The 57,671-nt window shown below is 48.0% G+C and carries 42 protein-coding genes and 1 pseudogene (2 of these 43 cut by a window edge); 15 read left to right on the plus strand and 28 right to left on the minus strand.

Going from position 1 to position 57,671, the window contains the following annotated elements; genetic code table 11:
- Nucleotides 1-588 (minus strand): annotated as a pseudogene (locus A10D4_RS09885) (sodium:solute symporter family protein); it reaches 1,108 nt to the left of the window's first position.
- A gap of 8 nt (nt 589-596) precedes the next feature.
- Nucleotides 597-863, minus strand: a complete 267-nt coding sequence (locus A10D4_RS09890) for a DUF4212 domain-containing protein (protein ID WP_008489300.1) — start codon at nt 861-863, stop codon at nt 597-599.
- A gap of 195 nt (nt 864-1,058) precedes the next feature.
- Here A10D4_RS09890 and A10D4_RS09895 point away from each other — a divergent pair, with 195 nt between their 5' ends.
- The gene (locus tag A10D4_RS09895; protein WP_008489301.1) at nt 1,059-4,511 is read left to right on the plus strand and encodes a PAS domain-containing hybrid sensor histidine kinase/response regulator; all 3,453 of its coding nucleotides are present in this window, start codon (nt 1,059-1,061) and stop codon (nt 4,509-4,511) included.
- A gap of 5 nt (nt 4,512-4,516) precedes the next feature.
- On the opposite strand, the gene A10D4_RS09900 is transcribed toward A10D4_RS09895, so the two are convergent.
- The 3 genes from A10D4_RS09900 to acs form a co-directional block, all read right to left on the minus strand.
- Nucleotides 4,517-7,015: a M12 family metallo-peptidase gene (locus A10D4_RS09900; RefSeq protein WP_008489302.1), complete on the minus strand. Its 2,499-nt coding sequence runs from the start codon at nt 7,013-7,015 to the stop codon at nt 4,517-4,519.
- Nucleotides 7,016-7,099: 84 nt separating this feature from the next.
- The gene (locus tag A10D4_RS09905; protein ID WP_008489304.1) at nt 7,100-7,750 is read right to left on the minus strand and encodes a response regulator transcription factor; all 651 of its coding nucleotides are present in this window, start codon (nt 7,748-7,750) and stop codon (nt 7,100-7,102) included.
- Nucleotides 7,751-7,758: 8 nt separating this feature from the next.
- Nucleotides 7,759-9,708 (minus strand): acetate--CoA ligase, encoded by a 1,950-nt coding sequence (acs, locus tag A10D4_RS09910; RefSeq protein WP_008489306.1) that lies wholly within the window; start codon nt 9,706-9,708, stop codon nt 7,759-7,761.
- Nucleotides 9,709-9,881: 173 nt separating this feature from the next.
- Between acs and A10D4_RS09915 the strand changes: the two genes are divergently transcribed.
- Nucleotides 9,882-11,036, plus strand: coding sequence for a DcaP family trimeric outer membrane transporter (locus A10D4_RS09915; RefSeq protein WP_008489307.1), 1,155 nt, complete (start codon nt 9,882-9,884; stop codon nt 11,034-11,036).
- A gap of 72 nt (nt 11,037-11,108) precedes the next feature.
- On the opposite strand, the gene A10D4_RS09920 is transcribed toward A10D4_RS09915, so the two are convergent.
- The 6 genes from A10D4_RS09920 to A10D4_RS09945 form a co-directional block, all read right to left on the minus strand.
- Nucleotides 11,109-11,861, minus strand: coding sequence for a hypothetical protein (locus tag A10D4_RS09920; protein ID WP_008489308.1), 753 nt, complete (start codon nt 11,859-11,861; stop codon nt 11,109-11,111).
- Between the two features lie 20 nt (nt 11,862-11,881).
- A complete protein-coding gene (locus A10D4_RS09925) occupies nt 11,882-13,228 on the minus strand; it encodes an alkaline phosphatase (protein WP_008489309.1) in 1,347 nt (448 codons plus the stop codon).
- Nucleotides 13,229-13,372: 144 nt separating this feature from the next.
- Nucleotides 13,373-13,951, minus strand: coding sequence for a DNA endonuclease SmrA (gene smrA, locus A10D4_RS09930; protein WP_008489310.1), 579 nt, complete (start codon nt 13,949-13,951; stop codon nt 13,373-13,375).
- Nucleotides 13,952-14,013: 62 nt separating this feature from the next.
- The gene (gene hemH, locus A10D4_RS09935; protein ID WP_008489311.1) at nt 14,014-15,096 is read right to left on the minus strand and encodes a ferrochelatase; all 1,083 of its coding nucleotides are present in this window, start codon (nt 15,094-15,096) and stop codon (nt 14,014-14,016) included.
- Between the two features lie 159 nt (nt 15,097-15,255).
- On the minus strand, nt 15,256-17,172 hold the full coding sequence (locus A10D4_RS09940; protein WP_008489312.1) for a phytase: 1,917 nt from the start codon (nt 17,170-17,172) through the stop codon (nt 15,256-15,258).
- Nucleotides 17,173-17,188: 16 nt separating this feature from the next.
- Entirely contained in the window at nt 17,189-19,744 is a 2,556-nt protein-coding gene (locus A10D4_RS09945) for a TonB-dependent receptor (protein WP_008489313.1), read from the minus strand.
- 218 nt (nt 19,745-19,962) lie between these two features.
- Here A10D4_RS09945 and A10D4_RS09950 point away from each other — a divergent pair, with 218 nt between their 5' ends.
- From A10D4_RS09950 to cysQ, 11 genes are all read left to right on the plus strand, one after another.
- The gene (locus A10D4_RS09950) at nt 19,963-20,844 is read left to right on the plus strand and encodes a GGDEF domain-containing protein (RefSeq protein ID WP_040502842.1); all 882 of its coding nucleotides are present in this window, start codon (nt 19,963-19,965) and stop codon (nt 20,842-20,844) included.
- The gene (locus tag A10D4_RS09955) at nt 20,841-21,845 is read left to right on the plus strand and encodes a helix-turn-helix domain-containing protein (RefSeq protein ID WP_008489317.1); all 1,005 of its coding nucleotides are present in this window, start codon (nt 20,841-20,843) and stop codon (nt 21,843-21,845) included. The genes A10D4_RS09950 and A10D4_RS09955 overlap by 4 nt, the downstream gene beginning before the upstream one ends.
- Before the next feature lie 401 nt (nt 21,846-22,246).
- A complete protein-coding gene (locus A10D4_RS09960) occupies nt 22,247-22,780 on the plus strand; it encodes a Csu type fimbrial protein (RefSeq protein WP_008489319.1) in 534 nt (177 codons plus the stop codon).
- A 75-nt stretch (nt 22,781-22,855) separates the two neighbouring features.
- Entirely contained in the window at nt 22,856-23,404 is a 549-nt protein-coding gene (locus tag A10D4_RS09965) for a Csu type fimbrial protein (RefSeq protein WP_008489320.1), read from the plus strand.
- Nucleotides 23,405-23,436: 32 nt separating this feature from the next.
- Nucleotides 23,437-24,309, plus strand: a complete 873-nt coding sequence (locus A10D4_RS09970) for a fimbrial biogenesis chaperone (protein WP_008489321.1) — start codon at nt 23,437-23,439, stop codon at nt 24,307-24,309.
- Between the two features lie 24 nt (nt 24,310-24,333).
- On the plus strand, nt 24,334-26,613 hold the full coding sequence (locus tag A10D4_RS09975) for a fimbria/pilus outer membrane usher protein (protein ID WP_008489322.1): 2,280 nt from the start codon (nt 24,334-24,336) through the stop codon (nt 26,611-26,613).
- Nucleotides 26,610-27,539: a spore coat protein U domain-containing protein gene (locus tag A10D4_RS09980; RefSeq protein ID WP_008489323.1), complete on the plus strand. Its 930-nt coding sequence runs from the start codon at nt 26,610-26,612 to the stop codon at nt 27,537-27,539. Before A10D4_RS09975 ends, A10D4_RS09980 begins: the two co-directional genes overlap by 4 nt.
- Nucleotides 27,540-27,617: 78 nt before the next feature.
- Entirely contained in the window at nt 27,618-28,994 is a 1,377-nt protein-coding gene (locus A10D4_RS09985) for a diguanylate cyclase domain-containing protein (protein ID WP_008489324.1), read from the plus strand.
- 77 nt (nt 28,995-29,071) lie between these two features.
- Nucleotides 29,072-31,231 (plus strand): TonB-dependent siderophore receptor, encoded by a 2,160-nt coding sequence (locus A10D4_RS09990; protein ID WP_008489325.1) that lies wholly within the window; start codon nt 29,072-29,074, stop codon nt 31,229-31,231.
- A gap of 18 nt (nt 31,232-31,249) precedes the next feature.
- The gene (locus tag A10D4_RS09995; protein WP_008489326.1) at nt 31,250-32,482 is read left to right on the plus strand and encodes a PepSY-associated TM helix domain-containing protein; all 1,233 of its coding nucleotides are present in this window, start codon (nt 31,250-31,252) and stop codon (nt 32,480-32,482) included.
- 87 nt (nt 32,483-32,569) lie between these two features.
- On the plus strand, nt 32,570-33,328 hold the full coding sequence (gene cysQ, locus A10D4_RS10000; RefSeq protein WP_008489327.1) for a 3'(2'),5'-bisphosphate nucleotidase CysQ: 759 nt from the start codon (nt 32,570-32,572) through the stop codon (nt 33,326-33,328).
- An 8-nt stretch (nt 33,329-33,336) separates the two neighbouring features.
- Here cysQ and A10D4_RS10005 read toward each other — a convergent pair whose 3' ends face one another.
- The 6 genes from A10D4_RS10005 to A10D4_RS10030 all read right to left on the minus strand — a co-directional run bounded on the left by A10D4_RS10005 (nt 33,337) and on the right by A10D4_RS10030 (nt 42,322).
- Nucleotides 33,337-34,542 carry a response regulator gene (locus A10D4_RS10005; protein WP_008489328.1) on the minus strand — a complete coding sequence of 402 codons (1,206 nt, stop codon included), beginning with the start codon at nt 34,540-34,542 and terminating at the stop codon, nt 33,337-33,339.
- A 55-nt stretch (nt 34,543-34,597) separates the two neighbouring features.
- Complete coding sequence (locus tag A10D4_RS10010) at nt 34,598-37,000, minus strand: FtsX-like permease family protein (RefSeq protein ID WP_008489330.1); 2,403 nt, start codon at nt 36,998-37,000, stop codon at nt 34,598-34,600.
- A 12-nt stretch (nt 37,001-37,012) separates the two neighbouring features.
- On the minus strand, nt 37,013-37,696 hold the full coding sequence (locus tag A10D4_RS10015; protein ID WP_008489332.1) for an ABC transporter ATP-binding protein: 684 nt from the start codon (nt 37,694-37,696) through the stop codon (nt 37,013-37,015).
- Between the two features lie 54 nt (nt 37,697-37,750).
- The gene (locus A10D4_RS10020) at nt 37,751-38,986 is read right to left on the minus strand and encodes an efflux RND transporter periplasmic adaptor subunit (protein ID WP_008489333.1); all 1,236 of its coding nucleotides are present in this window, start codon (nt 38,984-38,986) and stop codon (nt 37,751-37,753) included.
- 457 nt (nt 38,987-39,443) lie between these two features.
- Entirely contained in the window at nt 39,444-39,950 is a 507-nt protein-coding gene (locus A10D4_RS14185) for a hypothetical protein (RefSeq protein WP_008489334.1), read from the minus strand.
- A 194-nt stretch (nt 39,951-40,144) separates the two neighbouring features.
- On the minus strand, nt 40,145-42,322 hold the full coding sequence (locus A10D4_RS10030; protein ID WP_008489335.1) for a winged helix-turn-helix domain-containing protein: 2,178 nt from the start codon (nt 42,320-42,322) through the stop codon (nt 40,145-40,147).
- A 189-nt stretch (nt 42,323-42,511) separates the two neighbouring features.
- Here A10D4_RS10030 and A10D4_RS10035 point away from each other — a divergent pair, with 189 nt between their 5' ends.
- On the plus strand, nt 42,512-43,423 hold the full coding sequence (locus tag A10D4_RS10035; protein ID WP_008489336.1) for a sugar transferase: 912 nt from the start codon (nt 42,512-42,514) through the stop codon (nt 43,421-43,423).
- A gap of 51 nt (nt 43,424-43,474) precedes the next feature.
- On the opposite strand, the gene rfbB is transcribed toward A10D4_RS10035, so the two are convergent.
- The 10 genes from rfbB to A10D4_RS10085 form a co-directional block, all read right to left on the minus strand.
- Nucleotides 43,475-44,467, minus strand: coding sequence for a dTDP-glucose 4,6-dehydratase (gene rfbB / locus A10D4_RS10040; protein WP_008489337.1), 993 nt, complete (start codon nt 44,465-44,467; stop codon nt 43,475-43,477).
- 17 nt (nt 44,468-44,484) lie between these two features.
- The gene (gene galE, locus A10D4_RS10045; RefSeq protein WP_008489338.1) at nt 44,485-45,504 is read right to left on the minus strand and encodes a UDP-glucose 4-epimerase GalE; all 1,020 of its coding nucleotides are present in this window, start codon (nt 45,502-45,504) and stop codon (nt 44,485-44,487) included.
- 1 nt (nt 45,505) lies between these two features.
- Nucleotides 45,506-47,017, minus strand: coding sequence for a glucose-6-phosphate isomerase (gene pgi, locus A10D4_RS10050; protein WP_083849650.1), 1,512 nt, complete (start codon nt 47,015-47,017; stop codon nt 45,506-45,508).
- A gap of 82 nt (nt 47,018-47,099) precedes the next feature.
- Entirely contained in the window at nt 47,100-48,266 is a 1,167-nt protein-coding gene (locus A10D4_RS10055) for a nucleotide sugar dehydrogenase (protein WP_008489340.1), read from the minus strand.
- Nucleotides 48,267-48,313: 47 nt separating this feature from the next.
- A complete protein-coding gene (locus A10D4_RS10060) occupies nt 48,314-50,935 on the minus strand; it encodes an SLBB domain-containing protein (RefSeq protein ID WP_040502846.1) in 2,622 nt (873 codons plus the stop codon).
- A gap of 57 nt (nt 50,936-50,992) precedes the next feature.
- Entirely contained in the window at nt 50,993-53,134 is a 2,142-nt protein-coding gene (locus A10D4_RS10065) for a YjbH domain-containing protein (protein WP_008489342.1), read from the minus strand.
- Nucleotides 53,131-54,009: a capsule biosynthesis GfcC family protein gene (locus tag A10D4_RS10070; protein ID WP_008489343.1), complete on the minus strand. Its 879-nt coding sequence runs from the start codon at nt 54,007-54,009 to the stop codon at nt 53,131-53,133. The genes A10D4_RS10065 and A10D4_RS10070 overlap by 4 nt, the downstream gene beginning before the upstream one ends.
- A 21-nt stretch (nt 54,010-54,030) precedes the next feature.
- On the minus strand, nt 54,031-54,798 hold the full coding sequence (locus tag A10D4_RS10075) for a YjbF family lipoprotein (RefSeq protein WP_156812133.1): 768 nt from the start codon (nt 54,796-54,798) through the stop codon (nt 54,031-54,033).
- A gap of 173 nt (nt 54,799-54,971) precedes the next feature.
- On the minus strand, nt 54,972-55,217 hold the full coding sequence (locus A10D4_RS10080; RefSeq protein WP_008489346.1) for a hypothetical protein: 246 nt from the start codon (nt 55,215-55,217) through the stop codon (nt 54,972-54,974).
- A gap of 182 nt (nt 55,218-55,399) precedes the next feature.
- A complete protein-coding gene (locus tag A10D4_RS10085; RefSeq protein WP_008489347.1) occupies nt 55,400-55,648 on the minus strand; it encodes a hypothetical protein in 249 nt (82 codons plus the stop codon).
- 297 nt (nt 55,649-55,945) lie between these two features.
- Between A10D4_RS10085 and A10D4_RS13695 the strand changes: the two genes are divergently transcribed.
- Nucleotides 55,946-57,034 carry a M12 family metallopeptidase gene (locus A10D4_RS13695; RefSeq protein WP_008489348.1) on the plus strand — a complete coding sequence of 363 codons (1,089 nt, stop codon included), beginning with the start codon at nt 55,946-55,948 and terminating at the stop codon, nt 57,032-57,034.
- 80 nt (nt 57,035-57,114) lie between these two features.
- Here the strand turns inward: A10D4_RS13695 and A10D4_RS10095 are convergent, their stop codons facing one another.
- Nucleotides 57,115-57,671 carry the 3' portion of a DUF4377 domain-containing protein gene (locus A10D4_RS10095; protein WP_008489349.1) on the minus strand. 4 nt of this gene lie beyond the right edge of the window, so only the last 557 of its 561 coding nucleotides appear in the window; its start codon lies off the right edge, out of view — the gene reads right to left on this strand; the stop codon is at nt 57,115-57,117.

A 57,671-nucleotide genomic window follows, 5' to 3' on the forward strand; every position in this document is an offset into this window, starting at 1 on the left:
ATTAACAGCGAAATGAAAATCGCGGGCACGATGTAAGCGAAAGCCAATACACAGTATTGTGCAACCTGCGTATAGGTAATCCCTTTCATGCCACCCAACACGGTATAAAAGAAGACAATGACCATGCCGATAATAACGCCGGTAGCAATGTCGACCTCTAAGAAGCGTGAAAACACCACACCGACGCCGCGCATCTGACCTGCGATGTATGTAAACGACACGACAATGGCGCAGATAACGGCGATGGTACGGGCTAACTGCGAATAATAGCGGTCGCCAACAAAGTCGGGCACGGTGAACTTGCCGAACTTGCGTAAGTACGGTGCTAAACATAGCGCCAGCAACACATAGCCGCCAGTCCAGCCCATCAAGTAAACGCTACCATCGTAGCCAGCGAAAGCGATAATACCGGCCATCGAAATGAACGACGCCGCCGACGGCGGTCGCCATACCGTTCATCACCGGGTGTACACCACCGCTAGCAACATAAAAGTCATTGGTTGAACCGGCACGCGACCAAATGGCGATACCGATGTATAGCGCAAATGTGAGGCCGACAATAATAAAAGTAAGAGTTTGAATATCCATAGCGCCCCCTAATCTTCGTGAACCTGATATTTATTATCCAGGGCAGCCATTCTTTTCACGTAAATGAAAATTAAGGCGACGAAAGTCAAAATTGAACCTTGCTGAGCAAACCAAAATCCGAGTTTGAAGCCAAAAAACGTAATTTGATTCAGCACATCGACCAGCAAAATGCCGAAACCATAAGACACGACAAACCAAACCACCAATAGCTTGAGCATCAAGCTCAGGTTTTCGCGCCAATACGCTTTGGCATGTTCTGCACTTTGAAATGCCATAAACGTCCCCTCCAGTTGTTCTATGTTGTAAACGATTGTTGTTGTTTATTCAGTTGTTCATGCAAGTACGAATCTAGACCCGATGTTAAAAAGTCGTAATTGGACTTTGGTCTAAGTGTTAACAAAAGCCATTAGCGGTCGCCCGCTAATGGCGTAGAATGGGACTAATGTCTAATAAAATAATAATGGTTCTGCATGACTTGGTTACTGGTATTAGCGGCTTTGGCGTATATTGCGTTGCTATTTGGTATCGCTAGTTGGGGTGATCAACCACGTTCAATCGCCAACCGACTAAGCTATAAGCCGATTATTTACTCGATGTCGTTGGCCATTTATTGTACCAGCTGGACCTATTATGGCGCGGTCGGTAACGCTGCCGTTGATGGTTGGGCTTTTCTTCCCATTTTATTGGGCCCCGCGTTACTGTTTTTATTTGGTTTACCGGTACTCAGCAAGTTAGTGTCGGTCAGCAAGCAGCAAAACATTACCTCAATTGCGGATTTTATCGCCTCGCGTTATGGCAAACGACAACGTCTGGGCTTTTTCGTAACGCTCATCGCCCTATTGGCAACTACGCCCTACATCGCGTTGCAACTAAAAGCCGTAGGCACCAGTTTTATGGTGCTAACAGAAAACCAAGGACCGCTAGCGGCGTTTTCGATTAACGAAATGGGCGCGGCAGTGTTGATGGCGGTATTTGCCATGTTATTCGGTACTCGTCATGTCGAAGTCACCGAATATCGTAACGGTATGATCCTCGCTATCGCTGTCGAGTCGATGATCAAACTATTCGCACTCGGCGCCGCCGCTATTTTTGCGTGGTGGTTGTTTGCCAGTGAATCAACGTTATCGATGCCACAAACGGTTATTCATCCATCGGCATCGGCTTGGTCTTTCTCGCGTTTGCTCGATTTCGACTTTGTCGTACAAACCTTTATGGCGGCGGGAGCCATTTTATGCCTACCACGACAATTTCACGTGGCCGTGGTTGATAACGTCGACATACGGCACTTACGCACAGCGCGTTGGGGCTTCCCACTGTATTTGGCATTAACCGCGATGGCGATTGTCCCAATTGCCATCAGTGGTCAGTTCTTCTTCTCACCCGCTGTCGATGGCTCGACTTATGCGCTAAGGCTACCGCTCTTAACCGACCAAACTTGGTTAGCGGTATTAATTTTTATTGGCGGTATATCGGCAGCAACGGCCATGGTTATCATTGCCTCGGTCACATTAAGTACGATGATCACTAACGACGTTATCATGCCGTTACTGTTGCAGCGTGAATCGCGCTTACCACAACAAGAACGTCGTCGAGAGTTCCGCGAACCACTGTTACTGATCCGCCGTTTAACCATCGCCATTATCATGTTGCTGGCTTTTGCTTGTTATTATTTTTGGGCGGCAAATACCAACTTAGTCAGCATCGGTTTGCTCGCGTTCTCGTTAGTTTTGCAATTGTTACCGGCTATCGTCGGCGGTTTGTACTGGCGCCGCGCACATGCCCGTGGCGTTTACGCTGGCTTGCTTGCCGGTTTACTAGGCTGGGTACTGAGCGTATTGGTGCCCATGTACCTACACCACGAAGCCAATCAAACGTCCGTGATCACCCAAGGAACGGTAATTTCGTTGTTGGTTAACCTGGTCGCCTTTTTAGGATTTTCCCTAGTCGCGCGAGCGCGACTGGTTGATCGTATTCAAGCCACAGCTTTCGTAAAACCGAGGGCAGCACGTCCTGAGCTGGCTCCAAAACGCGACCATCAAGTCACTAATGCTGACTTATTATTATTGTTGCGTACCTTTTTGGGGCGCGAGCGCGCGCAGCAAATCATGGCTTACTATCAGCCGCAAGAGCATCAGGAAATTCGTGCTGAAGCGATCGCCGACAAGGCCCTGATCGAATATGTAGAACGCGCTATCGCAGGCGTATTGGGCGCCGCTACCGCACGCTCGTTGATTGAAGCCGCGTTACGCGATAAACAACTCAACCTTGAAGAGGTCGTGCACTTTTTCGACGACACCACGCAAGCTTTGCAAACCCAACAATCGATTCTGTTCAGTTCGCTAGAAAACCTTGCACAAGGCATCAGTGTCGTTGACGCCGAATTGCGTTTAGTCGCCTGGAATAAACGCTATTTAGATTTATTCGACTATCCCAGTGGTATGGTGCGGCCGGGACAGCCGATAGCCTTGTTGATCCGCTATAACGCTGAACGCGGGGAATGCGGCCCCGGTGACATCGATGAACTTGTTAGTAAGCGCTTACGCTATATGCAAATGGGTTCTCCACATAGCTTTATTCGCCGCCGCGGCGACGGCCGTGTAATCGAAATGGTCGGTAACCCACTGCCTAGCGGTGGCTTCGTGACCAGCTTCACCGATATTACCGAACACGTCGAAAGCCAACGCTTACTCGAAGAAGCTAATATCGATCTTGAACATCGTATTGACGTGCGCTCGCAGAAAATTCGCGAAATCAATAATGAGCTAACCGAAGAAATTGACCGCCGACGCAAAGTTGAGGAACAGTTAAAACGTGCAAAAGCCGAAGCCGAGGCCGCCAACGCCTCAAAAACACGCTTTTTAGCCCTGGCCAGCCACGACATCCTGCAGCCTTTAAACGCCGCTCGGCTTTACTTGTCGGCGGTTGATGAAAATGAGATCAGCGACAACAACCGCAGCTTATTGGATAAATTAGATACCGCACTGGCATCTACCGAACATTTATTATCAACCTTGCTCGCTATCGCCAAAATGGAACAGGGGGCGCTACAACCGCAGTTTCGGCATGTGCACTTGGCCAGTATTTTAAACCCATTAATTGAAGAATATGCGGTTCTGGCAGAACAACGGCAGCTCGAGTTCCGAGCGCACTTCTGTGACGCGGTGATTTACACCGACCCCACCTACTTACGGCGTATTGTGCAAAACTTCTTATCTAACGCCATCAAATATACCCCGCAAGGCAAAGTCTTGCTGGGCGTACGTAAACGTGGCCACTATTTGGTGATTGGCGTCTGGGACACCGGTCCCGGTATCGCCGAACAGCAGCAACAGAAAATTTTTGATGCCTTTTATCGTATTAAACACAGCAATGTTGGCGGTGTTGGTTTGGGACTTAGCGTGGCACAGCGCATGAGTGAGCAGTTAAGTTGTCAATTACGGGTAAAATCAACCGAAGGCAAAGGTGCGTATTTTTCGGTTACGGTCCCCTTGGGAAGCGCCGCACAAGTGGTCAACAAACCACGTAACGAGTTTGACGAATCACCAACTAGCGCGCTCACCATCATTTGCATTGACGATGAGCAGGAAAACCTGAATGCGATGTCTGCTTTATTGAAAAAGTGGGGATGCCACCCTATCACCTTTAATAATGCCGACGACGCCTTAAACTATGCCAGCGAGCATAGTGCACCCGACGGCTTGTTGGTCGATTATCAGTTAGGCGGTAATAGCGACGGTATACAACTGACGCAACAGTTACGAGATACTTGGCAACAGCCCTTACCGGCCGCCTTGGTCACCGCCTTGCGTGACGACCAAGTTAAGCGCGTGGCTCGACAAGAGCGCATGCACTTTCTTGCCAAGCCGGTTAAGCCGGCCGCTTTAAAAGCGCTGCTGAAGTATATTCAGCAGCATAAACCTTAAGTCGATTAGGTGGGTTGGCGTAAACGACGCCAACCTAACAGCAATAGTCCCAACAAGCTCAACCAACCTAAGTGACCACCACTACTACCACCATCGCTGTTGCTAGTGGGTGGTGGTGTGCTACCCGGTTCAGGCTCGCCATTGATGGTAACGCGCGCCTCGCTAAGCACCGCACCCTCACTATCGCTAATGGTTAATAATAACGACTGATCTGTCGTAGGCTGTTCATCCAACAGGTTGGTTAAGCGATAGATATTTAAGTCACTGGTCGGGTTAACAACCAAACGTCGGCGTTCACCGTTAATACTAAAGCGCGCCGTGTAAGGGTCGCTATTTAAGAAGCGTACACGCACACCATCATCATAATCGGCGCGGCGGTCTAAAATGCTCACTGCAACCGCCATTTCGGCGTTGGCCGCATAATTAACCTGCAACTTAACCGCGGTTTGTGGACGATAGTTGTCGTCGTAAGCAACCAAATAAAGTGGCATGCTTTGCGTTTCAAACAGATTATTCACCGCGGCATAGCTACCGCGGTAACGATTGTCATCTTGTGCTGGCGTATCACGTGTCACCGCGGTACGAATAAAGTTTTGTAGACCGGCTTCACCATTAGGAAAGGTAAGATTTACGCGCCGCTCTGTCCCCGTCCCCGTCACTTCGGCCGTTACCATTTGGTCCAACGCGGCACGGTCAAAGTTCTCATAAATGCCGTCACCAAGACTGGTGAGTGGGCTAAAAGGAATACAACGACGGCCGTCAGCTTTACAATCTAAAAACGGTGACATCAGCACAAACTGTGTGTTATCCAAAGCTGGCGGCACCGTCAAACTATAACTCAAGCCTGACTCAGAAAATGACTGTACGATTGGCGTAACGGCACTCGCTTGACCGTTGTCGAAATACACCACTTGGCCACGATTCTGCCAATTCACGCGCCCAGTTGCGCTATCCTCTTGACCCGCTAACACGTTAACACAATAGTCCTCTACCACATCCTCGTCGCCTATGGTCACTTCACTGACATTTTCATCAAGCACATCTGACAGATAAAATGCCCCCGCATGACCCGGGTATTCTCGCAAAGATTGGCTATAGTTGGCAGCGCGACAATTATCGTCGAGCAACAAGCGTTTCTTCTGGTTAGTTCCCGGTAACGACAGCGTCAGCGCACCATCGATACGACGACTCATCTCGACCAAATCATAGTTTGCCCACGCGGTTCTAAAATCAGCAAAAGCCAACGATAAAAACCTTGAAGCATCAGCAGCATCGGCAGCCGGTTCGGCAATACCTGCGGCGGCACCGTTGATTTGTTTATCGGGATCAGAAAACACGAGTGCGCGTCTGCAATTACCGATAGCGCCACCACGTGAACAAGCCTCGTAGTAGCCCATGATGGTATAAAAATCCGCTGCGGGGTCACCGTATCCATAAGGGATAGCGCCGTCGTACTGCTCACCACCAGAGCCTTCGTTAGCATTTTCCGCCAACGTGTAGCGATCGTGTTGCAAGCCTAAATTATGACCAATCTCGTGAGCAATGGTATAGCCACCGTAAATTTGCGAAGCTAACGTCATAGCCCAATACACACCGCGTTTTCCGCCACCGCTAATGGGGTATTCACGATAATCGTCTTGCGGATAAAATAGGCTATCGTAAGCAATACCACCAAAGTCAGCGTTATTGTTGGCGGTAACCACATGAACCACATCATAGTCGCCACTAATAAGACTCAGACGAAAATTTGTATTGGCGAGTAATTGCGCTTGCTCACTATCGCCAGTGCTACTATTGACGGTGAAGCTAGCAGGGTAACGAAAGTAATCCCACTCTAAGGTAATACCAGCATCTGATGCTAAATAGGCCTCGTTCGCAAAAGCCATCGCTTGGTCGAGTTCGGTTTCTATTTCACCCTGATGGTAATCTGTTGCCGATTGGTCATAAGCTAATAACACGCGAACGGTTTGATTTTCTAACGGCGCGGCCTGCGCAACTCGATTTAACGACCGTTGGTCAGTATGGTAACGCGTTACCGTGACATTTAATTTTTGCTGCTGCAGAGGTTGTTGAACTGAAGACAACACCGATGATGCCAACGTTTGGTGGCCACTAGCGACACTCAACTGGCGCTGCACAAATTGCCACTCGCCATCGATCAAACGCGCCTGATAGATGTTCAAACCAAAAGCAAAATCGATAGCCAGTTGGCCGCCTTTAACGGTGGCAATAGCCATCACCGGCGGCTGCTGTTCGGTGCTTTTCAGGGTTACGCGGGTCACGCCATGGCGTTGTCTGACCGACGATACGGTATAATTAACAAGGCCCTGCTCAGGAATATCAAATGTATAGGTTTGTCCAGCAAACAGGGCGTCGCTGGTTAGCTTAGCCGAGAACTCGACCAACCCGAGCTGGCGGTTGCTATCTGAGGTTTGCGCCCAGCTAGGTATCGAGATAGGCAACGATAGCGCCAGCGCTAAGATAATCATTAACCACTTGTTCATAGACAACCCTTAACAATCTGATAACAGGTTGCCTTTTTACCACAACTTCAACATATCACGGTAGTGTTTAACTGATTATACGACTTAACTGACAGGCGGGTTATCCAATTGCAGACGCTCCGCTAACAGCACCGCTTGCGTTCGGCTATAAACACCGAGCTTACGGAATATCGCCGTAATATGTGCTTTTACTGTCGCTTCGGTAATGCTTAATTGATAAGCAATCTGCTTATTGAGCAAGCCTTCATGCAAAAAATAAAGCACGCGATATTGCTGCGGAGTCAGCGTTGCCACCTTTTTCGCTAGCGCTTGATCTTCCTCTGACAATGCATCCAGTCGGTCGCGACTTTCAGGCGGTACCCAAGTGTCGCCTTGCAAAATGGTGTCAATCGCCTCTGCAATTTGTGCCGAAGGCTTTGACTTGGGAATAAAACCTAACGCGCCAAAACCAATACACTTCGCAATAATACTGGGATCTTCCGAGCCAGAAATCACCGCCACGGGTAGTAATGGAAAATCTTCTCGAATACGGATCAAACCATATAAATCACCGCTACCCGGCATATGCAGGTCGAGCAATAACAGGTCGATATCATCGTCGTCATTAAGCGATGCTAGGGTACTATCTAAATCGCCAGCCTCACGTAACTGCAGTTGTTCATAATGATTCGCGAGTGCGCCCTGCAGCGCCTCGCGAAACAACGGATGGTCATCCGCAATCAAAAATTTGGCCATAGCCTTTATTATTTATTTAAACGGTGCTTAATTAACGAATCTACCACACTCGGATCGGCCAGCGTAGAGGTATCGCCAAGATTGTCATGCTCATTAGCTGCTATTTTACGCAAAATACGTCGCATAATTTTTCCTGAACGCGTTTTCGGTAGCCCCTCTGACCAATGAATAAAATCTGGCGTCGCAATCGGACTCAATTCATTCCGCACCCATTCACGTACTTCGGCGGTTAGCGCTTCATCAGCCGTCACGCCCGTCATCGGAGCCACATAAACGTAGATACCCTGGCCTTTAACATCGTGCGGAAAACCAACCACCGCAGCCTCAGAGATCGCTTTGTGCGCGACCAGCACACTTTCAATTTCCGCGGTTCCCAAGCGATGACCCGAGACATTTAAGACGTCGTCGACACGACCCGTTATCCAATAATCACCGTCATCATCGCGACGCGCACCATCACCGGTGAAGTATTGATTCTTATAGGTTGAAAAGTAAGTCTGCTCAAAGCGTTCATGATCTCCCCAAAGCGTACGCGCTTGGCCAGGCCAGCTTTGCTTAATAACTAAGTTGCCCTCAGTTGCACCCGTTAACGACTTGCCATCGTTATCTACCAAGCCTGGCTCAACACCAAAGAATGGTCGCGTTGCCGAACCGGCTTTAAGGTCATTGACGTTCGGTAACGGCGTGATCATGATGCCGCCGGTTTCAGTTTGCCACCAAGTATCCATGATGGGGCAACGGCTGTTACCAATTTTCTCGTAATACCACTCCCAAGCCTCGGGATTAATCGGTTCGCCGACACTACCGAGCACGCGCAGACTGTCTCGTGAACTGGTTTTAGCCGCCGCATCGCCCTTTGACATCAGTGCTCGAATAGCCGTCGGTGCGGTGTATAAGATATTGACCTGATGCTTATCGACGACCTCACCAATACGCCCTATCCCAGGATAGGTGGGAACACCCTCGAACATTAAGGTGGTTGCGCCGTTCGCCAGCGGCCCATAAACAATGTACGAATGACCGGTGATCCAGCCTACATCAGCCGCGCACCAGTAAATATCGTCCTCACGATAATCAAAAACGTACTCGTGCGTCATCGACGCGTAGACCAGATAACCACCGGTAGTATGTAACACACCTTTCGGCTTACCGGTTGAGCCCGAGGTATACAAAATAAAGAGCGGATCTTCGGCGTTCATCACTTCTGGCTGACATTCATGCGAGACGTCAGCCACTAACTCATGCCACCAAACGTCCCGTTCCGGTTGCCAATTAACCTCACCATCAGTGACCTGACAAACTACCGAATGAGTGATGGTGGGGCAGCGATTATCCGCTAAAGCTTCATCGACGTTGTCTTTCAAACCAAAGGTTTTACCACCGCGGCGGCCCTCGTCGGCAGTAATGATCAGCTTGGCTTCACAGTCGTTGATACGGTCGGCAATCGCTTTCGGTGAAAAGCCCGCAAAAATGACCGAATGGACTGCACCAATGCGCGCGCAAGCTAGCATCGCATAAGCCGCTTGCGGCACCATTGGCATATAAATCGCTACCCGATCGCCCTTAGCGACACCTAATTTTTTTAACCCATTAGCAAATCGCGACACTTCTTTATGCAGCGTACGGTAACTAATTTCGTCTTGGACTTCGGGTGAATCACCTTCCCAAATAATCGCAGTTTTATCACCGCGTTCAGCTAAATGACGGTCAACACAGTTATAGCAAGCATTTAAGGTACCGTCTTCGAACCACTTTATATCTACTTTACCCGGAGCAAATGAGGTATTCTTCACGCGATTGTACGGGGTAAACCAGTCAATCCGCTGACCTTGCTCTCGCCAAAAGCTATCAGGGTCATTGACCGACTCAGCATACATACGCTGATACTGTTCTTCACTGAGGCGTGCTTGTTGTTTTGCTTCATTGGACACTTTGTGAATATGAGTTGGCTGCGACATTCTACTTCCTCCATTGCGCTATATGCTTTCAGTTGTAGATTTTTCGGGCTTTCAACACTATTAGACCATAGTCTAGATTGATCAAAGCGCGATTGTTGCCGATGATTGCTAGCGACTGTCCAGTGCGGCTTCGCACGTCATAACGCATAATCAAAACGAAGGGAGCACATCTCATGGTGCGCAAATATAAAATGTCTTTGGCTGCCGCGGCCGTTCTGTCAGCAATGGCGAGCGTACCGGCGCAAGCAGATCCAAAACTCGACTTCGGCGGTTACGTCAAACTGGATTTAATGGTTTCTGATTACGCTGATGGGCAAGCGCCTGACAGCGGCAGTATTGGTCGCCAGCAATATATCCCCAGTATCACGCCAGTAGGCGGTAACGGTGATGATGCCACCACCGACTTTCATGCCCGTCAATCGCGCTTCTTCCTGACCGCATCCGACGAATTAGCAAACGGTGAAAAGCTGACCGCTCACATCGAGATGGACTTTATGCTTACCCCGGGTGGTGACGAGCGAATTTCAAACTCGTACTCACCACGCTTGCGTCAGGCATTTTTAAAATATGGTAACTGGACCTTCGGCCAAACTTGGTCAAACTTCCAAGACCTAAACATTTTGGCGGAGTCGGTCGACTTTATCGGCATTACCGACGGTATCGTGTTTAACCGTCAGGCTCAAATTCGATACACCCAAGGCGGCTTCAGTGTTTCTATTGAAAACCCTGAAACCACGGTCACCCCATTTGGCGGCGGCGCGCGCATTACCTCTAGTGACGGTCTAATTCCAGACGTCGTACTTAAGTATCAAGGTAAAACCGGTGACTTAACCTGGAGTACCGCGGCTATTTTACGTCAGCTAACCTACGACGTAACGCAAACCGGTGACGACGAAACCGAATTTGGTTATGGCGTCAGCGTGGGTGCTAAATACATGCTGGGTAAAGACGACATCCGTGCGTCGATCACCACCGGTTCAGGCTTGGGTCGTTACTTAGGCTTAAATACATTCAACGGCGCCGTGATCACCGCCAATGGTGAATTAGAAGCTATTGATGCCACTGGCGTGAGCATTGCTTACCGTCACTTCTGGACTGAGTCAGTGCGCTCTAACTTCGTTTATTCGCGCGGTTGGGCCGATAATGACGCAGCATTAACGGGTACTGCAGTTAACAAAATGACCGAGCGTTTTGGCGTTAACGTGATGTATAACCCTGCGCCAAACTTCACTGTCGGTGCAGAAATCAGCCAAGCAACGCGTGAAACCGAAGCTGGCATCGACGGTGATTTGAACCGTCTACAGCTGATGGCGATGTACTCGTTTTAATGGTTAAGTGAGTGATGTCAAAACGACATCTTATGGTCAAGCCGGGCACTCGTTGCCCGGCTTTTTTTTAGTTTAGCCCGCTTCGCGCCAAAGAAATTTCATTAGCGCTGTTTTATCAACTGCAATCACGTTTTCATCGCCAGCCCAGACGCTCTTGGCAACGCTATTAATGATCGGCCACAACACCGCCTGAATATGTTGCTCTGGAGTTTGCTCTGAGCCCAAGTCATCAAATATAAGTTGCGGCAACTTGACGCTCAAAATCGGCTTTTCTTGGTCAAATAAATTAACCGTCACGTTGTCAAAAACTAGACGCTCAATTTGCCAAGCTACGCTAGCATCAGCGGTTGGCTGCTGCCATGCCACACGTTGCCAGCTCAGGCGACTGTCATCGCGCTGCGATGATAGGTTTTGCCCATTGCGCTGATGCAACTGACCGACGCGTTGCAACAAATCGTGCAAGTTAGAGCGCCCAGTTTGATAATAAGCGATGGTTAACTGACCATTTTTAATGGTGGCATCGTGAATCAGAATTTGTTGCTGCGTTAACGCCTCTAATGAGCCGGTAAAACTTAACTGTTCAGCAATAATGGCTTGATTTAATGGCTCCGATAACTGCTTGATACGCGTTTCGATACGCACATCATTAGCGCTGACGCTAGCGCGCTGCAAATTATAAGATAACTCATCAAAATACAGATTAGCCTGCATCTGCTGGCTAAACTGTTGCTTTAACAGGGTCGCCACCGACTCGGGCACCGGTTGTGCCCAAGTCGGTAACGCTGTCGTGATCAGAGTGCCAATTAAGGCAAGACTTCTTAGCATAGGCCTCCGCCGCTAACGGGTTAAGGGTTTTGGCCGCCAATCACTTTAAACAATGCTTTTGCAATATCGGTGTTATCCATATAACCACTGAAATGCTCAGCACCCGGACCTGCCGCTAAAACCGGAACATCTACAGCAGTATGACCACTAGTGGTCCAACCGGTTCCCGTAACCTTAGCGGTAACCGCCACCAAGGCTTGGCGAATTGCCTGTTGACGTGCTTTCTTATCCTCTTGCTGAGCCGGTTGCAACAGCTGCTGCCACTGCTCGTCGCTCAGCTTCAGGGCTAAATTAACTTTCAAGTATTCGCGCCATTCGGCAGCCGGCATATCCACCAGCGTACGGCTCATTTCGGCTATTGATGCGTTGATATTACGAACACGCTCGGCGTGCCATTGATAAATACCGTCGCGGCCTAAGGTTAAACCACCGGTTGAGTGATCGGCAGTAACCACTAACAAGGTATCAGGATGCGCCTTTAAATATTGCTTAATCACCTTCAGAGTCAGGTTCAGGCTGTGCATTTCGTTGACCGCACAGGCGATATCGTTAGCGTGACCACACCAATCAATCTGGCTACCTTCGATCATCAATGCAAAAGGCTTTCTACGCTCGGTTAATAAGCGTAAAGCGTGTTTAGTCATATACGACAAACGCGCCGCATCGTCGTCGATAGCATGCGGTAAGCCGTAGGGTGCAAACACGCCCAGAACCGGCGTTTGTTGCACATCGTCTAACTGGTCAAACTCAGTCACGACAGTCATGCCTTGCCGTTTCAGCTCCGGCAACCAGTTTTTATCATCTCGATTGAAGTTGTCATAACCGCCGCCTAACAAGACATCAAATGACCATTGTCCATCCGCAATCGGGGTCGCTAATGAGTCAGCAATGGCATCATACATTTTGCGTGAGGGATGATGGGTAAAAAATGATGCTGGGGTGGCATGGGTGACCTGCGAGGTCGATACTGCCGCGGTTGACCAGCCCTGCTCGCGAGCCAGTTCCATCAACGTTTGCTGCGGATGCTTATTGGCATCGACACCGATAGCGCCATTATAACTTTTGACGCCGGTAGCCAGTGCAGTAGCGCCAGCGGCAGAATCGGTTACCCAGGTATCGTCATCGGGGTAAGTGGTCGCCGAGCCCTTTAATAAATCATCAAAGGCGGTGGCCGATAAACCGGGCTTGGACGGGTCATCGAAGGCGTAACGGTAGGCGCTGATGTACTCAAAGCCCATGCCGTCACCGATGACATAAATAATATTACGTGCTTGCGCAGCTTCATACTGATGCTCGTCATGGGCGAGCGCCGCCGTCGATAGGCTGCCAAGCAGCACAGACGCAGCAACAATGCGATGTAGTTTCATAGCCGATATCACTGGTTGGTTTTTATAAGGAGGCTTAGTTTAGCACAGCGTTATGACAATAAAATGGCTGTTGCGATCGATGCACGATAGCGCGCGATTATCGTCGCTCAGTACCGACAAGCACCAAGCGAGCATGCCACAAATCTACTTTTTACTATGTCGTTCGCGATTTAATAACTTCTGTTCGTCATTTTTGCGCAACATGATATACACCGCCCCGTATCCACCATGCTGTCGCTGCGCACTATGAAATGCCATGACCGCCGACAACTCGCGTAACCACTTATTTACGTAGCTCTTGATTAACGCCGGGTGCGGCTTACTATGCTTACCCATACCGTGAATGATCAACGCGCTACGAATGCCACGCTGATGACAGTCATCGACAAAATTGAACAGCGCGACACGCGCTTCGCGCAAGCTGTGGTCATGCAGATTGAGGCTGGCATCCAGTTGATATTTGCCTAACCGCAAACGCTTAAAGACGCCGTGCTGAACGCCATCGCGGCGAAAACTGATCAGTTCGTCGGGATCGACCAAATCGACGTATTCCGTCGATAAAAAGTTACGGTCTTGCTCAAGTTTTTGCTCGGCCGCGCGGCGCCGCTCTTGCTGCGCCAGCGTAGGCTGAAAAGCCTGTTTGATGTCCGCCACTTGCTCGCCAGCCAATGGCGTAACACCTTTCATTTCCTGCCGAAATAACTCAAATTCATCGTCTGACATCAATGACCTCCACCTCGTGCGAGGGTTGTTGCCGTCATTTAAGACTACGAATTAATCACCGATTACAGATTAGCAGCCTCAAGTTGCTGCGCCAACTGCTGCCGTAAGCTATTGTCAGCTTGACCTTGCCAACCCTGTAACTCGTTATTCACGATTTGCCGCAGCGCTTGGATATGCTCAGCCTCACTATTTAACGCCGTGATATATTGATAATGCTGCCCGCCGGCTGCAAGAAAATAGTCACGATTTTCCACCGCAATTTCTTCCAGTGTTTCTAAGCAATCGGCGGCAAACCCCGGACAGAATACTTGCACCGACTGCGTCCCTTCAGCGGGTAACTTCATCAGCGTCTTATCGGTGTATGGCTGCAACCACTCTTCACGACCAAAACGTGACTGAAAAGTCGTCAAATAGTCAGCTTCAGTTAAGCCAAGCCGCTGCGCTAATAAGCGGGACGTTTTATGGCACTGACAAAAATACGGGTCACCGTTAAGCAAATAACGCTTGGGCAAGCCATGATAAGAGAACAGCAGCTTATCGGCGCGACCATGCTGCTGCCAATGTCGTTCAATTTGCGCCGCGCAAGCGTCGATAAAAGCGGCTTGGTCATGGTAATGCGTAATAAAACGCAGCGCTGGTAGCCAACGCCGTTGGCGCACATCCTCGCTCAACTTATCGAAAGTGGACGCGGTCGTTGATGCAGAATACTGCGGATACAGTGGCAACACCACCAGTTTGCGTACCCCAGCGGCGGTAAGTTTATCCAGCGCCGAGGCGATGCTCGGGTTACCATAACGCATGGCAAATTCCACTTCGACGTGGTCACCGTGATCCGCTCTTAATGCTTCTCGCAACGCTTCACATTGCGCTTTCGTATGCGTCAGTAATGGCGAACCTTGTTCGCTCCAAACCGAGCGATAGGCCGCTGCCGAACGTGCCGGACGAATGTTTAAAATCACCAGATTAAGGATCAACCACCACAACCAGCGTGGCGTTTCGACCACTCGCGGATCCGACAAAAACTCTTTCAAATAACGCTTTAACGCGGGTCGCGTCGGTGCATCTGGTGTGCCTAAATTGGTCACTAACACACCGATTTTGTCGGCCTGTTGATGGCTAAAGTTTGGACTACCCTTAAATTGCATATCAGCACAACTCGACATTGCTTAATGACAGGTGCTGATTATATGTTTTTTTTTAAGGTTTGGGTCAGTTTCGGGGGATTTCTCTCAGCCGATCAATTTATTTCATAAAAAAGCCGGCGTCGCCGGCTTTTTTTACGATGTTATCGAAATAACTGACGATTATTTCGGCTTCACCCATTGCCACGGCACCAGTTTAATATTTTGTCCCGCTTCAGGCATACGATTGCGGCCATCTTGCACCACTAACGCCCCCTCTTCGAAGCCCGCTCCCAAAGACCGGGTAGTGACTTCTAAGCCATCGGTCTCTGAAACACCATCAATGCCTAAGTCGGTATTGGTGCGAATGCGGAAGTGCTTGATCAGTGCGTAAGGCGGTTGCTGCTGAAACAAAATATAACTGTCATTACCTTGACTGGACACCACCAAATAGCCATCAGCAAGAGCCAATCCTTCAATGTCTGCTTCTAGCTCTGCATACTCAGCCACCTTGATAATGGCCTCGCCGTCGCTGTCAGCATCGGCGGCGGCAGCAAAGCGCCACACCGCCACGTCTTCTTCGCCAACATAAAGCCACTGTTGTTGGTCGTCGACAACACAACCCTCAGGCTGTGAAGGAACCCGTAACTCACGTACCAACTTAGCCTGCCAGCCCTGTGCTGCAGCAGTCACGCGGTATTGCTGAATTAGCCCAGACTTATCATTAACATACACGGATACGGCATCATCTCCGGGTTGTTGTCCTAGGCACAAACCATAAATATCCGACATGCCAGTGCTCACTTGTTCCACCGCGGTTAACTGGCCTTTGCTATCGATGCTGAACAGTTGCAGGCTATTGTTATCGCGTAAACTCGCTACCGCAATATCTCGTCGCTGCCCATTACGGGTTAAGCCATAACGCACATCGACGTTGTTTAACCGCCCTACCGATAATTGCTGTACACGTCGGCCTTGCATGTCATAAACATCTAAACCTGCGCGCTTGTCAGTAGCTAAAATACGACTTTGTCCCGGTTGTTGTGCATTGACCCATACCGCTGGATCATCCATAGCATCACCACGTCGCTCGGTCGGCTCAGTTTGCAGCGTTGCACTGACTTGCTCGACCGCTTTAGGTAGTGATGCTGTCGTAGTACTCGCCAACGGCAAGCTAAAGCGATAAGACTGGGCCTTATCGTCCGCACTAACCCAGGCCTGAGCACCACTCACATCAATATCGGTCAACGTCATCGCTTGCGCTTGATGACGCAGCAACCAACTGCCTTGCCATTGTTGCTGACGATAAGCCTGAAGCCGCGCCGGCTGCTCTTCGAGCGCCCACAAAACGTCTCCTTGCATCGCCAGCGCTTTGATTTCTCCACGGATATGACCGAGCGGTTGACGCGCATCAATGAGCGTACGCCCCTCATCAGCCTCTGGCTCAGCTTGATAACGCCACAATGCCTGATCGGCTTCGGCAATGTACAAAGCCGCGTTGGCATCATCGACGACACAACTGGTCGCATCATAAGGTACGCCAAATTCACGGATCAATAGCGGCTCGGCTAACCACTGCTGGTCTTGTTTTAGTAGCCACTGCTCGGCGCCACCACGGCCACCCAGAATAAATAAACTGAGCTGTTGATTTTCACCGCTTTGGAAAAAGCAGAGGTCTTCAACCACACGGCTGGTGACCTCTCCTTGCCATAACGATTGCGTTTCTCCGGCCTCGTCCAGAAGCCAGTAATGTAAGTACTGACTATCGCCGTCTATCGCTGTAAAAACCGTGCCCCCATCCACTAACTGCTTAGCTCGTAGATGTTCAAAATCACCTTTTGCCAATAACTTGGGCAACGCTTGGTGGCGGTCTTCTTGCCACCAAAGCTGCTGTTGGTCGGCAGCGACCAGAATGCCGTTGGAATCATCAGAAAACCGATAGGTCACCGCTTCGGCAGGCGTCAACGATAGCGACTTATCGGTTGCGGCAGCCGGAGCAGAAGCATTAGAGTCAGCACAGGCCTGTAATCCCATGACTGCAATCAGCGTCAGCATACTGTAAGCGATACGCGGCAAGACAAAATCGTATTTTAATATCATTATTTATCCTATCCGTTTACCAATTAACGACTTGAATACCAACGCTGTATGAACGTCCATATTGCTCATACTGAGCGTTACGAGCACGCGACCCGGTGTACGCATAAAATGGTTCATCGGTGAGGTTATTCGCATTGAAATATATCGAAATCGCATCGTTTAAACGCCAGCGTGAGGAAAAGTCCACTTGCGTATTAGCGTCCTCATGAATGTCATAATTCGCATCATCAAGCTCACCCACTTCGGCCAGGTAATCTGACTTATAAGTTGCCGCTAAACGCAGCGTCCAATCTTTATCTTCATAACCGATAGATAAATTGGCAGTGCGGTCAGATTGACTCGGCAGAGCGATCTCACGACTTTGCTGTTGACCATCATCAAACCAACTGATATCGGCACGCGAATCGGTCAAGGTTAGGTTTGCCGTTAACAATAAATTATCGCGCCAATCATCGAAACCGTGTAATTGATGCACAAGATTTAACTCGACACCACGCACACTAGCCTCATCGCCGTTGATAAAGGTTACCGCTTCATCAAAATCGACATAACCGGGACGCCCGGCTAAGTCGGCTTGATAAACAAAGTTATCGATAGCCTTGTAAAACAGCATCGCCGAGAGCACGCCCAAATGTTCATCATAGTGCTCAATACCCATATCCAGATTGTCCGACGTCAGCGGTTGCAGTTCTGGGTTACCAAATTCCGCTTTAATATCGCCATCGTCGTTCTCAACAAAATAGCCTGGCGCCAATTGCTCAAAACTGGGTCTGACTAAGCCGCTGCTATAGGCGCCACGAACAATAGTATGCTCAGTCAGGTTGTAGCGAGTAATGATAGCGGGTAACCAATTACCATCGCTGCTGTTAACGTGATTATCACTGTACTGCCCCGCGTCATCGTCGTAACGGGTGCCATCCGCTTTACGTTTGAGATGTTCATAGCGCGCGCCAGCGATAACTTGCCATGCGCGACCTTGCCAATCGAACATGGCATAGCCGGCATTAACATCTTCATCAATATCAAAGTCATTAATACGCGACTCGACGTCATCGACGTAACCGTCACGCGTTAATCGGTGAATTTGCTGATAAACCCGTGCAGGGTCAATGGCGGGACCAAAGCGATTAAAAGCGTAGTCAGGGGCATCCATAGCATAATCGGTTAAGGTTAATTGCGTCACACCAGCGTCGGCAAAGTCCTCGAAAACCCAGATATCCTCGTTCGCTTGTTTCTCTCTCTGACTCAGTTTAGCGCCGATTTTCCAAGTGATTTGTGAATCATTCAGCAGCTGATCATACGCGAGGTCGAGTTTGATATTATGCTCACGTTCATCGGTTGATGAGTCAGACATTTCTACTTCGTTGAGCGAATAACCATCAGCAACATAAGCACTATCTGGTGCCAGTAGTTGCAACTTATCTCTGCCTTGATAACCGATGCCGGCGGCAAAATCCTGTTCAAATTGAGCGCCGCCGATGCTATATGGCGTAGCCTCCTCGGCACGGCTGGTGCCCGCTTCTAACGTCAATTGCCAAGCACCAAATAGCTGTTGCGTGCCCAGCACAAAAGCACTCATCGTTTGTTCTTCCTCTCGTGCTTTTAGCTCCCGCGTTAAAGTCGCAGCGGTTAAGTCTGCAGCTAACTGCGGCTCGTCAAACTCGGTGATCAAACCTTGGCGTACCTCGTTATCGGTAAAGCGACTGTAGAGGCTGCGCAAATAATACTGCTGCCTGTCGTTGGGTCGATAATCGGCGTTTAAGGCAAACCCCAAACGTTTACGGCGAACTTGATAGTCACGCGCCTCAAATTCCTCTAAGCGACTATCGTCAGCGATGTCCCAGTTACCGCCGGTTTCAACGTTGTCAGTAGCGAACTCTCGGTCGTCATAACTCAGTGCCGCAGCCACACCAAACACATCACGCTGCTGGCCAAAGTTAAAGCGGCGGCTGAAAACGCCGGAAAATGTCGGGTTGGTCGTTTCCGCTTGTGCGTTATAACCACCCTCTAACGTCATCGAATAAAAGTTTTGCTCACGGTCAAAGGCGGTCAGGCTTTTTAATTCAACGGTACCACCGAGTGATCCAGCCGCCATATCCGGCGTCAGCGTTTTTGATACCTGTACCGACTCTAACAGCTCCGCCGGAATGACATCTAACGCCACCGCCCGACGTCCGGCTTCAGGTGCCGCTAGCTGAGTCCCATTGTAAGTCACTGCGTTGTAATCCGGTGCCAAACCACGGATGCGTATAAAACGCCCCTCGCCCTGATCCTTCTCCAGCGATAAACCGGGCAGGCGCTGTAATGTTTCACCGGCATTGCGGTCAGGAAACTTACCCATATCATCTTTGTTAGCAACATTGATGATGGCGCCAGCATCGCGTTGCTGATCCAGCGCTTTGGCTAGCGCCGCGCGTTGGCCTATAACCACCACTTCTTCGATGGTTTGTGCCGGGTTAGCTGGTTGTACATCTGTTGGCGGCTGATGGGCCGATTGTGCCAGCGCCAATGATGGCCATGTTGCTGCTTGGCAACTAGCGGCAATAGCGATAGCTAAGACGTGCCGTTTCATGCTGCAATCTCCGTTAAAATTAAACAAAAACAATCAGGCTGATTAACGGGAAGCCACACTATCGTCAAAAAATGACAATCTCAGCGTCAAAAACTCGCTCATGTGAGCCCTACTGACCACCGGTGTCTGCAGAGCTCAAGCGACCTTAAAAACGTCACGGCGTTGTCATAAAAGCACGGCAAACTACAGCGTTAAACTGATCAATTTAAGCAGCCATTATGACTCGGCAATATCGCTTACGACGTTACGCTATAACGCTACTGATTATGTTATTTGCCCTACTATTGAGCGCCCATTGGGGAACGTTAAAACCGACTCCGTTGGTAGACCCATGGGATATCCTTGGCGAGGGAAGTAGTCTGGTTATGGTTTGTATCTGGCTCTGGCTCATCTTAGCGGCACGCCCGGCTGGTCAAGTTACCGCGTATTTATATAGCGGCAGCCAATTATTAGTGTTTTCTCATACACTCGATTTATTAGATGAGTTTTTTAGCTACCCAGATTCGTTTCGGTTAATGAGCTGGTTAGAGTCGATTCCGTTGCCCGTCGGCATGTTCATTTTGACGCTGGGCGTTATTGGCTGGTATCGCGAGCAGCGGCAAGTCAATCGACAGCTACAGGGTCGCGAGAAATTTTTACGCGAACACCAATTCATCGATCCATTAACTGCACTATATACGCAAAGTTACTTGCATCATGTCGTTGAGCGTGAACAGCAGCTCGGGCAGTTTCCCTTAACGCTAATGCTACTAGATATTGCGAACTTCGATGGTATTAATCAAAAACTGGGAGTCCCTGAGGCTGACCAAATATTAATACAGATTGCGGAAAGTTTAGCGTTAAATGTGCGCCCAACGGATATTGTCTGTCGTTATGGCGGCGATAAGTTTGTCATCGTGCTGGCACGAACCAGCGCGAATCAAGGCAAACAATTACAGCGTTGGCTTAGCCATCAACTAACAGCGCTCAACAAGAACTGGCAGCTGACTTGTCACTGGCAACAAGTCAGTCAACAGCATGCCGGGCAAGACGCTCAGCAATTAGTCGCAACCTTATTGCAGCGCCACCAAGCGCAAAAATTGGTACTAACGCACTCATGAATATCGCCCAGCATAGCTTTGACTACGAGTCGCCAGCTGTGCTGGCACATATTAGCGTGTTGCCACTGATTGAGTTATTGCAGCAGCGTCAGATAGGTTTGCATGAGGTACTCACCGGCACCTGTCTGTTTGCTGAACAACTGGCAAAAGCGAATGCACGTATAACCGTGTCGCAATGGCTACAGGTCATCAATAATATCAATCGCCTGTACAGCAACGCTCAACCGAATGATTTGCTCATGCTACTCGCGAGCCAATTAACTGCCCACGCGGCGCTACCCATTGCCCAGCTACTCAACAACGCGCCTAATTTACGCTCCATGCTCCACCATTGGCAGCGCTTCAACGTACAATGGCAGCCTTTACAGCAACTCACTTATCATTGTCACCAACAGCTCTGCGATATTCACTGGCGCCCCACGGTTGGCCTGCACCAACAAGCACAACGCGTTGATGAGCTGAGCGTCAGCTTGATGCTGCGACTACTGAAAAAGTATCGCTTACAGTCAGGTGTTGTCGCCCTTGAGTGGCCGTATCCGAAGGATCGGCAACATAGCGCCTATCAAGCATTTTGGGGGTTGAATCCGATTTATCAGGGGCAACGCGTACAACTGCGAATTCAGCGACAGCTGCTCGATCAACCGTTAATCAATACGCGATATCGACAAGCCGCCCTACAACAATGTGAACTGCAGCAGCGTTTACTCGGCTATCGCCATGGCACCCTAACCATACTTCGCCAAGCTATACAACAACGGCTTCCCATACATTACGAACTTGAACAAGCCGCTAACGAGCGCCAACTCAGTATCAGTTCGTTAAAGCGCTTATTAAAAAAGCATGGCATGAGTTTTTCAACGCTGAATGATCAATTGCGCTACCATATTGCGCTTAATTCGTTAGCAAGAGAAAGCAACAGTAAGCGCGTCATTGCACAACAACTTGGTTACAGCGATAAACATAATTTCCGACGAGCTTGGCGACGCTGGGTGAATATTTGATACTCTGACGTCAATTGACGTCAACAACAAAAATAAAACAAATTTGAAAATACTGATTTTTATCGACTTAAGCCGCTCCAATGCATGACTCCCGATACTTTTTAATTTCTTATTTAGACTATTTTTTTATAAGTAAGTCACTAAAGAAAATCGTGTAGTTCTATCCCATCTTTCTAACCAACTAAAAAAAATAAAATCTATTCAAATAGTTACCCCAATCAGTTATAGAGTACTCACCGTTTAAATCACAGATAAAGTACCGCACAAATTCCAATGTTAATTAAAATACTTACGATACGCCGTGAAATTAATGATAAATGAGCCAATACTATACTTATAGTTATACATGAAAATGTATTTAACATATTTAAATACAACTAACTACTCTTGGAGTAATAGTGATGAAAATAACAAAAACCTATGCCACCTTAGCACTGACCTCAACACTATTTTTTGCCGGTCAGCTACAGGCAGATCAAATTACCGGTACGATGGGTGTTACTGCAGTGATTGGCGACGGCTGCCAAGTCGATAATGTCAGCACCGGCGGTGGTTCTAACGACTTCGGTACATTAGATTTTGGTACATTATCGTCCTTAACGGCTTATATTGATGCACAGGGCGGTGGTGCTGCGGGTGCCGGTTTCCAGTTTACCTGTACCTCAGGGTTACCTTATCAAATCGGCCTCGATACCGGCCTATACGCCTCCGGAGGCGATCGCCGCATGTCAGATGGCAGCAACTTTATCCCTTATGAGTTATACCAAGACTCGGCGCGTAGCGTACCTTGGGGCGAAATCGGTTCTGCCGACCAGTTAACCTCTAGTGGTACCGGTTCGCAACAAACTCATGTGGTCTACGGCCGTATTCCGCCAACTACAACACCGCCAGCGGGTACCTATAACGACACCGTACAAGTCACCGTCACTTGGTAATTGGTCAGTGTACTCATAGCGGTAGTTAATCACGGGTTAATTGCCGGTAACGACCACCGATAGGTTAAACCAGTTATGTTTGGCGCTTTCGTAAATCCCAAAATATCGGCTGTCGGCATAGCCCTGCTAAGCGTCTTTTCAACGTCAAGCAGCCAGGCCGATAGCGGCGTTAACGACCGCACCGTGCAACAGAGCAGTGTGGTTCGCCTATCAGTGGCAGCCTATTGTGAGTTTCCGGCAACGGTTGCCGGCGGTGATTTTGGCAATCTCGACTTTGGTGAGCTAAGCAGCACACAGCAATACCATAGCACTCAATCGCAAATCGGCGCTGGCTCGGTGGTGTTTCGCTGCACCCCGGGCGAGAGTATTCAGGTACTGATGAATCAAGGCAGCCATGGTAGCTCGATTAATCAACGTCAGATGCAATCTGCGGCCGGAGCCACGCTTGATTACCAGTTATATAGTGATGCTCAACGCTCACAAGTTTGGGACAACCAAACCGGCGTCAGCGTCATTGCCAATGGTCAACAGCAAAGTCTGACGGTGTACGGTGAAATCGCGCCACAAGCAACGCCCGCAGCGGGCACCTACCAAGATCAAGTTACCGTCACCATTGTGTATTAAATGACTTAGCAGTAGCTATAGGGATCACTTGTATGTTGTCATCGGGTCGATTTTTAGGAAGTGTTTGTCTGGCGCTTTCGCTATTCATAGCGAGCCCTGTCAGTCGCGCAGAAAGTCTGCTAATTTGGCCATTGATGCCGACCCTCGCCAGCGGCGCCAAATCGGTAGCGATTCATATTGAAAATACCGGTCAAACATCAAGAACACTGCAGTTTCGGGTTTTACAGTGGCAGCAGCCGAACCATACCGATCACGGCTGGGATAGCACGGGTAGACATGAAACCTATCACCAACAGCAACGAGTTATTGCAAGCCCACCGGTGGCAACGATAGCGCCAGAAAGTACGCAACTGATCCGCCTAGTTTATTTTCAAGGAACAGTACCTGAAGCTGAACAGGAGCAAGCATATCGCGTGCTTATTGACGACATCACACCAATTGCCGCTGATAACGACAATGCCTTTAATTTTCGCATGCGTTATTCCGTGCCACTGTTTTTATCACGGCCGCAAACCGTACCCATGCCTAAAAAAACCGGCAGCTACAGCGATTATCTGAACGAGCACATCAATGTTTATTGTCGTGCCATTGATGATGAGACTGCCGAATTACATATCCATAATCATGGCGCCGTGCACCTGCGTTTAGCGCAGTTACAGGTGTTGGGAGCCGAGCAACAAACCCTATTCCATAATGGTGAGGGACTATTTGGCTATGTTTTGCCTGGTGCTAAACAGCGTTGGCAACTGCCGGTCAGTTGTAACCAGCTACAGCAAGGCGAACTTAATGCCCGCGCGCATCAAGTGTCGCTGCAAATGGATGTGCAACCGCACTTCCGCTCACCGGTTAACGATGATGAAGATGAAGAGGAACTGACCAATGAACTCAGTGCCGTTACCGATTAATACTGCAGCTAGTCTAGCCTCATTATGCGCTTACAACGTTATTGGTTGCTCATGATGCTGGTCGCTTTCAGTCAGCGCAGCTATGCCGAATTGCTGTTTCTGGACGTTTACATTAACCGCTGGAATAGTGGTGTACAATTGATGGTGGAGCAACAGCAGGATCAATTACTACTAGACGCCCAGCCACTCCGGCAATTACTGCCCAACTTACCCATCGCCACCGGTGATCGCGTCGACATCAATAATTTACCGCTGCAAGATTATCGTTATGACAGCAGCACGCAGCGGCTCTACTTGACGATCGAAGAGCAGTACCTACCGTTGCAACGTATTCGCCAACAAATTCAGCGTCAGCAACAGATTCCCTACAGTCAAGCCGACGCGGTTTGGTTAAATTATGATGCAGTGGCTGACAAGTCACTGAACAGTAGTGATTATTTAACCGGCTTAAATCTCGACTTCAATAGTTATTGGCAAGGTTGGCAATTTAATCATCAACACATATTGCGTTATAGCGACAGTGACGGCTATAGCAACGTACGTTTAAATACCACACTGCAATTTGATGACAACGAGCGTACCGAATCATGGCTAGTCGGCGACTTTGTGACACGTTCGCCGAGTTGGGCGCGCAGTTACCGCGTCGCGGGTATCAGTTGGGGTAAACAATATGCCTTGCGACCCGATTTGGTCACCCACCCCTTACCCAACTTTAGCGGTAGTGCGGCAGTACCCTCGACCACCGACTTATTTATCAACGGCCTGCAACGCGCCAGTAGCGATTTTGTACCCGGCCCTTTTAGCATCGAGACACAACCCTTTATATCCGGTGCTGGTGTTGCCACCTTAGTCAGTACCGATATGTTCGGTCGCACTACCCAAATCGAACAACCCTTTTATGTCTCGCGCACGCTACTTGCTGACGGTTTAACCGATTATAACTTTAGTCTGGGTTACTTGCGTGACGGTTTTACCGAAAGTGGTAGCAACTACCAACCTAATCCCGTATTGAATGCCAGCTACCGCTACGGTGTTAACAACATGACCACGCTGGGTAGCTACCTAGAAAGCGACCATCAATACGCCAACATCGGTATCGAATGGCAACAACTGCTTGGCCGCTGGGGTGAAATCGCCATTGCCTATCGACAGGGGCTGGGTAATAGCGACGGCCATACGGGTACCATTAGCTACGAATATATTAGTCGGCGCTTTAGCGTTGGTGTGCGACATAGCCAACGTAACGCCAGCTTCGACGATGTTCTCAGTGCTCGCGAAGGCACCATGCTGCCTGAACAAACCAGTCAGGCTAACCTCACCTATAACTGGCAACGTTATGGCGCTGCATCCATTGCTTATATCAGGCAGCGCGGCAGCCGATTTGGCGATAATGAACTCTATACCGCCAGCTATAGCTATGCCCCCAGCCGCGACTGGGCCTTTTTTATCAGCGCCAGTAAAGACGTCAGTAACGGTGCTTATGCAATAAGCCTAAATATCAGCGTGCAGTTAGATAGCCAAAACAACCTCACCGTTACACAAAACAGCGACACCGGTGATAGTAGCTATCAACGCTATCGTTATAGTCACGGTAACGATAATTATCGTGGCTGGCGCTACAGTGTATCGCAGACCACTGGACTTATGCATAACCAAACGCAGGGGCTGGTTAACTGGCAAGGCGATAATTTTCAGGCCTACTTGGGTGGTAGTGGCCAAGCCGATGACTATCGCTTGTATAGCGGCGTGCGTGGTGGCGTCATTGGCATTGCTGGTGACACCTGGTTAACGCGCCCGGTCAGTCAGTCATTTGCTTTAGTCAGCAGCGATTCGGCAGCTATGCCGGTGTATTTATCTAACCATTTGGTGGGCGAGACCAATGAAGACGGCCAGTTACTTGTCCCTGAACTGGTGGCAAACTTACCCAATAAAGTCAGTATCGACCCGTTAGGACTGCCCGCCGATCATGTCATCACCGATACCGAAAAATGGGTTCGGCCAGCGGGCATGACCGGCGTCCATATTCACTTTGACGTCGAGCAAATTCAACCGGCACTACTAGCGGTACGGCTTGATACCGGTGAAACCTTGCCCATCAGCAGTATTGTCGGCAACGCCGAGCAACAAACCATTAGCGGCTGGCAAGGGCTGGTTTATTTAGCGCAACAACCGCAACAATCGCAACTAGCGGTCGAGCTGCCCGACGGCCGCCGTTGCCTGATAGACTTAAGTCAGGTGAGTCAATTTAGTCAAGTACAAGCCAATGAAGTCACGTGCCACTTAGTCAAACGGAGTCGACCATGATACGTCGACTACGTTTGCTAGGGTTGTTACTCGCATTGGCGGTTGCTCCGATGGCACAAGCGGTTTGTGTAGCGCAACCACCAGCGGCGGTGAGCCTGGGAAATCAAGTGCCGTCAAGCAGCGTGCGCGACGGCAGCTTGAACAGCAATGGTGCCGTTTTTATTAGCTGTAGCCAACTGATTAGTCTTAACTTACTGGCGCCAACCGATCTCAGTTATACCGTCACCGCCAGCACCAATAATTTTCAACTGCGTAGTAGTCAGGGTTATAACATCCCCTATCAGCTCTCTAGCCAAGCTAATTTTGCGCAAATCATCGATCAAGTTGGCGAGGGCTATAGCAGTATGAATAGCATTATTCTATCGGTGCAGATCGGTTCAGGCTTACGCATTCCGATGTATTTACGCACGCTCCCGACCAACACCCCAAGTGGCACCTTTAGCGATCAGTTAACCATCCAATTTAACGGCTCCATCTGTTTGATCCGCGTGGGTTCCATTTGTACCTTGCGAGAAAACCTTAACAATGCGATAACCTTGAACGTACAATTGACGGTCGATAAAACCTGTTCCCTAACGGCCAGTACCTTATTCGACCTAGGCGAGTACGGATTACTGGATAACGTACCAGCGCTGCCGATGAATATCGACATTAACTGCACCCGCACCGAAGGCTATCAACTGTATATCGACAATGGCACATACTACGATGGCAGTTGGCGACGCCTACAAAATGCAGCAGGAAACTTTATTAATTACCATATTTATCATCCGCAAAATAATACCAGCTTAGATATCAACAACCCGATCACCGCAGTAGGCAGTGGCACTACTCAGCGCCATCAACCACTCATTCAGTTGGCGCCCAACCAACAAGCGGCTGTCGGTGTATACCAAGATACCGTCTTGATCACCGTCAGTTATTAGCATCCACAACGCATAGGCAACTATGCCTGATCCGGCTTTTCCGTTATGCTACGGGTAATAAAAAAAGCAGGTCAAATAATGCTCCGAAGTTTACTCAGCCAACACAAATCGTTTTCGCTATTAACCGTTATCATGATGTTTATCGGTTCAACAATGGTTATTGAATATGTCCAAAAACTATCCAATGATCGCGCCGAACAACTGCAACGCAGCGAAGCGATTAACTTACTGTCTGCGCTGCGCGCGGAAATTGAGGGCGAAGTCAATGCCGTGCTGCACTCCGCGCGTTCGTTGGTGACCTACATTGCGGTTAACCCCGATAGCCAAGCGAAAGACTGGCGTGATCTTGCCAATGAGGCGTTTCGCAGTAGCCGTCATGTACTCAGTATTAGTATCGCCCCCGATAACGTGATCAGCTTTGTTTATCCATTATTAGGCAACGAAGAGTTGATTGGCCGTAGCTATCAAAGTGCAGTTAACCGTTGGCTGCCACCGGAGATGAGTGAGCAGCATTACGCTTCGATTAAGGTGTTAGGTCCGATGCCGCTGGCGCGCGGCGGTTTAGGCTTAGTCGCGCATACCCCCATTTTCACCAACCACGTCATTTATGCCAAGCGCCAATGGGGTCAGGCTGTGGTGATCATCAGCCTGCAGTCAATTTTAGCGTCTGGTAGCACCATGCTGAATAGCGATAATTTTACCATCGCCATTCGAGGCGTTGACGGTTTAGGTGCCGATGGCGATGTGTTTTATGGCTCTGAAGCAACCTTCGAGCGTGCGGTTGCGTCATTAAACGTGAGCTTTCCAAACGGCAACTGGCTGTTGGCAGCAACGCCCAAACGTAGCAGCTTAAGTTGGCTTGAAGCCAACAGCGTACGACTTGCTGGCTATCCCATGGTGGTTTTATTGCTCGGCTTACTGTGGGCATTTTTAGCGCTTTACCGGGAGACTCATGGCGAGGCTCGACGCGATCCGTTAACCGGCTTAGCCAATCGGCGTCAACTGATGGATCGATTGTATCGTCGCCATGCCAGCGGCAATAGCTTTACCCTGCTGTATATTGATTTAAACAGCTTCAAACCCATCAATGACCGACTCGGTCACCACGCTGGTGATAACTACCTGCGCGCGGTTGCCGAGGTACTACGACAAACCTTTATTCAAGCCGATACTGTTGCCCGTACCGGTGGTGATGAATTTGTCGTGTTGTTTGCCAGTAAAAACGGTGCGCGAAAAAATACGACTGAGACGAATGCGTTATGCCAACAACTCACGCAAGCGTTTGCGGACAAGACGGTCATATTGCATGGCGAAAGCTTTGTCATTCAAGCCAGCATTGGCTGGGCCAACTATCCCGACGATGCGGCTGATATTGATGGCCTGCTCAATATCGCCGACCAGCGCATGTACGCACAAAAGCGTACCAACAAAGAAAAAGCTAAACAGTCTATTTAGTTTTATTAACAAAAACCTTGAAATGATAACGATTTGCATTTAGATTGTTGCGCATCATTCATAGACGGTTTTTTGTTATGCATTATTCAACGTTAGCATTGGCGCTTGCCAGCGCCCTGTGTTCTTCGTTCGTAGTCTCAACCGCCGCCGCTCAACAAAGCTCCACCAGCAACAGCGAAGCAACCGATATTGAGCGTATTAGCGTCACTGGTCGCGCACAGACGCTTTATCGCAGCGATAGCAGCAGCTTGGCGACACGCACGGCGACCCCGATAGCTGAGATCCCACAAAGCATTCAAGTGCTTCCCGAAGCGTTGATTGACGATCAGGCCGCACGACAAATTACCGACTTGTATCGCAGTATTAGCGGTGTCAGTACCTTTAGCTACTCAGGTGTCACCTTCCGCGGCTTCCGACAAGACGAAGTGTTATACGATGGCTTGCGCGGCGACCCGTTCAGTAGCCTTGCCGTACCACAGTTATTTAATATCGCCCAAGTGCAGGTGCTCAAGGGCCCTAATGGCGCTATGTTTGGTAGTGGCTCACCGGGCGGCATTATTAACTATGTCACAAAAAAACCAACGGCAACGGCGCAGCGTGAAATTAGCCTTGGCTTAGGTAACGATGATTACCGCCAAGGCGCCATTGAACTCAGCGGTCCGCTGACCGAGAGTGGTGACCAACGCTATCGTGCGGCTTACTACTACGACGACGAAAAGCCGTTTCGTTTTAATACTGAGCAAACCAACCGCATACTCGATTTAGGTTACGCCTTTGATATTGGCAACCGCACTGACGTTACTTTGCAATACACCAATTATCGACAAGACTACCAAGGCGCTCGCTTACGCGGTGTGCCGGTTGATAACGACGGTAATTTTTTAACCGATAGACGCTGGAATCATAACGAAGCAACCGATTTTCAAGTCATGGACGCCGATGTCTATCAAGCTCGTTTAAATCACGATTTTAACAGTAACTGGCGCGCCGATTTAACCGTCCGCCATTACCAAAATACCGAATTACAAAATTATCATGAGCCGCGTGGCTTAATTGATGCCGAGGGTAATGCGGTCAGCGACACACGCGATGCAATCGCCAGCTTACGACAATTCCGTAATCAGGTGCGCGACAGCAAAGCGACCAGCGTTAACGCCAACGTGGTGGGCACCTTAATGAGTGGCCAATATGAGCATACCCTGCTATTCGGTTGGGAGTACCTTGATTCTGAAAATAGCTTCCGCGGCGATAACGCCAATCCTTTTGACAGCGATGGCAACCCAGTGGTGCCCTCGTTAGATTTGCTTAACCCGCAATATGGCGTGGCCAAAGGTCCATATGGAACTGATCCATATAGCGTTGAGGCCAGCATCACTGATACCCGTCGTGATGGCGTTTACGTACAAGATCAACTGCGCATCAACGAACGCTTTAACCTATTAGCTAGCCTACGTTACGACCAATTTGAGGACGACGTCAGCGGTGTTAAGTTTGACGATTCAGCCTTGACTTATCGTATCGGCGCCACCTACCAATTGACCGACTGGGTGCGTACTTATGCACTTTACGGTACTGGCTTTAATCCGCAGGCGCCGGACAGCCAAGACGTTGCCGTCGGTGGTCCCTTTGATCCAGAAGAATCGACCATTTATGAACTGGGTGCACGCTGGTCGTTATTGAATGACGCCATTCGTTTAAGCAGTGCGGTTTATCAAATCGAACGCGAAAACATTCTGCAAGCGACGGCTGAGATCAGCGACGATGGCCGCTCGATTTTAAGCAATGTGGGCACCGTGCGTAGCCGTGGTGCAGAATTAGACTTACTCGGCGACCTCACCGATAACTGGGTATTGAATGCTTCATATGCGTATAACGATACACGCATTACCGATACCGTGCCGGGCCAGATCATCGATTGGTCGGCGGGCGATCGCTTCCCGAATGCGCCCAAACATCAATTCGGTTTATGGACGCGTTATGAATTACCGTTCTTACAGTCATCGATCGGTGCCGGCATGGATTATGTGAGTGAACGCATCAGTATGTCGAATCAACGCATCAAGCCCTACACGGTGTTTGACCTAAGCTGGCAGAGCCATTGGCAACAATGGACCTTACAGGTTAACGTTAAAAACCTATTCGATAAGACTTATGCCGCCAGCGGTTTTCTTGACCGCACCGGGCATTTCCCCGGCGAGCCACGCCGCATTTATGCCAGCGTCAGCTATAGCTTTTAAAGTCATTCATAGCGCGACATGAGCAATCGTCAATGGTATCAACTACACGCATGGGCAGGCTTTGCATTTGCAGGCCTGCTTTTATTAATTTGCGCTAGCGGCGTTTTAGCCACACTCAGTTATGAACTTCAGTATTTAAGCGATGCCAAGTATCGCGCGTTAACTGAACGGCAAGGGCCAGTGGCTTGGTCGGCGCTAGAACAACAGTTAGCCGAACACTATCCACAAGGTCAAATACTGGGTGCCCAAGTGCATGGACAAACCTACTTAGCGGGCGAAGTGCGGTTGCTAACCGACAAAGGTTTTCGCTTTGTCTTTTTTGACCCAGCTAGTGGTCAGTTGCTAGGCGAAGGTGGCTGGGGGCAATTATCGCGCTATTTACGTGATTTACACATGTATTTGTCGATGGGCAGCACGGGTAAGTACATCGTCACCGCAACCAGCTTGTTATTACTGCTAACCCTTATCACCAGCTTTAAGGTCTATCGCGGTTGGTGGCGGCAATGGTTGGCGCTACCGGCAAAGCTACGCTGGCAGCGACGTCCTAGCTGGGCAAGCTGGCATAAATGGTTGGGATTATGGAGCTGGTGGTTTATCGCTATCATTACGCTAACCGGTTTGTGGTACCTGAGCGAGCACATCATGCTCAAAGCCGACATTGATCACTATCCGGCGGCACCGACCGCCTCCGCGGCACTGCCATCACCACAGCAGCCGCTATCGCTCACGGCATTACTACAACGCGTACAGCAAGCTAGGCCAGACATGGACGTCAGTCGTTTTTATTATCCGACTTATGCGGCCAAGGCCAAGCAGGTACAACCGATCATGGCTTTCACCGGGCAGGATGGACATAGCTTATTAGTGCGTGACCGCGCCAACCGCGTTTATATCAACGCGTTAAGCGGCGAAGTCGTCGCGTTACAGCATGCCGAAGATCTGGGCTTAGTGGCACGCATTAGCGATACCGCCGATCCGCTGCACTTTGGTAACTTTGCCGGTTTAGGCGTCAAGCTCATTTATGCCTTGTTTGGCTTAGCGTTAACGTTTTTGGTGCTATCGGGTATGCGTATGCATTACCAGCGAACACGGCGGAAAAGTCCGTCGCTGGCACGCTGGATGGGAATGACTGGTAGCCTGTCGTTGCTAGTCGCCGTGCTAGCACTGGTTTACACCAGCGTCGTTTTCGACGACTATACTCAACAACGGGTGCCGTTGTCGCCGCAATTGGCTACGCTACTGGCGCACTAAGCCGGCAAGCTGCTTGCCGCTTAGTGAAATAGATGGCGACTGCGGCTTATTATGCGTACCGATAGTTACGACTAAACCATGATGTCTATGTTAGCACCAGAATTACGCCATCAAGTTGCCGCCATCGCAAAAAGTGCGGGCGCGGCTATTTTGCCCTTTTTTGATCAGCAGCCATTAGATATTCGGCAAAAAGCTGACGGCTCGCCGGTAACTATCGCTGATTTGACCGCGCATCAAGTGATTGTTGAGGGGCTACAACAGTTGCAGCCGGTGTTACCCATCTTATCGGAGGAAGCCGCCGATATCCCGTTTAGTGTACGCCGTCATTGGCGCCGTTACTGGTTGGTCGATCCACTTGATGGAACCAAAGAGTTCAGCCGCGCATCGGCTCAATTTACCGTCAATATCGCGCTAATTGAAGACGGCGCACCACGACTCGGGGTCGTCTATGTGCCCGTTACCGACCGCTTGTATTGTGGCGAAGTTGGCGTTGGCGCCTGGTGTAACGAGCGCCCTATTCAGGCCCGGCCGACACGTGGCGAACAAGATGTGGTGTTAGGCAGTCGTAGCCATGCCTCGGCCAAATTGGATGACTGGCTACAGCAGTTACCACAGGATTATGAGTTACAGGCGGTCGGCAGTTCCCTAAAGTTTTGTCTGATCGCCGAGGGTAAAGCCGACATCTACCCGCGTTTCAGTCCTACCTGTGAATGGGATACCGCTGCGGGGCAAGCGGTGGCTGAAGCCGCTGGAGCGCGCGTGTTAACGACCGATGGCCGGCCATTACGCTATAACCAACACGACAGTTTGATTAACGACCACTTTATTGTCGATATTGACGATTAGCACACTAGCTAAACGGGCTTTTTAATCACCACGCTGTCGTCTTGTACATGCACCAGCAGTTCTCGCGATTGCAGCCCTAACTTTTTTAACACATCAATCGAGTGCTGCGTTAAACGATGTCCGGTAGCCATCAGTAGTAGGTTCTGGCTATTGTAGATATTACGCGTCAGCACTAATCCGGGCCTTAGTTGCTCAATACTACAAAGGAACTGTTTGTTATACCGGTTTAACGCCTGTTTTTCACTGAGCTCGGCGAGTGCCTGTAAAACAGTAGGCGCATAACCGGCGCTACGGTCACGTTGTAAATGTTGGCAGGCGCGCTGAATAGACATCCCCGAGCCGGTCATAAAACCATCGCGATAACGAATCGCATCACGAGCAACAGCCAGCACCGCCGCTACTTCGCTGATAAAAAAGTTGGCGGTCGAACTGTCGTCAAACGTCAGGTGAGAGGCATACTGCGAGACCAATATTTTACGCAACGCCACCAAGTGCGGCGAACTACTCGGCATGATTTGATAGCAGTTGGTTAAATGCTCGACGATATAACGCCACTGCGAAATTTGCATACCGACGCGGGCGAGCTTGACCAGCTTTTCTGGCAAACTCAAATAACCCAGTAGCGCCAGCTTGCCGGCATCCACCGCCAAACGTCTAGCCTCACCGGTTAACTGCAAGCTCTGCGCCAGCATATCGCTTAAGCTAACCATCGCTTGGCAGTGCACGCCCCCCAGCAAAGGGTGTTGCTGTAACAATAAGTACAGCATATCCACCAATTGCGCCTGCTCAACTTGCCCGGCACTGCTAGCGTTAAGCTCTGCTTGATGCGCCTTGGCGTTTGCCAAATAGTCTCGGCCAGCCTGCAATAGCGTGATCAAGCGAGCTTTATCAAACGGACGCCGTAAGGTTTCGTGCGCCGCAAACGCTTTCAATTCGGCTACGCTTAGGCTGTTGTCAGTTAACTGCATCAACAGTCGAAAGCATTTCGGACGCTGCTCTCGGAAAAAAGTTAGTAGATACTCACTTCGCTTAGAAAGAGCACGCGAATCACAGAGCAATACGCTAATGGGTTGTGAGCTGGCGATATCAATAGCTTGCCCCAAGTTCTGACAGGGATGAATGAAATAATTCCCCACACTCGAGGCTAATCTCGTTACCGCCTTATTGATTCGATTATCGGGCTCAACCACGATCACATGCACTGCGTCAGACATAAACAGATACTCGGTATCAACTATCGCCAGTGGCGCTGATACACTTGATTATAGATTACTGTAACAACTGGCGTATGGGTCGTCGCATAATTCGCATAAAGGCAACCGCCGCGCTGACCAGCAGCAGTAACACTAAGATGGCTAACATCAAACTGATTGCCGCCGGTGCCAGCATATCGGCGCCCATCATCAGGCTGAGGCGAGGATTCATCATGGTGACAGTGATAAATACCACCGCCATTGCTAGCACCGTCAGTGCCAACAGCAAGGTCAACAGTTGTCCAAATAACTGATAGCTGCGTGCACCTACCGCCAATAACACGCCCATACGCCGCTGCCGCATTTGCAATAAACCGGATAATTGATAAAACAGGCTGGTTATACTTAATGAGCAAATTAATACGGCAACCAGCACCGACACCATCACCAGCCGGTTTAAATCTTGATTCATTTGCTCCATCTGTTCGATGAGTAAGCCGTTATCGTCAAATTGCCATAGCTGTCCTTGGCGTTGTTGACGATCTTGCAACCATTGACGTAATGCAGCAGCATGAATCACGTCGACGTATAAATACAGCGTCTGATTAATGCTATGTAAGCGAGCCAAGTCGCCATAAATCATCGCCACCTCACGATTTAAAAAACCAAAGTGAGGCAAATTTTCAACCACTGCTGCAATGGCTATCGGCTGCTCGTCGTCGTACCCCAACTCGTCGCCTTCACGAATAAACAACCGCTGTTCAAAAACCGCCGCAGAGTTCCGTAAATTGAGTGCTGACAGTGCCGCATGGTTAAGCACCACGCCCTCACGGTTGGCTGCACTAGCAGCTGAACCGCCGCCGATATTAAAGAAATCGAAATACTGAGACGAGACACTGATTAAATTGATACCTTGGCCATCGTCGTAATTAGGCGTTTCGGCATTGACCGACGAGGCAATAGTGTCAGGATTGGCAAACGGTTTGGAGCTCACAGCAACCGCATAGGGCAAGCCATCAACGGCATTTAAAAAAGCCTTAATATCAATGCCATTATTGACATTATCAGAGCGAGACCATGAGAATTCATGTGCTGCAGGCGCTGCCGCTTGTTGCTGCCTGAGTTGCCATTGCTGGGTTAACATCGCAAAAGCAAACAATAATGCTAAGCTGGCAAAGGCAATTTGCGCCACCACATTCAAATGTCCTAAACGGCGCTGCATCGGCCCCGCCTCTTGGCTACGGCTACGTTGAAAAAGCTGGCGCCGGGCGAGTAATGAGAACGGTAACAAGACACTCAGCGACACCGCCGCTAACAGCACGAGCGCCGATAACACGGCGCCAAGCACTAACGTCATGACATCAATATGAACTCCCCAATAGGCAACTAGGCCGGCCAAACTGGCTAAGGTAAGTATCAGTGCTAACCCCAAACAGGTCAGCACTAAGGGAAGTTGCTCCAGCAATAGCTGCTTTTGAATTGTCGCTGGCGTCGCGCCAACTGCTACCCGTGTAGCAAACTCAGCACGCCGCTGAATGCACTGATTGATACTCAAGGTCAGTAAGTTTAATACATTCAAGACCGCAAATACGACGCACATCACCAGCATGATCCACCATTGCCGTTTTAACGCATTGGTGGCATGAGGGGTAAAATCGATACCCTGATGCAAATAAAAGTCCATGCTGTCAGTGCCCGAGCGAACCGATATGCCCTCTTCCTTACTCGCCCGGCCTTTGCTCAAATCAGCCAAATCGGCACTAGAAAAACCGGCTCGTAACGTCACGACACCGTATAAGTTGGGCGTTTCTTGCATGATCATGTGGCGCGCACGGGCTTTGACGGCATCTGGCAGTGGCGCGTCACCAAAATCGACGGTCAGTAGGGTCGAAAAGTGACTGCCAGAAACGAGTAATACCGGCTCCTGCAACCCCGGTTGTGACACTAACGATTGAGGGATGGTATCAACCACTTTAACCGGCGTTTCACTCTCACCAAGTAAAACGGTCTGTCCAATCAACTCTGGTCCTTGCCAGTTTGCTAAAAAAGCCTCACTGACATAGGCGCTTTGTTGAAATTGAATCGGATCTCGGGCAATTGCCGTGATACCGAGCAAGCTGGGGAGTTGGTCCTGCATAAAAACGACGTTTTCGCCGTTAAACGACTGGTCGTTAATACGAAAGCTCGCCACTACAGTGCCTAAAAAGCTGCTATCTTTGACCGCCGGATGAGCGTTCACGGTAGACAAATTAGCCAAGGTCGTTTGACTCATATGACCTTCATGGCTGCGCAAACCAATGGTGACATACTCGGTATCGTTAGCGGTTACCCACGTCGGTGTTTTTTTAAATAAATCCGGAGCAGTGGCCACACATAGCATCATCAGGCCGGTAAACACTGAAAATCCGATAACCAATAACGCCATTTGCGCCGCGTATTGTCGCCATTGTCGCCAACCGTAACGGATATCACTTAACACCAGTCATACCCCTTACTCAGCATCCACCAACGTACCATCACTAATGGTGAGAATACGTTGACATTGCTGCGCTAAATTACGCGAATGAGTTACCAGTAAAATAGTTACACCCCGACGGTGCAGGTCACTCAACAACGAAAAAATGGCTTGTTCAGTTTGACTGTCTAGGTTACCGGTGGGTTCGTCGGCAAGGAGAATATCCGGCTCGGTAATTAACGCCCGGGCGATGGCAACTCGTTGCTGTTGGCCGCCGGAGAGTTCACTCGGATAAGCGCCGGCTTTATCGTCCAAACCGACATCGTTGAGCACTTTATTGACTCGCTCTGTATAAGTCGATTTGGGCCACGCTTGATTATACTTTAACGGCAACATGACGTTCTCAGCGACGGTCATGTCATTAATTAAGTTGAAGTTTTGAAAAACCCAACCGATGTGGCGATTGCGTAATGCCGCTTTTTGGTAACCAGATAGCTGGGCTAAGTCGGCACCGCACAGCTGATATTGCCCGCTTGTTGGTGTATCTAATAGGCCGAGAATAGATAATAACGTCGATTTTCCGCAACCTGATTTGCCGCTGATGGCAACGAACTCGCCTTCATGAATGGTTAAGGAAATGCCTCTTAAGGCATGAACCGGAACCCGATTAGGGTTAAAGACTTTGGTTAAGTTTTCGGTTTTTAGGAGCACAGCCGCCATCGCTCTTCCTTGTGCTTATTATTGTCCAATCGACTGACGTTCTACTATCTTAGTTCACTGAGTTAATGTCAATTCAGGCTCCGAATGCCAGCGCGCCGGGTCAGCCATTAATACCACGTCACCTTGGTGCAGTCCTTCGTTAATCGCCAAATATTGCCGTGATGCTCGCTCAACACTGGCCTGCACCAACTGGTAATTACCCGAAGCCATACGCCGATAAACTGCGATTTGACTGCCGCCTTGATAATGCGGCGGACGCGGTAGTAACACACGAGCCGATAACTGCTCAACAATGATAGTCGAACGCACTTCAATATCGCTGCGCGCACCGTGTGGCAGTGGTTGTGCAAAAGCAACGTCGACTTGAACCTGATTATTACGCACGTTTGGTGCGATTCGAGTCACCGTCGCCGGAACTTCATTATCGTTTATGAGTACCGAGGCTTGATCACCGATGCTGATCAATGCCGCATCAGCAGCACTAACGCGCAGCTCACCGATGAGGCTTTGTGGGTCAGCAACCACACCGACACTGTTGCCCTGCTCCAACCAATCACCTAGCGCTAAGCTCTCAGGTACCGACTGCAAGGTACCGCTCATACCGGCTTTAACAGCTAACGCCTGTTCGCTTTGCAGGGCATTATGCAAATCATTATTGGCGCGCTCGACTTTAATTTCAGCCGCCTCCAATTTAGCCTTACGCGCGTTAGCAAAAGCGTCTAATCGGCGCTTAGCCAAATCGCGCGACAATTCGAGTTTTGCTAGGGTGGCGCGCTGACTTTGCAGCTCAAGTTGCGAAATAATATTGAGCTCAGCCAGCTTTTCTCGTGCCGCTAGCTCTGCCTGCTGCGTCTTGACATCAGCTTTAGCGACTTGATAATCATTAGCCAAGCTCAGCTGATCATCGGCCAGCTGCGCCGATAGTTCGCGTAACGCTGCTTCGGCCTCTTTAAGGGCTAGCTGCGCATTACTGCGCTCGCGAATAACCTCGGGATTGGTCAAACGTAGAATCGTGTCATTGGCGTTAACATACTCACCGGGCTGCTTAACGATTTCGGTGATGGTACCGGCAACCTGACTAACCACGCTACGCCGAACCTTAGCGCTTAACGAGCCATAAGCTGCAACTTGTTCTTGATAATCACCCTGTTGAAGGGTTTCGAAGGTCAGCGCCTTATCACTGTCGCCGCCCAATAACGTACTAAATCCTGAGGCTGCGGCAACAACGCTATAAATAACAACAACCAGTAAGACAACAAGCATTGTCAAACCGGTTAGTTTTTTCGTCACTGTTCTATCTTGCGGTATCTGCATGACAATATCAGCGAATATAGCTTACCTCTGTCAGGTTATAGTTAAACGGTGCCGAACCACTCGGCACCGTGCAAACATTACTAGGTCACGTAAATGATGCATTCCCAAACATTATTGACTTTCGCGCACTGAATTTCGTCCATGGGTCTAACATCAGTGTTCAAGCCATCGACTTTGGCTACTGCAACACCGCTGGTAGAGAGTACGACAACAGTGAGCAGACTTAAAAACATCTTGTTTAATATTTTCATGTTCGCACCTTAATCGGTTATGCCGCGAATGTCGTAATACATCGATAGCCATAAGCGGCCTTGAGATTATTTTTAATTACACTATATTAACAACTGGCATTTATTATTAGCAGAATAGTTTTTAAGGTGTCAAATACAAAACAGAATAAAACGTTAACCCTTTGACGACTGGCGATTTTTAATTAATTGGCCATCGCTGACAGTAAGTCTTGGCGTTGCCAACGGCTATCACGGGCAACCTTATTGATAACATCGCTTTCCGTTAAATCACTAACCAGCGCCTTCATAAAGGGCTTTAATGGCTTTTGCGCATTAAACAGCTGTGCCGTCCTGCACTGCTGCTGTGAAAGTATGATAAATGCGTCAAATAAAGCCCCGGGCTCCATGTCGCTAATGCGGTAAATGACCACATATACCGGCTCACCTTGCCAGATCATGCAACGAATATGCATTTGCCCAGGAATCGCTTCGTCCAAATCACGCAACTCAGTGTTAAGTTTAGTGACATTGCCGCCGTCAATGGCGTTTAGGTCGTTAATAAATAACTGCTCACTGTGCGTCCGCTGCACAACACCAAAGCACAAGGGCGAGCCGAGGCAACTCAACAGCGTGTCAACTGATGCTGAAGCCCGTCCATTTAGCTCGATAATTTCAAGTGGTTTCCATGAAATCGCCATCTGTGCGCTCATACTTTCCTCACAACTTAACCTGGGTTGCGTGTTTGGTTACTCAATGAAACTCGTGCGTCAATTTCGATAGGGAGAACTCGTCGCCGTGTTTCGCAATTCAGAATAAGGAAAAGTGGAAGGTAAGCGATAACGCTAGGGTGGTGTCTGCGTAACTTTTGCGTAACCAAATATTACGTATTGATTTATAAAGGGTTTTAGAGATTATTAGCAGGGTTGAGTTGGACAATTACATCGCTTTTTATGGTCGAGTGGCTACGAATTAAGCGCTTACCATCGGGCGATTCAAGCGTATAAAAGTTCGGTTTTAGCAGGTTTTCAAAGTTTGCCGGGTCTTTTGCTTCGTCTGCGCTTAACAACATTTCTGGCCGTAGCGGGATCGCCATACGACTACGATGTTTTTCTTGATCGATACCGTTGTAGGAAACTGTCTCACCCTCAAAGTTTCTTATGACCTTAAACGACGGTGATAGAATAAACAGATCACCGGTTTTGTTTAACGCCACATAGCGATCATGAAAAGCATAAACAAAACGATAGTCGCCCAGCACGGTATCGGTTGTGCCGTTATCAAGGTTATAACCGAGTACTTGCCATTCGCCGTCGACCTTATTGCTGTATAACACTCGACGCCCGTCAATATCAAAACTGGCGTTGGCCACGGTCTGGTCGTTACGAGTAATGCTTGAGACCAACAGATTACCACTATCTAACAAGAAAAATTGCTGGCGATTACCAAACAAGACCTTGTGTTTTTTATCATTACGGCTAATGACTTCAATATATTCTTGGCTCTCAAATAGCACTTGCGGGGCGCGCTCAGCTGCCAGCAGCTGTAGTTGATAACCATTGTTAACTTTTACCACCGCGATAAACTGCTGGTCGGTCAAAAAGTGCAGGCTTTTGGTGTGCTCAGGTGTAGCTTTTAGGTAGGTCTGTGGGTTTTGCTGATTGACCTCAGCAATCACAAAAGCCTTGCCTCGCGAGCCGGATAACGACGACGTGATGGCTAAATAGCTTTGCTGATTAACATCCTGCTTTAACCGACGAAAACCTAAATTGCTATGTCGTACTAATTGCTCGGTATCCGCATTTAAACGATATAAGTCCTGACCATCTAATAACCAAAGTTGCGGCGACCCACGTAAGTCTCCGGCTGTCGGCTGGGTTGCAACCCAAGCAATATCCTGCGGTTGAAAATCAACATCAACTTGATACAGCGGCTGATAGCTGCGTCCATTTATCACATGCACGGTGCTGCTCAAGCCACCTTTATGCAGCGTCAAATAAGCAATATGCTGACCATCGGGCGAGACGCGAATCGTGGCGTCGTTGTCGCCCGGCGTATCAGTGCTGGACAGCCGAACCAAATCGGCCGTTTTGCTGTCGGTCGAGTTCAAACTCAGCTTATATAAATGCGTCGACATATTGTCGTGCTCGCCCAAAGATAACAACAAGCCATCCCGGCTCAAGCTTTCGATGTCGCTAATGGTGCGGTAATTCTCTAACAACACCTTGGCTGTTTGCCAAGAACTGGCATTCGCCACATCTTCGATCATGTATAGATTTGCCTGCTGAAAAAGCATTTCAACATAAGCTAGGGCGTTACTATCGCCGATAAAACTGATACTGGTGATATTATTATTTGAGCGCGTTAACTGCTCGACCGCTCCAGTATAGCGATTCAACAGATACAATTGATAGGATTCGTCACTTTGCAGTTTCGCGGTAAAAGCTAGCCACTGTCCGTCAGCGGACATATCAAAACTGTACTTCTCTCCGGGCAACTGACTAATCACCGCGGTTTGATAGTTCGCAATACTGGCCGGCACCTTTGATACCGTGGGCTGAGCCGAAAACTGATAAGCCACCAGCAACGCTATACTGACCAACAACACGCCCACGACCCAATACAACGATAAGCGCTTTGGTGCTGGTGTCATGAGTGTCATGGTCGGCGTTGATTGACCGACGGACGCGGCTGACAAAGAGCTATCGGAGCCGGCAACCTCTGACATCGAGCCAGAACTCACCTGTTGTACCTGAACCGGCTTAATCAATCGATAGCCGCGTTTCGGCGACGACTGTATGTACTGGGGATCTTTAGCACTATCGGCCAGAGCCGTACGTAATTTGCGAATCGCGCCACGCACCGCCGCATCACTGACCACCCGTCCCTGCCAAATGTCAGCCATCAACTCATCAACGGTAACGTAATCGCCGCGCCGCTGACACAGCAAAATCAGCGCATCCACTACCCGCGGTTCAACGGCCACATCGGTACCGTCAGCGGTTTGTAGGACGCGCTGTTCTGGGTAGACAACAAAGTCACCTACCAGCCAGCGTTTTCCAGACAGCGACTGCTCGTTTTCCATACTGAGTGTTTATAAAACAGGGGGTTGGGTTGTTTACGCTCTCTCTGAGGGTACTCTGGGTTAATACCGCATTGCAATAGCAAAAGTTTGTAAGCCTTGCCTTATAAATATTTACTATAAAATAGCTCTTTTGTTAGGTATCATAACAAATCCCCTATATTTAGACATCGATGTAAGAAGATTGTATTCATGCTTGGATTCAGAAAAGCCTCTCAGGTACACGTCTATTGCCCAGAAGCTTGTGAAGAGTTTCTAACTAAAGCTCTCAAACGCTACAAGATAAAGTTTGTATTAAATGAATTTGACTTGCAGGCTGGTGTACCAAAAGTTGTTTGTCATTTCAGAAGTTACGAAATGGTCGAGGAACAACAAGAGTTTTTGATTAGCGCTACCGAAATGGGTGCCTGGGTTGAGCCATTAGTCAGCTACCTAGAACGTAGGGTTGGGTATATCGAAACTAATCTACTTGATGCCAACTATTTTCTTCAACAAAAAGCATTTTCAATTTTAAGTAATAATGCTAATAAAGCGTCTAAAAGAATTCTAGACTTTATTGCTTCTCTATTTGGTTTAACCGTTACTCTCCCTATTTTTCTCATAACAGCTCTATTGATAAAAATTGAATCGAAGGGTTCTGTTTTTTACAAACAAAAACGGGTTGGCTTGTATAATAACGAGTTCGAAGTAATCAAATTCCGCTCAATGAGAAGTGATGCCGAGAAAGATGGCGCAAAATGGGCTCAAAAGAATGACTCTCGCATTACCAAGGTAGGACGATTTATTCGAAAGACTAGAATAGATGAATTACCCCAGCTTATTAACGTATTGAAAGGTGAAATGTCGCTAATTGGGCCGCGCCCAGAGCGAGAAATATTTATCACTAAACTTGAAAAATCGATTCCTTACTATCGTTTTCGCCATGCGGTTCGACCAGGTATAACCGGCTTAGCTCAAGTGAAGTATCCTTATGGAGCATCTATTGAGGATGCATTATGGAAGCATAAATATGATATTTACTATATAAAACATCAAAGTTTCATGATGGATATAAAAATAATATTATTGACAATTAAAACAGTTTTATTCGCTAAAGGCCAGTAATTTAATAAAAAACACTTGGGTAGATATTTAGTAAACAGTTCTTATATCAGCTTACGGATATCTATCCTTATGAGATATATACCAACTAATTGTTTGTCTTAAGCCAATATCAAAACTTACCATTGGCTTCCATCCCAGCTCCTTAATTAATTTCTCTGAATCAATGCCATACCGCCGATCATGACCGAGTCTATCGTCAACGAAGTTAATCAGTTTTTTATAATTAAAACTCGGGTTAGGATGAATATCATCTAATATTTCGCATATCTTAATAACGACATCGATGTTTCTCTGAGAATTATTAGCGCTGATATGATAGCCTTCTCCAACAACTCCTTGAGTTAAAACTAGATATATTGCGGCAACATGGTCCTCTACGAATAACCAGTCTCGAAGCTGTTCTCCTCTCCCATAGATAGGTAAGGGTTTACTTGCGAGCGCATTTTTTATAATTAAAGGTATCAACTTATCAGGGTACTGTTTGGGACCGTAATTATTAGAGCTATAGCTTGTAATGACTGGTAACCCATACGTCTTGAACCATGCTCTAACTAAATGATCCGCTGCAGCCTTACTAGCAGAGTAAGGTGAACTGGGGCAATATGCGGCTCCTTCCATATTTAAAGGCGCATTATCAACCAACTCGCCATATACTTCATCAGTGCTAATTTGATGAAAACGAAAGAGTTTAGCTTCAAGAGGGGGAAGTTGACGCCAATATTCAAGAACAGCGCTTAACAGTGTATAAGTACCGAGAATATTATTCGATATAAAATCATCAGGTCTATCGATTGAGTGATCTACATGAGTTTCAGCAGCAAAATGTAAAACAGCGCTTGGCTTATAACGACCAAGAATATAAGCTATTTTTTCTCGGTTTAGAATATCCGCCTGTTCAAAGAAATAACGGGGACTATTCTCGATATCCAATAAATTTTTACGGTTACTAGCGTAGCTTAATTTATCTACATTAATAATCGTTTCACCACGGGCTAACGCGTAATGGATAAAATAGGAGCCAATAAAACCTGCTCCACCTGTCACCAAGATTCTCACCCTTCTTAATTACCTAAATAGCCACTAGGATTTTTTTGTTGCCAACGCCATGTATCACGGATCATTGCTGATAAATCTCGCTCTGCGCTCCAACCTAGTATGGTTTTAGCCAAACGGGGATCCGCGTAACAAGTAGCGATATCTCCAGCTCGACGCGGTCCAACCCGATAAGGGACAGGCTTGCCAGACACTTGCTCAAATGCCTTAACCATCTCTAACACAGAATATCCCTGTCCAGTGCCTAGGTTAACCGTCATCATACCAGGTCGCTGGCTGATCACTTGCAAAGCATCAACATGCCCTTCCACCAAATCCATCACATGAATATAGTCACGGACACCAGTACCGTCAGGGGTATCGTAGTCGTCACCGAAGACTTGTAGTTGTGGCAACTTTCCTACCGCGACTTGCGCGATATAAGGCAGTAAATTGTTGGGAATTCCATTTGGATCTTCGCCAATCATACCGCTCTCATGCGCACCAACGGGGTTGAAATAGCGCAGGATAGCAAAAGACCAACGAGTATCCCAACTGGCGATATCGGTCAGTATATTTTCCACTGCAAGCTTAGAAGCACCATAAGGGTTAGTGGTGCGTGTTGGCGCCTGCTCATTAATGGGTACACTATCGGGGTCGCCATAAACAGTGGCGGAGGAACTAAAGATTAACTTAAAGACATCATGTTTACGCATAACATCTAACAATGCGAGAGTACCACCGACATTATTTTGATAGTAGTCTAGCGGCTTTTCGGTAGATTCACCGACGGCTTTCCAACCGGCAAAATGAAACACCACGTCGATGGAATGTGCCGCAAATATTTGTGCTAAGGCGCTCTGATCACGAATATCGGCTTGGTAACGTTTTATCGACTTAGCGGTCATCGCCTCAATGCGGCGCAATGGTTCTTCGCACGAGTTCGAATAGTTATCCACCACCACCACGTCCCAGCCGCGTTCTAATAACACCAGTACGGCGTGCGAACCGATATAACCGGCACCACCGGTCACTAAAGCTGTTGCCATGTTATAACTCTTTTAATCGATTAATGATGTTGTTGGTCGACGCATCGAAAGTCTGTGCTGAGCCGTTATCTAGCACGTCTAACATATCCATCGCTAATTGTTTGCCACGCTCAACTCCCGGTTGATCGAATGAGTTGATTTCCCAAATTACCCCTTGGGTAAACACTTTGTGTTCATAGGTGGCAACCACAGCGCCAAAGCTTTCTGGCGTTAATTCGTCGATCACTAATAAATTACTTGGATGTCCACCATTATAGTGGTCACGCGGCGATTTATCGGCATTATCGTGGCCATAATACATCAAGCTGCGGTGGGCTAAACAGTTCGCTACCGATAATCGCTGTTGCTTAGCTAGGCCTTCTTGCACACTAATACCAAACTGCTTGGCGTCACGCGAGAGTACGACCAAGAAATCGGCCGTAAAACTGTCATAGCCTTGGTGCAAATGCTGAAAGAATGCATGCTGGCCGTTAGGGCCAAAGCCCCCCCAAACGATGGGGCCGGTTGGATAATCGACGAGTTCGTTACGATAATTAGCGAGCTTGCCGTTGCTCTCCATATCTAGCTGTTGCAGGTAGTTCGGCAAATAACGAAAACGACCATCGTACGGCAAGATAGCTAGATTATTGATACCACGTTCTTGCCGATTATATACGCCGTAAAGTGCCATTAATACAGGAATATTTTCTACCAAGGGTGCATTCACAAAATGTTCATCAACCGATTTAGCCCCGGCCAGCATGCGTTCAAATACACGCACACCGGTCGTCAGCGCAATCGGCAAACCAATGGCCGACCAAACCGAAAAACGCCCCCCCACGGAATCGGCAAAGGTCAGCTGTTGTTTAGGCGGAATGCCGTAATCGGTCATTTTTTGCGCGCTGGCAGAAACCCCTATGACATGCCGCGAAAGCCACTGCTCGTCCGATAGCGACGGCTCAACCCAACGTCGAACCGTCTCGACATTGGCCATGGTATCGACGGTAGTAAACGATTTAGAGGCAATAATAAATAAGGTGGTTTCGGGATCGATAATCGGCAACACCGCGTAAAGTTGACCACCATCCATCGATGAGACAAAGTGGACATTGAGGTGATGACGGCTAGCGTCATCGGCAAATTCACGTAACGCGAAAGAGGCCATCATCGGCCCTAAGTCGGAACCACCAACACCAATATTCACCACATCGGTAATCGGTTTGCCGGTGGCGCCTAACCAGCGCCCTGAGCGCAGCTCACGAACAATTTCTGAAAAGCGGTTATTCCCATTGCCGGCTGCAACGACCGAGTTCAACGAACGCGAAAGGCAGTGCGACACCGCGCGATTTTCGGTCGCATTACGAAACTTGCCCTTAACCAGTTGCTGACAAAGCTCAGCAAAGTCTTCCGGTAACCACTGCTCCGCCTTCTGCGCGATAGTATCGGCTGAAATGTCTTGATAAGTGGCGTCTAGCGCCAGGTGCTCCGTGCTAACAATCACGCGTCGTTCCTTTTCATTTAAATTTCTTAATATACTGCAACTACTATTTACAACTAATCTAAAAGCACCTATCTGCGCTGTAAAGCATTAGCTAGTTAACGGCACGTAAAGCCAACTAGTCACTACCAAATAAGTCGCGAGTATAGACCTTTTCAGCGACGTCCTGTAGCTCAGTAGTCATTCGATTCGATATGATCACATCCGCCTCTTGCTTGAATGCTTCAAAATCGGTCAATACTCGAGAATTAAAGAAATGGCTCTCTTTAAGCACCGGCTCGTAGACGATAACTTCGATACCTTTTGCTTTAATACGTTTCATTACACCCTGTACTGCAGACGCCCGAAAGTTATCCGAACCCGACTTCATGACTAACCTATAGATACCCACAACTTTAGGTTTTTTAGCAATAATTGAATCAGCAATAAAATCTTTACGCGTACGGTTGGCATCCACAATAGCTCTTATCAAACTTTGTGGCACTTCATCATAGTTTGCTAGTAGCTGTTTTGTGTCTTTAGGTAAACAGTATCCACCATAACCAAAACTCGGATTATTATAATGACTACCTATCCGTGGTTCTAGGCAGACACCATCAATGATCTGTCGAGTATTCAAGCCATGTGTTTCTGCATATGTATCTAACTCATTAAAGAAAGCAACACGCATCGCTAAATAGGTATTTGCAAATAACTTTATCGCTTCGGCTTCCGTTGAGTCTGTGAGTAAAATCGGTGCTTCAGGATTATTTGAGCTGTCTCTTAGCATATCGGCGAATATTTGCGCCCGTTTTGATCGCTCTCCTACAATAATCCTTGATGGATACAAATTATCATGCAAGGCCTTGCCTTCTCGTAAAAACTCTGGGGAAAATAGGATATTCTCGGTCCTAAACTTTTCTCTCAGTTGTAACGTATATCCGACGGGAATTGTAGATTTTATGATAATCAGAGCTTCTGAATTAATAGTTACAACATCAGAAATAACTCTCTCAACCGTCGAGGTATCAAAATAATTAGACTCAATATCATAATCCGTCGGAGTAGCTATGATTACGATATCAGCTTCACGATAAGCAGATTCACCATTCGTTGTTGCGGTGAAATTTAATTTCCCATCGTTCAGAAAACTTTGAATATCCGGGTCAAAAATAGGAGATTTACGAGCCTTCAATAAGGCTACCTTATTCTCATCTATATCCACAGCGGTAACAGTATAACGCTGCGCTAATAACAAAGCATTTGATAGTCCCACATAGCCTGTACCGGCAATTACTACATTCATAATAATAAAAACTCTCTATTCAAACTTTCTAACTGATTAATTATTAATTAAATAGCCGCCAATGCTGCCACAGCGACACCCAACTGATAAAGTATTTGAGTCGCATCACGCCAGAGTGTTAAATTACTCATGTATTGGGTGTCTAACGGCACGACTATAGTATCGCCAGGCTCTAACTGATCGCTGCCATCAAAACTGAACCAACCTTTTTGCTCATAAAGGCTCACTGAGCCATTTGCTTTGACAATGTATATGCGCTCTTCATCTGCTTTCTCTTTAATGCCACCGGCTTTTTTGATGTAATCAGCTATATTCAGAGTAGAATCAAACCGATAAGAACTTGCCATCTGAACTTCACCGATAATATTAACTGTATTGATTGACGAAGGTACAACTAATCGGTCACCATCTTTGAGTTGCAAATCAGCATCTCGAGTTCCACTTAGAATTTCAGGTAAATCAATCACTAAACGACCGACTGGCTCAACGCTAGTTAAGTCACTAAGTAACTGTCGGGTCTGCTCATATGGCAACGTAGCTTGAGAAGAATCGGTAATGCTATTAGTTGCAATTTCTCGCTGCAAATCACGAGCTAAAACCTGTAGTCGCTTACGCTCAAGCTCTTTGAGACTTTCTCTTGTAAAAATCGCTCCTCGAGGAAATGCGTAATCGGTAAGTCCACCGGCGCGTTCAATGAGGTTTTCAAGTGTTTCACCACGACGAATGGCATACTTCCCTGGGAAACGCACTTCGCCTTCTAATATAACTTCAACCGTATTCTGCCACTGCGGGATACTAAATATATTCAGCTTGTCTCTACCACGAAGAGTTTGCTTTCTATCATCGCTCATCAACTCATCGAAAAGGCTGAAAGGAATATAACTGGTATTAGCCTCACCATCCTCAATTACTGTACGAGTGATTTCCGCTCTCGCAAGATAGGCAGATTCTTTTAAACCACCAGCAGCAGCAATTAGCGAGCTAGCTGTTGCATTTTCAGTCAAAGGATAAGTTCCCGGGTACCTAACTTCGCCTTCTATATAAACTAAAGGTAGACTACCCGATTCACTATATTGATGACTCAGTCGGCTCAATAGTGGTTCAAGTAAACGCTTACGTGAATATTCCGCAAATGTTCCTTTGCCTTTTTCGCTCGTAAAGTCGGGCACTAATTCACGCAGGTAATTTTGGCGGTACTGTTCAAGAAGCTTAGTACGTTCACGCTTATTTTTTTCAGACTGAGTTAAAAGCCAATCATCAAGTTGAAGCTTTTCTTGAGCAGTCTCTTGATATCGACTAAAAATAACCAATTGGTCATTCTTCTCTAGTGTTAAATTACTGTCTTCACGTCCGCCTATAGCATTAGCAACGTCAAACTGGTAGAGCGCTAACCGTCGACCGTGGTCAATTTCTCGGACAATCAATCCATATCCAAGATCAGCGTAGGATAAAAGGTCTCTTTTAACATTCGAAATAATATTGTTAACCTTAATACCTTCTCGCCATTGATAGAATCCGGGTCTTGAAACAGCACCGACAAGCATAATGCTTTGGCTAACGTCGGAGGAGATAGCAGGAACATTGATTGTATCTCCACCTTGAACAGCGTTGCTGTTGTCTTTGGTTAAATCAATCGTTCCTGCATGCCGGGATCCATTCTCCAAATATTCGATTTGTATCGCCTGTTTGTATGCGCTAGGCAATAATCCTCCAGCTAAATCAACAACCTCTTTTACCGTTGATTCACCTCTTAACTCATAAATTGCAGGACGAACAACTTCACCTCTAACTTTTACCATCGCTCCATGAGAAGGAATAAAAACAACATCTCCAGCCTGTAAAATACGATCGTTACTGGCATCCCCTTTTAACAAAAAGTCATATAAGTCGAAATTAACGATAGTACGCCCATTTCTCTTTAATTGAATATTTCTCAATGACGCAATATCAGATACACCACCGCTAACAAATAGTGCTTGAGTAATCGTTGTCATTGAGCTAACGGTATAAGCACCCGGTTTATAAGCTTCCCCAACGATAAAAATTTGGATAGAACGCAACTCTCCCATAGAGATAGCAGCTTGCTGTCCAATCATACGGGACCTAACAGTCTCCTTAATTAAAGACTGCATATCCTCGTAACTGAGTCCAGCGACACGAATAGGCTTCAAGTTAGGGATGACAATATTCCCTTCACTGCTCACTGTTAACTGTAAATCTAAAGCTTCCTTACCATACAGACTAATATTAATTGTATCCCCAACACCAATTTTATAGTTAGAGGGGACTGGTGCATCCGAAGTTGGAGCAAAAGTACTCGGTTCTCCAGCGAAAAGACGATAGCCAAAGGGCTTTAAATCTCCTTCATCCGTCGCAAACTGTTCTTTTATATCTTCAGGAAGGGCGGGGTTGCCTTCTTCATCAAAAGTTGTTCCACGTGGAAATACGGTCTTAGATTGTTTGTTGCTTTCTGTAGTGCTGGATGACTGGTTTTGCAGTGAACTGAGGTCAACTCCATACTGTCTAGCTAATTGCTCCTGTTGAGCTTTGGGTAGCTTTTTAAACTGCTCTATTTGCTCCTGAGTCGGCATAGTCTGAGAAAAACTCAAGCTTGACACTGACAGAGTTAGAAATAACACAGTCAAGAGTTGTTTTATTGTATTTTTCAAACCATTACCCTCAATAACAGAATATAACCAGTAACCTTAGGAAGTCGCCCAGCATAATTAATCATTGCTGCGGCGACTTGTTATACCATACAAACTATTCACTCGACCCAGCATTTGACCACCATCTCTCGTTAGCGGCGACCAAGCTATCGCTCCTCGACCGACACTTGGCTTGATCGAGAACATATCGAACGGAATGCTAATGTAGAAGCCCTTAGTAAAGCTACCTTCACCGAAATCTTCAGATGATACATCGGTAAATGAAGCGTAGGCACCAGCAATAATGCCGCTATCAAATTCATGTTGGAAGTTGATATTCACACCTAGGTCTTTTGCCAAAAAACGCCCTGCCGACACCGTAATCAAGGAATCCTCTAAGAACTGCGTTTTCCAATAAGCGGTTAGGTGGCCGGTCACCACATCATAGTCACGGAAACCAAAGTGATTTTCGAAACTACGTTGACGCGCGTAGGCGACATTTAGACCGATAGCCAAGTTACTGTCTAACGGACGATACAGAATCTCTCCGCCAACACCACCAAACATACGCTCTAAATAACCACCATATAGACTTTGATACCAATTAGGGCTGAGTTGGTTCGCCCAAGTCGCTTGTAAGTTATCTAACCAAACGTCTGACATGGTGACATACTCACGCACATAGGTTCTTACCCGTGGTATAGCAGGCTCACCACCTTCAACTAAGTAATTAAACTTATCGAAGTTATTGGTAAGGTTAACACCAACCCGGCCGTAGATATTAAAGTTATCCGCCAAACTCCAGCTAACCGCGTTTTCTAAACCGATTTGATACATAAAGAAATCTTCGGGGCCACCCACCGATTGCTCTAAAAATGGTTTTAACGCGTAATTCGGCATACCCACTTCAAACATAGGATTATATAACCAGTCACCAACCGCCTCAGTTTGCCGTGCCTCAATACGTTCAATCGCATCCTCCGGTTGAGTGGTTAAGTCGGCTCTGGCGATGGCGGTTTTAAAGGTATCGGCATCAAAGCGATAGCCGCCCAGTTCCATATCGTAGCTCTGGTCAATCAGCTCATAGGTCTCGATACTATCCGGTACTTCACTGGCTAACACGCGACCGCTACGCTCTAACGCTTCTTGTTGGTTGCGGTATTTGCGCTGTCCACCGTATAGCGTTAACACTTTACCGTCGTTACTCAAACCATAGCGATTAACGTTGAAACCAGCTTCATCGGCCATATTTTTCGCTAACGCTTGACCGGCTTGCTCACCACGTAAGTCATCTACCGACTGCGTTTTTGTTGGTTGTGCGGGGCGGGGCGGTTTATCGACTTTCAACTGTTGCGCGTCGTCAAAATTCAGACGAAAGGTAAAACCAAACATCCAGGTGTTGCCACGTTCATAACTAAGCTTAAGCTTTAAATTGTCGTTAAACGCGTATTCGGCACCATAGTTCCAGGGCGAATCTTGTTTAATCGGTACGCCCGCTCGATCACGGCTGTAATCGTTACCGTCAAATTCAACTTTTAAACGTAGCGGCTGCCATGGCGTTTGATATTCAACACCACCAAAAATGGCTGAGTCGCCCTTAAACCATTTATCGACCTCGAAATCACCGCCAGTACCTGTTAGACCTGACGGCCGATCGCAAAAACTATCACTAACCTCACAAAAGGGGTTGCTCAAATTGTCACGAGTACCCAAATACCCCCACCCCATTCCTAAGGTTAAATCAAAAGGACCAATTCGCTTACTGCCTGCAATAAACTCACCAGCAAAATATCCCGTTCCCGCTAAATCGCGAACACCAACACTGAGTTCAGGCAACCATAGGCTCTCTTCAAGAAGACGCAGTTTTATATCAATCCCACGATCTTTGTAGGTTTGATCGCCGCTAAATTCAGGGACCTGACTGTATAACTTAGTCCTCACATCATTATAACGAATCGTCGTCTCTAACCACGGAAATAGCTGCAGGCTCAATGCCCAACGACGATATTCTTCGTTATCATAATAAGTGAAGCTAAACTCACCCTCACGCGCCATACGACCGGTGGGCATTTGCATCAAACCCACGCCGCCAATATCTGACTGACTCGGCCCATTAAGCGTGCCCTGTTCCCACCAATCGGCGTAACTGCTTGCGCTAAAACCACAAGCGAACAGGGCGATGGCTGTAGCTAAACGACGTCGTTGCATAATATTGCTCATGATTGTTGACCCCATAGCGACTTCATTTCGGGGTTCCAAAAACGTAGAAGTTCAATTAGTTCTTGGTTGATGGTTTGGTATTCGTCAGGCAGTTCACTGTCATCAAACCCAACAAAAACGACGGCGCCCGGGGCTAAGCTGTCGGCTTTGGCATTATAATAAGCTACTGGATACTGACGATGCTGGCCGTCCAACGTGATCACCTGCACGGTATCCTCTTTCGCTCCCGCCAATAACTCAACATCTTTGACCGTATCGCGTAGTGTTTTACGGGTGTCGAGCGTTAACTGAAATTGCGGCTGACTGACTAAGCCGACTATCGCCGCATGCTCTGGTGCCGACTGCAGCATCAACCAATACTGACCGCGACTATTGGTCTCGGTTACCGTTAACAACGGGTTCTGCATGATATCGGTGCGGGCATCATTGCGGCTGGTTCCCCAAATATAGGTTGCCACCAATGGCCATTCAGCAATTTGCTGAGCGAGTTGCTGAGCCGCTTTGGCTAATTCGTCGTCATAATGAGTATGGTAGTGAGCGGCCAGATTTTTTACGCGTTGTTGTAACTGACGCTGCTTGCGTAACACTTGTTGTTGTAATGCATGGTCGGTTAAACGCGTTTGTAACCAGTAAGTGCTTGCATCGGGTTGCGCGACGTCAAACACTTGGCTTAATCTGACCGGTCCCGAAAATGTCCAGTGACGACTATGTTGCTGATTTAGGTCAGGGCCTAGTACGTGAACGGTGACCTGTTGCGTCGTTTCATTATGAGTATCTTGCTGCTGAGGTAACGCTCGTGCGGACGCCAACGTTGAACCCAATAATGTTAATGTCAGTACCGTTGCAGCAAACGAATTCTTTGTAACCATCGTCATGACGACTTTCCTATCTACTTTTTATTGTATATCAGCGCTGTACGGCTTAACTTCGAGTAGCGACAAATAGCCCAACTGATGGCCAAGCCACTGTTGACTCTTGATCACGCGTCGAGTTTCCGGCTCTAACCAAAAATGATTAGTAAACGACTGCTTGGTTTCGGCGACCATGCCATGTTCGACTAGGTGAATGGCGTTAATCGTTTGCCCATCGGGCAGCTCTATGGCTTCTTCCGCCTGCTGCTCGAAGCTGCTATTGACGGTTAAACGCTGAGTCTCGGTCAGGGTTTGTTGATGACGGCTATAGCTCGTGGTCAGATCGATATAACGAGACCATTGCGTAACACAATTTGCACGCTGTTGCTGCCAACAACCTAAAGGGTCATCGTGCACTTGACTGGTAAATAAGATATTACTGGGTAAGCCTTCGGTGGCGACAATGCGGCCTTGGTAAGTAACAAAAGCCTCGGCGCTGCCCGACAACCACGAGTAATGGCCATTATCGTTGTAACCCAAGGCCAATAATGCCCGCGGTTTATCGGCTAAATTGGCATACATCGCGGCGTAGGGATAATCGCTGATTTGTTGCTGACTGAGAGATACATCACCATCGCCGCCAACGGCATACTTAGCGGTTTCCATTAAGTTATCAATGCGGCTACCACAAGCGGTTAGAAGAATGGCCGTTGCAACCATCAACGCCCGCGTAAAAAAGTTTTTAAGCGTCATGCTTTTCTCGCTGTTATTTAATGCCTCACACCCGAAGTAGATGGGTGTTGCTTTTTTCACGTTATTTACGCCTAGCAAGCGGCTAAGTATAACAAGCCAGTACGCGGATCACAGCAGTTTATTGTTGATATTTTGCAAAAGTGTTGCGGCTATGAAAGCCAAATCATCATGCTTTAAATTATAAAAAAGCCCAGCAAAAGCTGGGCTTAACATGCTCAAAAAAGAGGCTTAACTTACATCGACGTCGATGTTGTGGTGCTAGTGCTGGTAGACGTTGATGTGTTGGTACCGGTTTCGATTGGATCCACACCATCATCATCGTCGGCTGCTGCCACCGCAGCAACAACACCAAACGTAATAGTGCCAGCGGATACACCACCAACACCCGCGCCCGAACCCGCAGTATCACCCGACTGCTGAGCCATTGCTGCTGGAGATGCTAACATCGCCGCAGCCAATAAAGCTGTTAATTTTTTCATACATCACCTCTATGTGTTTAGATTGGCCAATCTCTGTCATACCGCGTCCTGCGGGATCGAAGAGATTGCTCATATAATAGCAAGCGCCATGAGGAATGAAAAGCGAGGCGAACGTAAAAAAGCCATAAGTGGCATTGCCACTTATGGCTTTAAAATTAACACTGTAAAGTAATCTTGTGAGATTACATACCAGTACTAGTAGTTGTTGAAGTACCAGTACCTGGAGGTTGAGGTGGATCAACCGTTTCGCCAGCATCCACATCATCACTCGCGACGACGATGGTCGCAGCTGCAATGACACCAAAGGTAATAGCGCCAGCAGACACACCGCCGATACCTGCGCCAGCGCCAGCTGCAGAGCCGCTTTGCTGCGCTAAAGCTGGAGCACTAGCCAGCATCGCTGCTGCGAACAAGCTAACTAATTTTTTCATTGATTATTCCTCTTTCGAATCCGGCGAACCGGTTTCACTTATTACTTTCAGACGATAAACACGGCTTCTTGCCGCTAACCGTCTTGATTGGCCAATCAACACAACCGAAAGGTTATGTGACTGTGGTTAATGTTAACGAATAGTAAAGATTTGGCAAGTGGTTCCGGCTTAAATTATTAATTCACAGCAAAGTCATTGATAATATATTTTCGTTATTTTTTTGTAAAAAGGCAGCTATTGTCTACTTTTATATTCGGATATACCTTCAAAACCAAGGGCGAATAGCCGGAGAAAATCATGTTAAAACAAGCAAGTAAGATATTATTGTTAAGTGCCATCGCATACGCACCAATGACTTATGCAGAAAAATCAGCGCAAACTGCTGATGCGCTTTATCAAGGACAATTGGAAACTGGCGAAGTCGTTTATAAAACGCTAACCGGTGAAGTCAGAGATAATAAACTTATTTTCGAAAGCGATATTGTCATTGATGAAGACCTACAAGCATCACAATATGGTATTCAGCCTCAAGGCGTTATTATTGATGGTAGTGGTTATCGCTGGCCCAGTGGCTTTGTCCCTTACGTGATTTCTGGCGTGTTTTCGTCAAGTGAACAAAATACCATACGTCAAGCAATGGATGTCATTGAAAGCAAAGCAAATGTTCGTTTTATTAATCGTACATCACAGGCAAATTACGTATCCATCATTAAAGGCTCGGGATGTTACTCATCGGTAGGTCGCCGCGGCGGCATGCAACAACTATCGTTAGGCAATGGCTGTGTCTACTCAGGCACCGCTCAACACGAACTCTTGCATGCATTGGGTTTTTGGCACGAACAATCCCGAGCTGATCGCAACAGCCACGTAACGGTTAACTATAACAACATCGAAGCAGGCCGTGAGCATAATTTTAATCAACATATCAGCGACGGTGTCGACATCGGTAATTATGACTATCGCTCGATCATGCATTACGGCAATTATGCATTCTCTAAAAATGGACAACCGACCATCCAACGTATTGGCTCACCTAGCTACACCTTAGGTGGCAACGTCATGACCAGCAAAGACATCACTACGCTAGTCAGTATGTATGGATCGCCCAATGCCATTAATCCACCACAAATTAGTGGTTCAGGCGCCTACTGCCGAGGTTACGGTGAATTAAACTGGGATCCTGTGAGCGGCGCTGACTATTATCGCATTGAGGGTGTCAGCACAAGTACCGGCTTATTATCGTTCTCAAACAGTACAAGTAACACCTATTACAGTACCAATGGCAGCGAGTCACTGCGTTATACAGTGAGAGCTTGTTTGAATGACGGTACTTGCAGTGAGCGCTCAAATAGTATTCTGATTCGGTTTTACGAAATTTGCTTGTAAGCAATCATTGCTTGTAAACAGCAACAAGCTTTAAAACTAATGGCGATAGAAGTTTGAGCTTCTATCGCCATTTCATTTACCTACCGCCTTGCCACCTCATAGCCCTTCAACAACAACGGTTGCTGCGCATCGGCCTGCCATTCGAACACTAAATCGACCGGTTGTCCGCTGGGTAAGTTCACGATGCGTTCACACAATGCCTTTTTTAAGCAGCGAAACGCTTGCCCTAACACTTGGTAACCGTCACGCGTGGCTTCGATAACACCCGGCTCGGGTACCACGCCGCGTAACTGATAACGTTGAATACCCTGTGCAGGCACTTTTTGCGCCACTTCGACTAACTCATAACTCAGGCTGCTAGCATCGGCAGGCGGATTGGCGTGACGTAACGTGTTGACTTGCAGGGTGTAGTAATAGCCCCATTCATAGTCGAAACCCGCGATGGGTGTATACATCAATTGTGGGTCTTCAGGTTGGCTGACATCTACCATGCATAAGCGCTGGTTGAGGCCTTGGCAAACTTGTAAGTAAGGCGCTAAACGTAGCGTCTGCGCTTGTTGTTGGGGGGCTTGTGGTGCCGGTGCTGAACACGCCATAAGCCAGGTTAAAGCACTACCAAGGAATAAAAATCGGACTC

This window comes from Idiomarina xiamenensis 10-D-4 (assembly GCF_000299895.1).
Classification (GTDB): Bacteria; Pseudomonadota; Gammaproteobacteria; order Enterobacterales; family Alteromonadaceae; genus Idiomarina; species Idiomarina xiamenensis.

What these genes read in the sequence shown, in the direction of transcription:
- A10D4_RS09890 (WP_008489300.1), bottom strand. Translation starts at nt 863, where the DNA reads ATGGCATTTCAAAGTGCAGAACATGCCAAAGCGTATTGGCGCGAAAAC.
- A10D4_RS09895 (WP_008489301.1), top strand. Translation starts at nt 1,059, where the DNA reads ATGACTTGGTTACTGGTATTAGCGGCTTTGGCGTATATTGCGTTGCTA.
- A10D4_RS09900 (WP_008489302.1), bottom strand. Translation starts at nt 7,015, where the DNA reads ATGAACAAGTGGTTAATGATTATCTTAGCGCTGGCGCTATCGTTGCCT.
- A10D4_RS09905 (WP_008489304.1), bottom strand. Translation starts at nt 7,750, where the DNA reads ATGGCCAAATTTTTGATTGCGGATGACCATCCGTTGTTTCGCGAGGCG.
- acs (WP_008489306.1), bottom strand. Translation starts at nt 9,708, where the DNA reads ATGTCGCAGCCAACTCATATTCACAAAGTGTCCAATGAAGCAAAACAA.
- A10D4_RS09915 (WP_008489307.1), top strand. Translation starts at nt 9,882, where the DNA reads ATGGTGCGCAAATATAAAATGTCTTTGGCTGCCGCGGCCGTTCTGTCA.
- A10D4_RS09920 (WP_008489308.1), bottom strand. Translation starts at nt 11,861, where the DNA reads ATGCTAAGAAGTCTTGCCTTAATTGGCACTCTGATCACGACAGCGTTA.
- A10D4_RS09925 (WP_008489309.1), bottom strand. Translation starts at nt 13,228, where the DNA reads ATGAAACTACATCGCATTGTTGCTGCGTCTGTGCTGCTTGGCAGCCTA.
- smrA (WP_008489310.1), bottom strand. Translation starts at nt 13,951, where the DNA reads ATGTCAGACGATGAATTTGAGTTATTTCGGCAGGAAATGAAAGGTGTT.
- hemH (WP_008489311.1), bottom strand. Translation starts at nt 15,096, where the DNA reads ATGCAATTTAAGGGTAGTCCAAACTTTAGCCATCAACAGGCCGACAAA.
- A10D4_RS09940 (WP_008489312.1), bottom strand. Translation starts at nt 17,172, where the DNA reads ATGATATTAAAATACGATTTTGTCTTGCCGCGTATCGCTTACAGTATG.
- A10D4_RS09945 (WP_008489313.1), bottom strand. Translation starts at nt 19,744, where the DNA reads ATGAAACGGCACGTCTTAGCTATCGCTATTGCCGCTAGTTGCCAAGCA.
- A10D4_RS09950 (WP_040502842.1), top strand. Translation starts at nt 19,963, where the DNA reads ATGACTCGGCAATATCGCTTACGACGTTACGCTATAACGCTACTGATT.
- A10D4_RS09955 (WP_008489317.1), top strand. Translation starts at nt 20,841, where the DNA reads ATGAATATCGCCCAGCATAGCTTTGACTACGAGTCGCCAGCTGTGCTG.
- A10D4_RS09960 (WP_008489319.1), top strand. Translation starts at nt 22,247, where the DNA reads ATGAAAATAACAAAAACCTATGCCACCTTAGCACTGACCTCAACACTA.
- A10D4_RS09965 (WP_008489320.1), top strand. Translation starts at nt 22,856, where the DNA reads ATGTTTGGCGCTTTCGTAAATCCCAAAATATCGGCTGTCGGCATAGCC.
- A10D4_RS09970 (WP_008489321.1), top strand. Translation starts at nt 23,437, where the DNA reads ATGTTGTCATCGGGTCGATTTTTAGGAAGTGTTTGTCTGGCGCTTTCG.
- A10D4_RS09975 (WP_008489322.1), top strand. Translation starts at nt 24,334, where the DNA reads ATGCGCTTACAACGTTATTGGTTGCTCATGATGCTGGTCGCTTTCAGT.
- A10D4_RS09980 (WP_008489323.1), top strand. Translation starts at nt 26,610, where the DNA reads ATGATACGTCGACTACGTTTGCTAGGGTTGTTACTCGCATTGGCGGTT.
- A10D4_RS09985 (WP_008489324.1), top strand. Translation starts at nt 27,618, where the DNA reads ATGCTCCGAAGTTTACTCAGCCAACACAAATCGTTTTCGCTATTAACC.
- A10D4_RS09990 (WP_008489325.1), top strand. Translation starts at nt 29,072, where the DNA reads ATGCATTATTCAACGTTAGCATTGGCGCTTGCCAGCGCCCTGTGTTCT.
- A10D4_RS09995 (WP_008489326.1), top strand. Translation starts at nt 31,250, where the DNA reads ATGAGCAATCGTCAATGGTATCAACTACACGCATGGGCAGGCTTTGCA.
- cysQ (WP_008489327.1), top strand. Translation starts at nt 32,570, where the DNA reads ATGTTAGCACCAGAATTACGCCATCAAGTTGCCGCCATCGCAAAAAGT.
- A10D4_RS10005 (WP_008489328.1), bottom strand. Translation starts at nt 34,542, where the DNA reads ATGTCTGACGCAGTGCATGTGATCGTGGTTGAGCCCGATAATCGAATC.
- A10D4_RS10015 (WP_008489332.1), bottom strand. Translation starts at nt 37,696, where the DNA reads ATGGCGGCTGTGCTCCTAAAAACCGAAAACTTAACCAAAGTCTTTAAC.
- A10D4_RS14185 (WP_008489334.1), bottom strand. Translation starts at nt 39,950, where the DNA reads ATGAGCGCACAGATGGCGATTTCATGGAAACCACTTGAAATTATCGAG.
- A10D4_RS10030 (WP_008489335.1), bottom strand. Translation starts at nt 42,322, where the DNA reads ATGGAAAACGAGCAGTCGCTGTCTGGAAAACGCTGGCTGGTAGGTGAC.
- A10D4_RS10035 (WP_008489336.1), top strand. Translation starts at nt 42,512, where the DNA reads ATGCTTGGATTCAGAAAAGCCTCTCAGGTACACGTCTATTGCCCAGAA.
- galE (WP_008489338.1), bottom strand. Translation starts at nt 45,504, where the DNA reads ATGGCAACAGCTTTAGTGACCGGTGGTGCCGGTTATATCGGTTCGCAC.
- A10D4_RS10055 (WP_008489340.1), bottom strand. Translation starts at nt 48,266, where the DNA reads ATGAATGTAGTAATTGCCGGTACAGGCTATGTGGGACTATCAAATGCT.
- A10D4_RS10065 (WP_008489342.1), bottom strand. Translation starts at nt 53,134, where the DNA reads ATGAGCAATATTATGCAACGACGTCGTTTAGCTACAGCCATCGCCCTG.
- A10D4_RS10070 (WP_008489343.1), bottom strand. Translation starts at nt 54,009, where the DNA reads ATGACGATGGTTACAAAGAATTCGTTTGCTGCAACGGTACTGACATTA.
- A10D4_RS10080 (WP_008489346.1), bottom strand. Translation starts at nt 55,217, where the DNA reads ATGAAAAAATTAACAGCTTTATTGGCTGCGGCGATGTTAGCATCTCCA.
- A10D4_RS10085 (WP_008489347.1), bottom strand. Translation starts at nt 55,648, where the DNA reads ATGAAAAAATTAGTTAGCTTGTTCGCAGCAGCGATGCTGGCTAGTGCT.
- A10D4_RS13695 (WP_008489348.1), top strand. Translation starts at nt 55,946, where the DNA reads ATGTTAAAACAAGCAAGTAAGATATTATTGTTAAGTGCCATCGCATAC.